Source organism: Psychrobacillus sp. NEAU-3TGS (assembly GCF_029955155.1).
In the GTDB taxonomy this organism is placed as follows: Bacteria; Bacillota; Bacilli; order Bacillales_A; family Planococcaceae; genus Psychrobacillus.
In genome coordinates, this window is the sequence record NZ_JAPNOZ010000004.1 from 335,996 (window position 1) to 393,666 (window position 57,671).

At 37.9% G+C, this 57,671-nt stretch carries 58 protein-coding genes, 3 tRNA genes, 1 pseudogene, 1 riboswitch and 2 other annotated features (1 of these 65 cut by a window edge); of the genes and pseudogenes, 44 read left to right on the forward strand and 18 right to left on the reverse strand.

Features of this window, described 5'->3' with window-relative positions; genetic code table 11:
- Positions 1-5 precede the first annotated feature (5 nt).
- The 3 genes from OR571_RS02670 to OR571_RS02680 all read left to right on the forward strand — a co-directional run bounded on the left by OR571_RS02670 (position 6) and on the right by OR571_RS02680 (position 448).
- Positions 6-77: transfer RNA gene (locus tag OR571_RS02670), tRNA-Glu, on the forward strand.
- Between the two features lie 218 nt (positions 78-295).
- A tRNA-Asn gene (locus OR571_RS02675) sits at positions 296-370 on the forward strand.
- A 6-nt stretch (positions 371-376) separates the two neighbouring features.
- Positions 377-448, forward strand: a tRNA-Glu gene (locus OR571_RS02680).
- Between the two features lie 503 nt (positions 449-951).
- Here OR571_RS02680 and OR571_RS02685 read toward each other — a convergent pair.
- From OR571_RS02685 to OR571_RS02695, 3 genes are all read right to left on the reverse strand, one after another.
- Positions 952-2,220 (reverse strand): ammonium transporter, encoded by a 1,269-nt coding sequence (locus OR571_RS02685; RefSeq protein ID WP_282241494.1) that lies wholly within the window; start codon positions 2,218-2,220, stop codon positions 952-954.
- Positions 2,221-2,239: 19 nt separating this feature from the next.
- The gene (locus OR571_RS02690; protein WP_142538874.1) at positions 2,240-2,581 is read right to left on the reverse strand and encodes a P-II family nitrogen regulator; all 342 of its coding nucleotides are present in this window, start codon (positions 2,579-2,581) and stop codon (positions 2,240-2,242) included.
- Between the two features lie 170 nt (positions 2,582-2,751).
- The gene (locus tag OR571_RS02695) at positions 2,752-3,663 is read right to left on the reverse strand and encodes a 1,4-dihydroxy-2-naphthoate polyprenyltransferase (protein WP_282241306.1); all 912 of its coding nucleotides are present in this window, start codon (positions 3,661-3,663) and stop codon (positions 2,752-2,754) included.
- Between the two features lie 159 nt (positions 3,664-3,822).
- Between OR571_RS02695 and OR571_RS02700 the strand changes: the two genes are divergently transcribed.
- From OR571_RS02700 to OR571_RS02720, 5 genes are all read left to right on the forward strand, one after another.
- Entirely contained in the window at positions 3,823-5,184 is a 1,362-nt protein-coding gene (locus OR571_RS02700) for an isochorismate synthase (protein WP_282241307.1), read from the forward strand.
- Entirely contained in the window at positions 5,177-6,889 is a 1,713-nt protein-coding gene (menD, locus tag OR571_RS02705; RefSeq protein ID WP_282241308.1) for a 2-succinyl-5-enolpyruvyl-6-hydroxy-3-cyclohexene-1-carboxylic-acid synthase, read from the forward strand. The genes OR571_RS02700 and menD overlap by 8 nt, the downstream gene beginning before the upstream one ends.
- The gene (menH, locus tag OR571_RS02710; RefSeq protein ID WP_282241309.1) at positions 6,877-7,698 is read left to right on the forward strand and encodes a 2-succinyl-6-hydroxy-2,4-cyclohexadiene-1-carboxylate synthase; all 822 of its coding nucleotides are present in this window, start codon (positions 6,877-6,879) and stop codon (positions 7,696-7,698) included. Before menD ends, menH begins: the two co-directional genes overlap by 13 nt.
- A 2-nt stretch (positions 7,699-7,700) precedes the next feature.
- A complete protein-coding gene (gene menB, locus OR571_RS02715) occupies positions 7,701-8,519 on the forward strand; it encodes a 1,4-dihydroxy-2-naphthoyl-CoA synthase (protein WP_142538870.1) in 819 nt (272 codons plus the stop codon).
- A 62-nt stretch (positions 8,520-8,581) separates the two neighbouring features.
- Complete coding sequence (locus OR571_RS02720) at positions 8,582-10,012, forward strand: o-succinylbenzoate--CoA ligase (RefSeq protein WP_282241310.1); 1,431 nt, start codon at positions 8,582-8,584, stop codon at positions 10,010-10,012.
- 24 nt (positions 10,013-10,036) lie between these two features.
- Here OR571_RS02720 and OR571_RS02725 read toward each other — a convergent pair whose 3' ends face one another.
- From OR571_RS02725 to OR571_RS02735, 3 genes are all read right to left on the reverse strand, one after another.
- The gene (locus tag OR571_RS02725) at positions 10,037-11,107 is read right to left on the reverse strand and encodes a metal ABC transporter solute-binding protein, Zn/Mn family (RefSeq protein WP_282241311.1); all 1,071 of its coding nucleotides are present in this window, start codon (positions 11,105-11,107) and stop codon (positions 10,037-10,039) included.
- A gap of 100 nt (positions 11,108-11,207) precedes the next feature.
- Positions 11,208-11,441: a membrane protein insertion efficiency factor YidD gene (yidD, locus tag OR571_RS02730; RefSeq protein WP_142538867.1), complete on the reverse strand. Its 234-nt coding sequence runs from the start codon at positions 11,439-11,441 to the stop codon at positions 11,208-11,210.
- Position 11,442: 1 nt separating this feature from the next.
- A complete protein-coding gene (locus OR571_RS02735) occupies positions 11,443-11,565 on the reverse strand; it encodes a hypothetical protein (RefSeq protein ID WP_282241312.1) in 123 nt (40 codons plus the stop codon).
- Positions 11,566-11,663: 98 nt separating this feature from the next.
- Between OR571_RS02735 and OR571_RS02740 the strand changes: the two genes are divergently transcribed.
- From OR571_RS02740 to OR571_RS02775, 8 genes are all read left to right on the forward strand, one after another.
- Positions 11,664-12,122: a Dps family protein gene (locus tag OR571_RS02740; RefSeq protein ID WP_282241313.1), complete on the forward strand. Its 459-nt coding sequence runs from the start codon at positions 11,664-11,666 to the stop codon at positions 12,120-12,122.
- Positions 12,123-12,180: 58 nt separating this feature from the next.
- Positions 12,181-12,360 carry a putative motility protein gene (locus tag OR571_RS02745; protein ID WP_282241314.1) on the forward strand — a complete coding sequence of 60 codons (180 nt, stop codon included), beginning with the start codon at positions 12,181-12,183 and terminating at the stop codon, positions 12,358-12,360.
- An 81-nt stretch (positions 12,361-12,441) separates the two neighbouring features.
- Positions 12,442-12,783 (forward strand): transposase, encoded by a 342-nt coding sequence (locus OR571_RS02750; RefSeq protein WP_282241315.1) that lies wholly within the window; start codon positions 12,442-12,444, stop codon positions 12,781-12,783.
- Positions 12,767-12,928, forward strand: coding sequence for a hypothetical protein (locus OR571_RS02755; RefSeq protein ID WP_282241316.1), 162 nt, complete (start codon positions 12,767-12,769; stop codon positions 12,926-12,928). Before OR571_RS02750 ends, OR571_RS02755 begins: the two co-directional genes overlap by 17 nt.
- Positions 12,929-13,075: 147 nt before the next feature.
- The gene (locus tag OR571_RS02760; protein WP_282241317.1) at positions 13,076-13,726 is read left to right on the forward strand and encodes a CPBP family intramembrane glutamic endopeptidase; all 651 of its coding nucleotides are present in this window, start codon (positions 13,076-13,078) and stop codon (positions 13,724-13,726) included.
- 50 nt (positions 13,727-13,776) lie between these two features.
- Positions 13,777-14,250 carry an NUDIX domain-containing protein gene (locus OR571_RS02765; protein WP_282241318.1) on the forward strand — a complete coding sequence of 158 codons (474 nt, stop codon included), beginning with the start codon at positions 13,777-13,779 and terminating at the stop codon, positions 14,248-14,250.
- Positions 14,228-15,037, forward strand: coding sequence for an alpha/beta hydrolase family protein (locus OR571_RS02770; protein WP_282241319.1), 810 nt, complete (start codon positions 14,228-14,230; stop codon positions 15,035-15,037). Before OR571_RS02765 ends, OR571_RS02770 begins: the two co-directional genes overlap by 23 nt.
- Positions 15,019-15,468, forward strand: a complete 450-nt coding sequence (locus tag OR571_RS02775; protein WP_282241320.1) for a hypothetical protein — start codon at positions 15,019-15,021, stop codon at positions 15,466-15,468. Before OR571_RS02770 ends, OR571_RS02775 begins: the two co-directional genes overlap by 19 nt.
- Before the next feature lie 46 nt (positions 15,469-15,514).
- Here the strand turns inward: OR571_RS02775 and pckA are convergent, their stop codons facing one another.
- Positions 15,515-17,101, reverse strand: a complete 1,587-nt coding sequence (gene pckA / locus OR571_RS02780) for a phosphoenolpyruvate carboxykinase (ATP) (protein WP_282241321.1) — start codon at positions 17,099-17,101, stop codon at positions 15,515-15,517.
- Positions 17,102-17,291: 190 nt separating this feature from the next.
- Positions 17,292-17,409: riboswitch (SAM riboswitch) on the forward strand.
- 200 nt (positions 17,410-17,609) lie between these two features.
- Here pckA and metK point away from each other — a divergent pair.
- A complete protein-coding gene (metK, locus tag OR571_RS02785) occupies positions 17,610-18,806 on the forward strand; it encodes a methionine adenosyltransferase (RefSeq protein WP_282241322.1) in 1,197 nt (398 codons plus the stop codon).
- 851 nt (positions 18,807-19,657) lie between these two features.
- Here the strand turns inward: metK and OR571_RS02790 are convergent.
- The gene (locus OR571_RS02790) at positions 19,658-20,170 is read right to left on the reverse strand and encodes a gamma carbonic anhydrase (protein ID WP_142538857.1); all 513 of its coding nucleotides are present in this window, start codon (positions 20,168-20,170) and stop codon (positions 19,658-19,660) included.
- Between the two features lie 88 nt (positions 20,171-20,258).
- Here OR571_RS02790 and OR571_RS02795 point away from each other — a divergent pair, with 88 nt between their 5' ends.
- The 3 genes from OR571_RS02795 to OR571_RS02805 all read left to right on the forward strand — a co-directional run bounded on the left by OR571_RS02795 (position 20,259) and on the right by OR571_RS02805 (position 23,184).
- Complete coding sequence (locus OR571_RS02795; protein ID WP_282241323.1) at positions 20,259-21,050, forward strand: alpha/beta hydrolase; 792 nt, start codon at positions 20,259-20,261, stop codon at positions 21,048-21,050.
- A 54-nt stretch (positions 21,051-21,104) separates the two neighbouring features.
- Positions 21,105-21,788 (forward strand): phosphoribosylaminoimidazolesuccinocarboxamide synthase, encoded by a 684-nt coding sequence (locus OR571_RS02800; protein WP_282241324.1) that lies wholly within the window; start codon positions 21,105-21,107, stop codon positions 21,786-21,788.
- A gap of 88 nt (positions 21,789-21,876) precedes the next feature.
- On the forward strand, positions 21,877-23,184 hold the full coding sequence (locus OR571_RS02805) for an NAD-dependent malic enzyme (protein ID WP_282241325.1): 1,308 nt from the start codon (positions 21,877-21,879) through the stop codon (positions 23,182-23,184).
- A gap of 31 nt (positions 23,185-23,215) precedes the next feature.
- On the opposite strand, the gene OR571_RS02810 is transcribed toward OR571_RS02805, so the two are convergent.
- The 4 genes from OR571_RS02810 to mnmL form a co-directional block, all read right to left on the reverse strand.
- Complete coding sequence (locus tag OR571_RS02810) at positions 23,216-23,758, reverse strand: isoprenylcysteine carboxyl methyltransferase family protein (RefSeq protein WP_282241326.1); 543 nt, start codon at positions 23,756-23,758, stop codon at positions 23,216-23,218.
- A 1-nt stretch (position 23,759) separates the two neighbouring features.
- A complete protein-coding gene (locus OR571_RS02815) occupies positions 23,760-24,842 on the reverse strand; it encodes a type III polyketide synthase (protein WP_282241327.1) in 1,083 nt (360 codons plus the stop codon).
- 186 nt (positions 24,843-25,028) lie between these two features.
- On the reverse strand, positions 25,029-25,598 hold the full coding sequence (gene mnmM, locus OR571_RS02820) for a tRNA 5-(aminomethyl)-2-thiouridylate-methyltransferase MnmM (protein WP_282241328.1): 570 nt from the start codon (positions 25,596-25,598) through the stop codon (positions 25,029-25,031).
- Complete coding sequence (gene mnmL, locus OR571_RS02825) at positions 25,595-26,554, reverse strand: tRNA modification radical SAM protein MnmL/YtqA (RefSeq protein WP_282241329.1); 960 nt, start codon at positions 26,552-26,554, stop codon at positions 25,595-25,597. Before mnmL ends, mnmM begins: the two co-directional genes overlap by 4 nt.
- A gap of 122 nt (positions 26,555-26,676) precedes the next feature.
- Here mnmL and OR571_RS02830 point away from each other — a divergent pair, with 122 nt between their 5' ends.
- From OR571_RS02830 to leuS, 7 genes and pseudogenes are all read left to right on the forward strand, one after another.
- Positions 26,677-27,846 (forward strand): MDR family MFS transporter, encoded by a 1,170-nt coding sequence (locus tag OR571_RS02830; RefSeq protein WP_282241330.1) that lies wholly within the window; start codon positions 26,677-26,679, stop codon positions 27,844-27,846.
- 93 nt (positions 27,847-27,939) lie between these two features.
- Complete coding sequence (locus OR571_RS02835) at positions 27,940-29,283, forward strand: sigma-54 interaction domain-containing protein (protein ID WP_282241331.1); 1,344 nt, start codon at positions 27,940-27,942, stop codon at positions 29,281-29,283.
- 415 nt (positions 29,284-29,698) lie between these two features.
- A pseudogene (locus OR571_RS02840) lies at positions 29,699-30,387 on the forward strand (CoA transferase subunit A).
- A gap of 20 nt (positions 30,388-30,407) precedes the next feature.
- Positions 30,408-31,064 (forward strand): 3-oxoacid CoA-transferase subunit B, encoded by a 657-nt coding sequence (locus OR571_RS02845; RefSeq protein WP_282241332.1) that lies wholly within the window; start codon positions 30,408-30,410, stop codon positions 31,062-31,064.
- A 46-nt stretch (positions 31,065-31,110) separates the two neighbouring features.
- Positions 31,111-32,439: a GntP family permease gene (locus OR571_RS02850; RefSeq protein ID WP_282241333.1), complete on the forward strand. Its 1,329-nt coding sequence runs from the start codon at positions 31,111-31,113 to the stop codon at positions 32,437-32,439.
- A gap of 48 nt (positions 32,440-32,487) precedes the next feature.
- The gene (locus OR571_RS02855; protein ID WP_282241335.1) at positions 32,488-33,255 is read left to right on the forward strand and encodes a 3-hydroxybutyrate dehydrogenase; all 768 of its coding nucleotides are present in this window, start codon (positions 32,488-32,490) and stop codon (positions 33,253-33,255) included.
- 43 nt (positions 33,256-33,298) lie between these two features.
- Positions 33,299-33,510 (forward strand) — a binding site (T-box leader).
- A 227-nt stretch (positions 33,511-33,737) separates the two neighbouring features.
- Entirely contained in the window at positions 33,738-36,149 is a 2,412-nt protein-coding gene (leuS, locus tag OR571_RS02860) for a leucine--tRNA ligase (RefSeq protein WP_282241336.1), read from the forward strand.
- A 226-nt stretch (positions 36,150-36,375) separates the two neighbouring features.
- Here leuS and OR571_RS02865 read toward each other — a convergent pair whose 3' ends face one another.
- From OR571_RS02865 to OR571_RS02875, 3 genes are all read right to left on the reverse strand, one after another.
- Positions 36,376-36,948: an aminodeoxychorismate/anthranilate synthase component II gene (locus OR571_RS02865; protein WP_282241337.1), complete on the reverse strand. Its 573-nt coding sequence runs from the start codon at positions 36,946-36,948 to the stop codon at positions 36,376-36,378.
- Entirely contained in the window at positions 36,945-38,333 is a 1,389-nt protein-coding gene (gene trpE, locus OR571_RS02870) for an anthranilate synthase component I (protein WP_282241338.1), read from the reverse strand. The genes OR571_RS02865 and trpE overlap by 4 nt, the downstream gene beginning before the upstream one ends.
- A 52-nt stretch (positions 38,334-38,385) precedes the next feature.
- Positions 38,386-38,614, reverse strand: a binding site (T-box leader).
- A gap of 581 nt (positions 38,615-39,195) precedes the next feature.
- Positions 39,196-40,452, reverse strand: a complete 1,257-nt coding sequence (locus OR571_RS02875; protein WP_282241339.1) for a BaiN/RdsA family NAD(P)/FAD-dependent oxidoreductase — start codon at positions 40,450-40,452, stop codon at positions 39,196-39,198.
- Positions 40,453-40,752: 300 nt separating this feature from the next.
- Here OR571_RS02875 and OR571_RS02880 point away from each other — a divergent pair, with 300 nt between their 5' ends.
- Positions 40,753-42,369 (forward strand): putative polysaccharide biosynthesis protein, encoded by a 1,617-nt coding sequence (locus OR571_RS02880; protein ID WP_282241340.1) that lies wholly within the window; start codon positions 40,753-40,755, stop codon positions 42,367-42,369.
- A gap of 9 nt (positions 42,370-42,378) precedes the next feature.
- Complete coding sequence (locus OR571_RS02885; protein WP_282241341.1) at positions 42,379-43,101, forward strand: pseudouridine synthase; 723 nt, start codon at positions 42,379-42,381, stop codon at positions 43,099-43,101.
- A gap of 37 nt (positions 43,102-43,138) precedes the next feature.
- On the opposite strand, the gene OR571_RS02890 is transcribed toward OR571_RS02885, so the two are convergent.
- Positions 43,139-43,360 (reverse strand): DeoR family transcriptional regulator, encoded by a 222-nt coding sequence (locus OR571_RS02890; RefSeq protein WP_142538837.1) that lies wholly within the window; start codon positions 43,358-43,360, stop codon positions 43,139-43,141.
- Between the two features lie 301 nt (positions 43,361-43,661).
- On the opposite strand from OR571_RS02890, the gene pepV reads away from it, so the two are divergent.
- The 8 genes from pepV to OR571_RS02925 are packed head-to-tail and all read left to right on the forward strand — an operon-like array spanning position 43,662 to position 49,866.
- The gene (gene pepV, locus OR571_RS02895; protein WP_282241342.1) at positions 43,662-45,071 is read left to right on the forward strand and encodes a dipeptidase PepV; all 1,410 of its coding nucleotides are present in this window, start codon (positions 43,662-43,664) and stop codon (positions 45,069-45,071) included.
- A complete protein-coding gene (dat, locus tag OR571_RS02900; protein ID WP_282241343.1) occupies positions 45,071-45,922 on the forward strand; it encodes a D-amino-acid transaminase in 852 nt (283 codons plus the stop codon). The genes pepV and dat overlap by 1 nt, the downstream gene beginning before the upstream one ends.
- Positions 45,919-46,461, forward strand: a complete 543-nt coding sequence (gene thpR, locus OR571_RS02905; protein ID WP_282241344.1) for an RNA 2',3'-cyclic phosphodiesterase — start codon at positions 45,919-45,921, stop codon at positions 46,459-46,461. The genes dat and thpR overlap by 4 nt, the downstream gene beginning before the upstream one ends.
- 1 nt (position 46,462) lies before the next feature.
- Positions 46,463-46,954, forward strand: coding sequence for a hypothetical protein (locus OR571_RS22730; RefSeq protein ID WP_348775008.1), 492 nt, complete (start codon positions 46,463-46,465; stop codon positions 46,952-46,954).
- Positions 46,955-46,995: 41 nt separating this feature from the next.
- On the forward strand, positions 46,996-47,421 hold the full coding sequence (locus tag OR571_RS22735) for a hypothetical protein (protein ID WP_348775009.1): 426 nt from the start codon (positions 46,996-46,998) through the stop codon (positions 47,419-47,421).
- Complete coding sequence (locus OR571_RS02915; protein ID WP_282241345.1) at positions 47,414-48,352, forward strand: diacylglycerol/lipid kinase family protein; 939 nt, start codon at positions 47,414-47,416, stop codon at positions 48,350-48,352. The genes OR571_RS22735 and OR571_RS02915 overlap by 8 nt, the downstream gene beginning before the upstream one ends.
- A 4-nt stretch (positions 48,353-48,356) precedes the next feature.
- Positions 48,357-48,998, forward strand: coding sequence for a tRNA (guanosine(46)-N7)-methyltransferase TrmB (trmB, locus tag OR571_RS02920; protein WP_282241346.1), 642 nt, complete (start codon positions 48,357-48,359; stop codon positions 48,996-48,998).
- 16 nt (positions 48,999-49,014) lie between these two features.
- Positions 49,015-49,866 carry a YtnP family quorum-quenching lactonase gene (locus OR571_RS02925; RefSeq protein WP_282241347.1) on the forward strand — a complete coding sequence of 284 codons (852 nt, stop codon included), beginning with the start codon at positions 49,015-49,017 and terminating at the stop codon, positions 49,864-49,866.
- Positions 49,867-50,659: 793 nt separating this feature from the next.
- Here the strand turns inward: OR571_RS02925 and OR571_RS02930 are convergent.
- Together OR571_RS02930 and OR571_RS02935 are read right to left on the reverse strand one after the other, a co-directional pair.
- The gene (locus OR571_RS02930; RefSeq protein ID WP_282241348.1) at positions 50,660-51,577 is read right to left on the reverse strand and encodes an iron-hydroxamate ABC transporter substrate-binding protein; all 918 of its coding nucleotides are present in this window, start codon (positions 51,575-51,577) and stop codon (positions 50,660-50,662) included.
- A 234-nt stretch (positions 51,578-51,811) separates the two neighbouring features.
- Positions 51,812-52,123 (reverse strand): hypothetical protein, encoded by a 312-nt coding sequence (locus OR571_RS02935; protein ID WP_282241349.1) that lies wholly within the window; start codon positions 52,121-52,123, stop codon positions 51,812-51,814.
- 169 nt (positions 52,124-52,292) lie between these two features.
- Here OR571_RS02935 and OR571_RS02940 point away from each other — a divergent pair, with 169 nt between their 5' ends.
- The 7 genes from OR571_RS02940 to OR571_RS02970 form a co-directional block, all read left to right on the forward strand.
- Positions 52,293-53,366 (forward strand): M42 family metallopeptidase, encoded by a 1,074-nt coding sequence (locus tag OR571_RS02940; protein ID WP_282241350.1) that lies wholly within the window; start codon positions 52,293-52,295, stop codon positions 53,364-53,366.
- Between the two features lie 47 nt (positions 53,367-53,413).
- Positions 53,414-53,935, forward strand: a complete 522-nt coding sequence (locus OR571_RS02945) for a DUF84 family protein (RefSeq protein ID WP_282241351.1) — start codon at positions 53,414-53,416, stop codon at positions 53,933-53,935.
- A gap of 63 nt (positions 53,936-53,998) precedes the next feature.
- On the forward strand, positions 53,999-54,511 hold the full coding sequence (locus OR571_RS02950; protein ID WP_282241352.1) for a hypothetical protein: 513 nt from the start codon (positions 53,999-54,001) through the stop codon (positions 54,509-54,511).
- 12 nt (positions 54,512-54,523) lie between these two features.
- Positions 54,524-54,907 carry a thioredoxin family protein gene (locus tag OR571_RS02955; RefSeq protein ID WP_348775010.1) on the forward strand — a complete coding sequence of 128 codons (384 nt, stop codon included), beginning with the start codon at positions 54,524-54,526 and terminating at the stop codon, positions 54,905-54,907.
- Between the two features lie 24 nt (positions 54,908-54,931).
- The gene (locus OR571_RS02960; RefSeq protein ID WP_282241353.1) at positions 54,932-55,747 is read left to right on the forward strand and encodes a DUF1444 family protein; all 816 of its coding nucleotides are present in this window, start codon (positions 54,932-54,934) and stop codon (positions 55,745-55,747) included.
- The gene (gene ytpR, locus OR571_RS02965; protein WP_282241354.1) at positions 55,744-56,370 is read left to right on the forward strand and encodes a YtpR family tRNA-binding protein; all 627 of its coding nucleotides are present in this window, start codon (positions 55,744-55,746) and stop codon (positions 56,368-56,370) included. Before OR571_RS02960 ends, ytpR begins: the two co-directional genes overlap by 4 nt.
- Positions 56,371-56,493: 123 nt before the next feature.
- Positions 56,494-57,671: the beginning of a DNA translocase FtsK gene (locus OR571_RS02970; RefSeq protein WP_282241355.1), read on the forward strand. It continues 1,774 nt past the right edge of the window; only the first 1,178 of its 2,952 coding nucleotides appear in the window; its start codon is at positions 56,494-56,496; the stop codon falls past the right edge of the window.

Here is a 57,671-nt window from a genome sequence, read left to right on the forward strand (position 1 = left end):
TGTTTGGCCCCTTGGTCAAGCGGTTAAGACACCGCCCTTTCACGGCGGTAACACGGGTTCGAATCCCGTAGGGGTCATTTTAAAGCATGTATCCTATTAGGAAACATGCTTTTTTCAATCTTTAAGAGTGATTAATATCATTTAATAAGTAGCTTTTTCTAGTTCTGTAAAACTTAATGAGAGTTCAATTTTTTCTCTCTATACCTTTAATAAGAGGTCTATTAGTCTCCTGATTAAAGCGTACGCCTAAAAACTTGAGGTCAATGCTTTTAGTCCAATTTAGCATTATTATTATTCCGAAGTAGCTCAGTGGTAGAGCAATCGGCTGTTAACCGATTGGTCGTAGGTTCGAGTCCTACCTTCGGAGCCAATGTTTGGCCCCTTGGTCAAGCGGTTAAGACACCGCCCTTTCACGGCGGTAACACGGGTTCGAATCCCGTAGGGGTCATTATAAAAAAGCATGTTTCCAATTAGGAAGCATGCTTTTTTCATTGGTTAGGAAACTATAAAAGGTTTAGACATGAGGGAACTTTTTAAAAAAATCATAAGGAATGTCATGCTTTAATTTTATCGTGGTATAGGACTTCAAGTTACGAGGAAACTACGCGCTAGTTATCGGCATCTCAATCCAAGTAAACTTGTTTTATGAAAATTGGTTGCTTTCGACAACTGTTTGGTTGTCATTATCCATTTATTAGAAACATTAATTCTGCAACTACACAATTGGAGGGATTTAGCGCGGCGGCGCGAGACCCCTGCGGGAAAGCGAGGCAGACTAGCCCGCGGAAAGCAAAGCACCGCTGTGCAATTCCCATTGGCCACTTCCTTCAAACTTATTACCAAGCAGTTTCCCTATTCTCTGCGTAATACCATTTAATCGTTCCCATAAGCTAAATTGTCCAGAGGTAGGTACTTTAGCAGTTTTGTTTTGTCTTCAGAAGAATGAGAACCCTAATTAGTAGCTTTTCCTAGTTCCGTTAAGCGTTGAGCAAATCCTTCTGTTTTTGTGCTAATGCCAGGAAATACATCGTTCAGTTCATAGGCTTGGGAACCATGCTCTACAAAATCAAGTCCAGCAGTTTCCTCCTCATTGGATACACGAATCGGACTAAATACTTTTACGGCAAACAAAAAGCCGGAAACAGTAATAGAAACCCAAACAATAACAGCTAAAATTCCTAATATCTGAACAACGATCAAGCTCGCTCCTCCACCTACAAAGAGTCCACTTGAAGTTTCAAATAGTCCAACAGCTATCGTTCCCCAAATCCCAGTTATCCCATGAACTGCTATTGCTCCAACAGGATCATCGACTTTTAATATAACATCTAAGAAGCGAACTCCTTCTGTCATAATAATACCTGCAAGTAAACCAATTAAGATAGAACTCATGAGAGAGACATTAGCAGCACCAGCCGTAATACTTACTAAACCTGCTAGTGCACCGTTTAAAGTAAGAGAGGCGTCCAATTTTTTAAATCTTAGTTTCGTATAAAAAGCGGTAGATAAAACTCCGGCAGAAGCAGCAAATAAAGTATTTGCAATAATTTGAGGGACAAGAGTAGGGTCGGCAGCTAAGGTGCTTGCTCCATTAAAACCAAACCAGCCAACCCATAAGATGAAAACGCCTAAAGCACCGAGAGGAATACTGTGACCAGGTATAACATTCACTTTCCCATTGCTATATTTTCCGAGACGTGGACCTAAAAGTGTTGCTGCTACGAAAGCTCCGATTGCTCCTGTTAAGTGAACGACTGTAGAACCTGCAAAATCAATAAAACCAAGTTTAGCTAACCATCCGCCTCCCCAAATCCAGTGGCCTACAACTGGGTAGATAATTCCAGTCATTGCTACTACTAAAAGTAAATAAGAAGATAGCTTCATTCGTTCAGCAACTGCACCTGAAATAATGGTTGCACAAGTGGCTGCAAAAACGGATTGGAAAACGAAGAAACCCATATCCTCTCTTCCAAATAGTGCAAAGCCATCCGTACCTATTGCACCAAAGAGAGATTCACCAAACATAAAACCAAACCCTACGAGGAAATATAGAAGAGCGCCAAGCGATACTGTAAGAAAGTTTTTCATTAAAATATTCAGTGTATTTTTAGAACGAGTAAAACCTGCTTCGAGCATTGCAAATCCTGCATGCATAAAAAATACTAATATAGCACCTAACATCATCCACAACATGTCGATTGAACGTTGAACCATTTCTATTGTCATAAAACGCTCTCCTTTAGTTTACGGCAACTGCACCGCGTTCTTTTGTTCTTATACGGATTGCTTCATCAACTGGTAAAACAAATATTTTTCCATCACCAACTTCATTAGTAGATGCGTGATTCAAAATGGCTTCTACCAGCTTCTCTACTAAATGATCTTCTACGACCATTTCAAGCTTCAATTTTGTATGAAATTCCATTTCATAGTTGTTACCACGAAATAATCCAGTGCGTCCTTCTTGGCGGCCGCAACCGGCAATTTCTGTCACGCTTAGCCCGTCAATCCCTTCTAATGCAAGTGCTTGACGAACTTCCGAAAATACATCTGGGCGAATAATTGCTTCAATTTTTTTCATTTTGCATCCTCCTAATGTAAGAATATATAACATCATATTATAAAAAATATAAAATGTAAATGATATTCTGAAAAATATGTTAGTTTATATAACATGAATTAATGATGCTTTTAAAATAGCCATAAAAAAACGCAAGAAGAAAATTGTTTCTTTTTCTTCTTGCGCTTTTCTTATAAGAAGTAACCGATTAATAAACCTATTCCTAAAAGGAAAACGAAAATAGTATTAGTCAGTGCTGTATCTTTCATAGCAGGAGCTACTTCAAGTGGATTATCTTTTTCTCTGAATAGTTTAATCGCATGCAATGGTTTTTTTATACTTAATATAACGAGTAATGACCATGGTGTAATAATTTGTAGTAAGACTAAGCCTACAATCCAAAGATAAGATATGATAAAATAAGAAGCCAAAATTGTAATAGCATTTTTTCTACCTACAAGAATCGCCATCGTTTTTCTGCCGCCTTTTGTATCTTCCTCAAGATCTCGGATATTATTTGAAAGCATAATCGCAGCTACAAGTAGTGCACTTGGAATAGAAAGCAAGATGGCAAAATTAGGGACAGAACCAACTTGGATGAAAGTCGCTATTAAAACAATAAGCATACCCATTACTACACCACTAAAAAATTCACCAAATGGTGTATAGGCGATAGGATAAGGTCCACCAGTATACAGATAGCCTATTAGCATACAAGCAGCACCAACAATAAGTAACATCCAAGAGGATTTATAACAAATGTAGATACCTAGTAATCCAGCAAGTCCATATAATAGCAATGCTAACTGCATTACTGTTTTCGGTTTAACACCATTTCGCACAATTGCTCCACCTATACCCACGGATTCTACACTATCAAGTCCGCGAGCAAAATCATAATACTCATTGAACATATTAGTAGCCGCTTGTATAAAAAGACAAGCAACTAACATTGCTAAAAATAATAGCCAGTTAATATTAGTGTAATAGAGTGCGATCATCGTTCCCAAAAATACGGGAGCAAATGAAGCGGTTAATGTATGGGGTCTTGTTAATTTCCACCAGACGCGCCAACCTTTGTCGGCTTGTAGTTCATGTGACATAAAATTTTCTCTCCTTTTAAACAATCCATTATCAATATTAGCATATATTCGTTGCTAAATGTGTGCCGAAAAGTGTAGAAAGTTGTATGATAAAGGGTAGAGAAATAAAAAAGAAAACATCATGATTAACACCAAGATATTAATACGGAGGTAATTTTAATGCCGAAAACCACCGGTCAAAAGCAAACAACATTACGTTTTTATACAGAAACAATAGAAGTATCCAGATTATCAGCTCATGCTTTTTTTGAAGCGGGAGATGAAAAATATAAAGGCCAACGATTTTTTTGGCAAAACAAAGAAAAAACATTGACGCTTGTTGGCTTAGGTCATGCGCATACCATTGCAAATAACTTAACAGATAATCGATATGCGGACATCGATTCTAAATGGAAAGAGCTATGTAATGCTTTAGTTAAAGAACAAGTAGATGTTTCGCCAATCTTATTTGGTGGATTTGCATTTGATCCTAAAAACACCATTACATCTGAATGGGACAATTTTCCGTCAGCATTCTTTGTAGTGGCGACATTCCAATTAGTAATTCAACAAGATAGAGCATTTGTAAGCATTCATTATATTACAAACGAGGAAGAGAGCGCGGATATATTTGAACGGTTACGGGTGGAAAGAGATGCGCTTATACACACTGCCCAAGTAAGAGAACTTCAAACTCATTCCAAACCAGCATTAGTAAAACGCGAAGATCGATTAAAAGAGCAGTATTTACATGCGGTGGAAGATGTAACAAAAAGGATTCGTGAGGATGAAGTGAATAAAGTAGTAATTGCTCGGTCTCTTAAGTTAATGTTTGATAAGAATTTCTCTCCAGCAACAGCAATTTATCATGCTGCCATGGAACAACCAGAGAGTTATTTATTTGGTTTAGAAAATGGGGAGCAGATGTTTTTTGGAGCGACTCCAGAACGGCTAGTGAAAGTAGAAAACTCAAAAGCGCAGTCTGCGGGACTTGCAGGTTCTGTTAAACGTGGTAAAAATTCAGTGGAAGATAAAGCATTAGGGGAAGCGCTTCTTGCGGATCCTAAAAACTTAGGCGAACATAAATACGTAGTGGATATGATTCGTAAAGTATTTGAGCAGTATTGTAAAGAATTGAAAGTACCACCAAGACCAAAGCTTATGAAAATTAGAGATATCCAACATCTATATACGCCGATCGAGGGGCATTTGAAAAAGGATTCCTCTTTATTTGAATTAGTACAAGCTTTACATCCAACACCAGCCTTAGGGGGCGAACCGCGTCAAGAAGCGATTAGCATAATTCGTGAATCCGAACAAATGAATCGTGGCTATTATGCAGCTCCAATTGGTTGGATCAATACAGAAGGGGACGGCGAGTTTGCGGTCGGCATCCGTTCAGCATTAATCGAAAATGAATATGCGTATTTATATGCGGGCGGCGGAATTGTAGCAGAATCCTCTTCTATGGAAGAATTTGAAGAAACGCGTGTGAAATTTAGACCAATGCTGCGCACGCTTGGAGGAAATATGAATGACTAACATCGAGTATTTAACATCCTATGTAAATCAATTTGTAGAAACAATTAAACAGGCAGGTGTTAAACATATTGTAATGTGTCCCGGTTCCAGATCCACACCTCTTGCTTATGGCTTTGCAAAAAGCGACGGCTTTGCATTTTATCGTCAGACAGATGAACGGTCGGCTGGCTACTTTGCATTAGGTATTGCTAAAGCAACAAAGGAACCAGTTGTGCTTCTTTGCACTTCTGGAACGGCTGCAGCGAATTTCTTCCCTGCAATTGTGGAAGGTTTTTACGCACGGGTTCCATTACTTGTGGTGACTGCAGACCGTCCACATGAATTACGGGAAGTCGGAGCGCCGCAAGCAATCGATCAAATACATCTGTTTGGTAAGCATGTCAAATGGTCTGTTGACTTTCCGCTCCCAGAAGTAGATACAGCAGGTTTAACCTTTATGGAGCGTCATATTCATCGTGCAGTATCCACTTCGAAGTCAGCACCAATGGGACCAGTCCATATAAATGTGCCTTTTAGAGAGCCGCTATTGTTAAATATGGAGCAGTCATTACCTATAACTGAGATGCAAATATCAGAAGTAGGGAAGCTTGTCCCAAGTAGTGATTTTACTGAGTGGTATATAGATCTATTAATGCGCGAAGATAAGGGATTACTTATTGTCGGAGATTCTATACATTCGACGGAAGGCTTTTGGGAATTTGCACGAACAGTCAAGTGGCCTGTAGTAGTCGATCCACTTTCTAACTTACGAACATCGATACCAGATGATTGTATGGAATTATGTATTGATCAATACGATGCACTCTTGAAAAACGATGCATTTAAACAAACCGCTATTCCGAATGTTGTTATTCGTTTTGGGGCGCAGCCTGTTTCGAAGCCACTTACCTTATTTTTGAAGGCGTGCAAGCCAGAAGTATTTATAGTAGTAGATGAAAGTCCACTTTTCCGTGATTCTATTCATGCGGTAACGCATCATGTACAAGTAGCGACAAATACTTTATGGATACCGATTGAAGAAAAACAAGCCTCTAGTTATTTACACAATTGGTCAAAGGCGAATGATATCGCGACAAAACATATACATGCTTATATAGCGAACGAGGAAGATGAAGGTGCATTGGCGGGTAGATTGTTTGAAGCACTTCCTGATGGGGTAGATTTGTTTGCTAGCAGTAGCATGCCGATTCGTGATGTAGATACTTTTTTCAATAAAACTAAGAAAGATGTTCAAATATATGCAAATAGAGGGACGAACGGAATTGATGGAGTAGTATCAACAGCATTAGGCGTTCAAGCTGCAACCAATCGACCTGGATATTTGCTTATAGGCGATCTTGCTTTTTTACATGATGTGAATGGGCTAATTGTGAGTAGATTCCATCAAACAAATTGTACAATTGTTATTATGAATAATGATGGAGGAGGTATTTTCTCTTATTTATCGCAGTCAACCGAAACACATTATTTTGAGCAATTATTCGGAACACCTACTGGTTTAGAATTTTCACATATTGCAGCTATGTATGATGCCCAGTATGATGCTGTACATACGAAGGAAGCATTCCAACAAGCGTTGATGCAGCCTAAGACGACAGATATCCGTATTATAGAAGTATTTACGAATCGACAAGTCAATACAGAAAAGCATCAAAAATTATGGACGGGTATTTCGGAGGAGTTAGATTCTAGTTGGAAAGTATAAATAGGATGGTTCGTTCGATCAATATGCATATCAAGCGATATAATATCGGAGCTACTAATAAAGTTGTCTGCTTACATGGATTTACAGGTTCTAGTAGTACTTGGGAGGAAGTAATTAGCTATCTTCCTTCTTCGGTTGAAGTATTGGCAATTGATCTAATCGGGCATGGACAGACAGATAAGCCAGTAGATTCTGCCCGTTATAATGTCGATGAGCAAATAGAAGACCTTCATGCGATCTTTCAACAATTGGAGTGGACTCATTTTACGCTTGTCGGTTACTCGATGGGAGGACGCTTAGCGTTAGCCTATACGGCTAAATATCCTGTAGATAGATTAATACTAGAGAGTAGCTCTCCAGGCCTCGCAGACGATGGGGAACGACAGAATAGAAAGTTGTCGGATGAGTTGCTTGCAGAACGTATTACGAAAGAAGGGGTTATTTCTTTCGTTGACTTTTGGGGGAATATACCTTTATTCCAAACGCAAAAAAAGCTGTCTCCTGAAAAGCAAGCAATTATTCGTAAGGAAAGACTTGCTCAGTCAGCAGTTGGTCTTAGCAATAGTTTGAAAGGATTTAGTACAGGAGTGCAACCTTCTTATTGGGGAATGCTAAGTGATATAACAATCCCGGTATTATTAGTGACTGGAGAGCTGGATGTAAAGTTTTGTGCAATTGCTAGACGAATGCAACAGGAGTTGCCAAACTCGCATTTAGAGGTTATAGAAGATACTGGACATGCAATTCATGTGGAAAAACCGAAAATCTTTGCTACAATAATAAAGAAAGTTATTTTAGAGGAGGAATAAAGATGACTCGTGAATGGACAACGCTACATACATATGAAGACATTAAGTATGAGTATTACAATGGTATTGCAAAAGTAACTATTAACCGTCCTGAAGTGCGAAATGCATTTCGTCCGAAAACGGTAATGGAAATGATTGATGCATTTTCACGCGCACGCGATGATAAAAATGTTGGTGTCATTATCTTAACAGGTGAAGGTGAGCATGCTTTCTGTTCAGGTGGAGACCAAAAAGTACGTGGACATGGTGGATACGTTGGAGAAGACGAAATTCCTCGTTTAAACGTCCTAGACTTACAACGTTTAATCCGTGTTATTCCAAAACCAGTTGTTGCAATGGTAGCTGGTTATGCAATCGGTGGAGGTCATGTTTTACATGTAGTATGTGACTTAACTATTGCTGCTGATAATGCTCGCTTTGGGCAAACAGGACCTAAAGTAGGATCATTTGATGCTGGTTATGGTTCAGGTTATCTTGCACGTATTATTGGACATAAAAAGGCACGTGAAATTTGGTACCTATGCCGTCAATATGATGCTCAGCAAGCACTTGATATGGGATTAGTTAACACAGTTGTTCCTTATGAACAACTAGAAGACGAAACTGTACAATGGTGTGAAGAAATGCTAGAAATGAGCCCAACTGCACTTCGCTTCTTAAAAGCAGCGATGAATGCAGATACAGACGGTTTAGCAGGTCTTCAACAAATGGCAGGGGACGCAACACTTCTTTATTACACAACGGATGAGGCAAAAGAAGGTCGCGATGCATTTAAAGAAAAACGTAAGCCTGATTTTGGTCAATTCCCACGTTTTCCGTGATTGCCTAAACAGTATGAGCTGCCCTGATTTGGGGCAGCTTTTTCTAAAGGAGATTAATACATATGTATCCGAATTTATTGTTGAAAAGAGCGAGCTTGACTCCGAATCGTGTTGCTTTAAGATTTAATGACCAGGAATGGACATTTGCGCAACTGTCAAAGGAAGCAACTAAATACGCAGAAAGGCTTCATACAAAAGGTATCACACGCGGTATGAGAGTAGCTATATTAGCCTCTTCTGATGCAAGGCTAGTAATGATTTCGCATGGATGTATGCAAATTGGTTGCGAGCTTGTTATGTTAAATGAACGATTATCAGAAGAAGAATTGAACTATCAACTAGCAGATAGTGAACCCGATTATTTATTGGTTGATGATCATGCAAAAAGAACTTTATCTTTTGCAAAGAAATGGTCTTTCGATGAGATTGAAAGCGCTGAGCAAACCGTTTTTGAAGTAGAGGAGGAGTGGCCTAAAGAACGTACGATAACAATTATGTATACTTCCGGTACGACTGGAAGACCTAAAGGGGTGCGACAATCGCTTGAAAACCATTTAATGAATGCGACTGGATCAGCCCTCAATCTAGGTGTCCAACCAAACGACTGTTGGTTATGTACGGTGCCATTATTTCATATTAGCGGCTTTTCGATTTTAATGCGTTCTGTAATATACGGAATGACAGTCAACCTTCATGCGAAATTTGACGCTTTGGCTGCAGTAGAAGAGATACTATCTGGTATTGTCACAAGAATGTCTGTTGTGGCGGTTACATTAGAAAGAATGCTAACCGTACTAGAGGAGCGAGAACTTTCTTTTCCTCATACATTCCGATCGATGCTTGTTGGCGGAGGTCCAGTGCCCCTAAATTATTTAGAGAGAGCAATCGAACGAAATATTCCTGTGCTACAAACATATGGCATGACAGAAACTGCGTCCCAGACGACAACGTTAGCAAGTGAGGATGCCATTATCAAATTAGGCTCTGCTGGTAAACCACTTTTCTTTGCGGATGTACGTATTGATGGTGAAGAAAAAATCGGAGAGATTTGTATAAAAGGGCCGCATGTAACACAAGGCTACGTTGGAGCAGCGGAACAAAAACATCCTTTAGTAGATGGTTGGTTGCATACCGGTGATATAGGATACTTGGATGAGGAAGGTTATTTATTTGTCGTTGATCGGCGTTCTGATTTAATAATCTCTGGAGGAGAAAATATATATCCTGCAGAAATAGAACAAGCTTTGGTAAAACATCCTGCAGTTAAAGAAGCTGGTGTGGCTGGAAGGCAGGATGACAAATGGGGGCAAGTACCTGCCGCATTTGTTGTATTAAAAGAGGAAATTACTGAAGAAGGCTTAAGGGCGTTTATGAAAAAGCAGCTAGCTTCTTACAAACAGCCAGTAGACTATTATTTTGTAGATCAATTGCCGCGTAATGCGTCGAATAAGTTGCTGCGTAGAGAATTTTTCAATCATATAAAAAACACTTAGAAAATAAATTCTAAGTGTTTTTTGTTATTGTAATACTGTTCTTAACGTGTCTAAATTTCTTTGCATAAGCGTGAAATAGGTTTCATTATTCGCAACATCTTCTTTCGATAACACACCTAAATTGTGTAATACTAAGCTTTCTGCACCAACTTCTTGTTGAATAACTTCTGTCAGTTTAGAAGAGACGTTTTGTTCAAATAAAATATATTTGATATTTTTTTCATTTGCTAAGTCGATTAACTTTGTCAATTCTTTTTGCGATGGCTCATCTTGTGAGTTTAACCCAGCTACTGCAATTTGCTCCAAACCATATGTGTTAGCTATATATCCGAATGCAGCATGAGAAACAAAAAATGTTTTGTTCGGTACTTCCTGTGCCATTTCTTCAAAATCCTGATCTAGTTTTTGTAGTTCTTCGATTAATTGTTCGTAATTTTTTTCGAATGTTTCTTTTTCTTTAGGAGCAGCTTCTACAAGTGAGTTCTTAATAGATAGAGCTAGGTTTTGACTAATTTTCGGTGAAATCCAAACATGTGGGTCTGTATCTCCGTGGTCATGACCTTCGTGACCCTCATCCGCAGCCTCTTCATGCTCATGAGCTTCTTCCGTAGCTTCTTCATGCTCATGTTCATGTGCTTCTTCCGTAGCCTCATCGTGCTCGTGTTCATGAGCTTCTTCAGTAGCTTCCTCATGTTCGTGATCATGATCACTAGCATTTAGTTGATCTTCAGGAACAGCATCAATTGTTGCAATCATTTTCACATGCTCATCCGCTAATGTTTTTTTTGCATTATCGACAAAACCTTCTAAACCTAAACCTATGTAGAAAAATAAATCTGCATCAGCAAGTGCTATCATATCTTTTTGAGTAGGCTCAAATGTATGCTCATTAGCTCCAGCTGGATAAATAGATTGAACATTAACTGCTTCTCCACCAATTCTTTGGGTAAAATATTGAAGCGGATAGACCGTTGTGTACACTTGTAATGTATCGTCTTTTTCTTGCGTTGTTTCTGTTTGACTCGCTTCATTTCCACAAGCTGCCGTGAATAAAACAAGCAGGAATACTAAAAATAATAGAAGACCTTTTTTCATATTTTCACTCCTAAATAGTAATCGTTACGTTTTAAAAAGATTTAACTTTTACATCATACAAGACTAATCAAAAAAAAAGCAAGAAAAAATAGCCTTTGAATTATTTTTTCTTCAAAGGCCATTCGTCTGGAACCGGATCAATGCCACCTTCGTGAAAAGGATGACATTTGGATATTCTTCTAATCGTCAAGTAACCGCCTTTAATCGCCCCATGTTTTTGTACTGCTTCTACACCATAGTGTGAGCAAGTGGGATAGAATCTACAACTTGGTGGTGTTAAAGGAGAGATAAATTTTTGATAAAAGCGGAAAATAGCGATAATAATTTGCTTCATATCATTGAGCATCCTTTGGCTTAGGGTCAACAGTAGAAGATTTATCATTCATCGCTAGTTTATATACAAATGCAAATCCCACTATACTAAGTAAAATTGCTGCACCTAAAATCCAAAAAACCATTTTATTCACTCCATATATTGTATTTAAGTTTATTGTAAGTAATAAAGAGGTATATTAAAAGAGAAAGCAACTATTTTTTCAAGGAGAGTGGCAAATTTATGTCAGAAGCATTAAATAAGGAATTAAACAAACAAGTAGCAAATTGGTCGGTATTATATACAAAGTTACATAATTTTCACTGGTATGTGAAGGGACCTTCTTTCTTTACATTACACGCTAAATTTGAAGAACTATATAACGAAGCAACTTTAAATATGGACGAAATTGCCGAGCGTTTACTAACTTTAGGTGAGGCACCTGTTGCAACATTAAAAGAACACTTGGAGCTTTCGGATATTAAAGAAGCAAAGAACAAAGAAAGCGCTGATGAAATGGTACAAGCTGTTGTAAAAGATTTTGATAAGATTATGAAATCGCTCAAAAAAGGAATGGATGAAGCAGCAAAAGAAGAAGATGATATGACAGAGGATATGCTGAACGCTATCTATCAAAAAACAGAAAAACATCAATGGATGCTGAATGCATTTTTAGGTGACAAAAACGAAACTAAGAAATAAAACCTATGTAGAGTATATATCTGCTTACCGATAAAAAGGATGTAAAGGAGGGGTTTTTATGGATTTAAACTCCATCATGTCTTCGCAACTCATACAACTACAGCAAACGGTTCAAATGAGCGTTTTACAAAATGCCATGAATATGGATACCGTAGCTGCAGTTCAAATGCTACAAGATATGCCTGAAACTGCTGCTCCTCATCCTTACAAAGGAACAGTATTAGATATTCAAGCGTAAGAAAAGAAAAGCATGTACCAGTTATTTTAGGTGCATGTTTTTTTATTTTGCCCACATACTATTTGAAAAGGATGTGTGTAAATGACTTTAAGCAAAGTATATATATCGGTCAAAAACCAACAATTATATTTGTACCCCGACGAATCCCCATGGGAATTTGAAATTACGGTAAATCGTGAAATTATTCCTGTATTTAGAATGCTTTTCAATCAATTAGATAGTGTAGAAATCAGCAATTTTTGGCGAGCGCATATACCGATAAAGAGTTATCATTTCGATAAAGAAAATGATCAATACGATAGAAGAATGAAAAAGCTATATGCGCTCATTCATGAATTTGGAGATGAAGAATCTAAAAAGTTTGTCGAACAGCTTCCCTATTTTACCCCAAGAAGGAGAGAGACCGTTGAGCAAAAATATTAACCGAAAAGGTAACGAAAATCCTACCACTTATCGTAATGTAAGTTCTCTGTTAAACCTAAATCCCCAAATTAAAGCAAAACAGAATATTGCTCAAAATCGCGAAGAGGGAAATGAGCATTATAAACGAGATGAACAGAAGGAGTAGTCAATGGAAAGACTTAGCATCGTTGCTAAGTCTTTTTTCATACATATGGTAAAATGAAAAGGAAAATGCAGGCATCCTTATAAGTGGATTCCAGTTAAGTTTCCAGACATGGAAATAAGCTAAAGCTTGTAATTCTAAGGAGGAAGCATGATTAAACAAGGTTTATTACTCATAATGCCAACTGTCTTTATCTATATTGGCCTTTCTGTATTCCAAAATATTCTTATTACTTTTCTTCTATTTTACGGTTGGTTGTTATTTATACCGCTTTTTGTTGCTTCCTGGAAACGAACAAAAAGTTCGTCTTTACAACTTGCTTTCTCGAAAAAAAATATTTTGGTAGGAATTATAAGTGGATTAATTTGTTTAATTTCCATTTATGGCTTCGTAATTGTTTTCCAATCTTCCCTTATAGATATTAAACAACTACAGCAGTTATTAGAAAGATGGGATTTTAGTGGAACGAAGGTAATTATACTCGTATTAGTATTAGCGTTGATTAACCCTATATTAGAAGAACTTTATTGGAGAGAATTTATGTATGGGAGAATATCACTAAAATTAGGAAATGTTTTAGCGGTTGTGATTACGGCTATATTTTATAGTATGTATCATCTGATTGTCGTACAGGAAATATTTAGTTTTCCATTTAATGTGTTGGCAGTAATTCCTGTATTTTTAGCAGGGATCATGTGGGGAATATTTCGTATTAAGCTAGGCTCAATTACAGCGCCTATTATTAGTCACTGTTTAGCGGATATTGGAATTATGCTTGTGTACTGGAATATTATTCTTTAGATTTCTTCTGTGATAAACTTTTGAATAGTAAACAAAAAGAGGGATAAAGAATGATTAATTTTCAAGATTTAAATGGTATACAAGTAGAACTTTCCTTTGAAAAAGGTCTACTTCCTATTAAGCCGATGCATGTATTAGTAATAGCAAAATATAAAGGAAAGTGGCTTTTAACGAAACATCCAATTCGAGGTATTGAGTTTCCTGGCGGTAAAGTGGAGGAAAATGAATCATTAAAGGAAGCAGCAATACGTGAAGTATTAGAGGAAACAAATGTAGAAATAGACAATCTTGAATGGTTTGCCGAATATATGGTGCATGAGAAAAATCCCTTTTGTAAGGCGGTATTTATAGCAAACATAGGGTATATTCATGAAGAGAGAGCTAATTATGAAACAGATGGCGCAATGTGGTTGACGATGGATGAACTTTCCGGCTCCGAAAATTTGAGCTTTCATATGCAAGATCAGGGTATGCAAGCAATGTTAGAGAAGGTGAAAATGTATGAAGGAAAATGGAACGATTGAAAAGATGAGAAAATATCCTTCTCCAAATCCACATATCGATTTAACTGAAATTACATACTGGTCTTGTGGGTTGCGAGTGAAAGGAATGCTTGCGTCCCCGAAAAGAGAAGGAACGTATGATGGGATATTGTATTTGCGGGGAGGTATGCAAAGTATTGGTATGGTAAGACCTGCTCGAATCGCCCAGATCGCTTCAGAAGGTTTTACTGTTTTTGCACCTTACTATCGCGGAAATCGTGGCGGCGAGGGAAGGGACGAGTTTGCAGGTGAGGATCGATTGGATGCTGTTTATGCAGTAGATATATTAAAGCAATTTTGCATTTCGTCTAGAATTCATATCTTCGCTTTCTCTCGTGGCGGTATTATGGCGCTATGGACTGCCATTTTACGAAATGATATAACTTCGATTGTCACATGGGCAGGAGTATCCGATATTTATCTAACCTACGAGGAACGCTTGGATATGCGAAGAATGATGAAAAGGGTGATAGGTGGTACTCCAACAAATAAAACAGAAGCTTATGAGGAGCGCGATGCCTTACTTAAAATAGCTGAAATACAAGCTTCCACACTGATCATTCATGGGAAAATGGATATTAATGTTTCCCAACAGCATGCAGAAATGTTAGAAAAAGAACTTATAGGGAATAACAAAATAGTAGAAACATGGTACTTTCCTGAATTCACCCACTATTTTCCGAGCAAAGTAAATCGTCAAGTGGTGAAGGATGCATGCGCATGGATGAAAAAACAGAGAGGAGTTAGAAATTGGGAAATGTCATTGTAAACACCGAATCAATGAGTATTGAAGGTAAGTCATCATTTGCAATGGATACGAGTTTTTGGGAGGATCTTTGGGATAACTATACGAATACTTTTCAGGATGTAGTGATTCACTGCTGGAAAGAAGAAGAGGAAATAATTGAAGAATTGAGACCGAAAGCGATTTCTATTTTAAATGAAGGGCTTATCAAAATCATCACAGTTAATTTAAATGATGAAAATCATACCTATTTTAGAAATAACTCCATCGATCCAAAAGGCGGGTTAAAATGGTTCATGATGTTCTTCAACAAAGACGGTGATGAACGATTAGAAATAGGTCATTACGGATCAGAAGTTATTTTATACAAAGTAGATGAGGAAAATGCGGAGAAGTTCATTTCCTTATTCAATTCATCAGCTACAACCCATTTTTATGATGAAAATGCAGATTAATAAAAGAGGATGTCACCATATAAATGGGACATCCTCTTTTTGATTATTATGCTAATGGTCCGCCTTTAAGGGCAATATCTTCTGATACTGTACCGAATTTTTTGAAGTTTTTGCGGAAAGCTTGTGCTAGTTCTGCTGCTTTCACGTCATATGCTTCTTTGTCTTCCCATGCATTACGTGGAATTAACACTTCTGCTGGTACTCCTTCGATTTCAGTAGGAATTTCTAGACCAAACACTTCATCTGTCGTAGTTTCTACATTTCGTAACTTGTTGTTGATTGCTGCACGTACCATTGTACGTGTATAAGCTAGTTTCATACGGCTACCAACACCATATTCTCCACCAGTCCATCCTGTATTTACAAGGAACACTTGTGCACCATGCTCATCAATTTTCTTTCCAAGCATTTCTGCATATACAGTAGCGTGTAATGGCAAGAAAGGAGAACCAAAGCAAGTAGAGAATGCTGGTTGTGGAGATGTAATTCCACGTTCAGTTCCTGCTAATTTAGAAGTAAACCCACTTAAAAAGTGATACATTGCTTGTTCTTTAGTTAACTTACTGATTGGAGGTAGTACGCCAAATGCATCAGCAGTTAAGAAAACAATTGTATTTGGATGACCAGCTACTGATGGGTCTACAATGTTATCGATATTTTGAATTTGATATGCTGCGCGCGTATTTTCTGTTAATGAATCATCTGCATAGTTCGCCACGCGAGTTTCTGGATCTACTACTACGTTCTCTAAAACTGTTCCGAATGTAATAGCGTCAAAGATTTGCGGTTCGTTTTCACGAGTAAGGTCGATACATTTTGCATAGCAGCCACCTTCGATATTAAACACGCCATTATCTGACCAACCGTGCTCATCATCACCGATTAATTTACGTCCTGCATCTGCAGAAAGTGTTGTTTTCCCTGTTCCAGATAAACCGAAGAATAATGCAACATCCCCAGCTTCTCCAACATTTGCTGAACAATGCATAGGAAAAATGTTTTGTTCTGGCAACAAATAGTTCATAATAGAGAAGATAGATTTTTTCATTTCACCTGCATATTCAGTTCCACCGATTAATACAATACGCTTTTCCATAGAAACGATGATGAATGTTTCTGATTTTGTTCCATCAATCGCTGGATCTGCTTTGAAGTTAGGTGCACTTACAATTGTGAAATCTGCCTGATGATTTACAAGCTCTTCTTCGGTAGGACGGATAAATAATTGGTGGGCAAATAAATTATGCCATGCAAATTCATTAATCACTTGGATGCCAAGACGGGATTCTTTATCTGCTCCTGCAAATCCTTTAAATACGAATAATTCTTCTTGTTCTTTTAAGTAGTTCGTTACTTTTTTATATAGTGCTTCAAAAATTACTGGAGAGATAGGTTGGTTTACGGAACCCCAATCGATTTTGTCTTTAGAGATAGGCTCTTCTACGATATACTTATCTTCTGGGGAACGGCCTGTGTATTTACCTGTTTCTGCTTTTACAGCACCTGTTGAGGTTAAAACAGCTTCTCCTCTACAAGTTGCTTTTTCCACAAGTTGCGGCACTGATAATTGTACGCTAATATTATTTCCAGCTAGCAATTCGTTCAGTTCACTCACCGTATCGATTGAATTCATATTGTATTTACCATCCTTTTTTCGTTTTTCCTCCTTGTTTGGAGGAGTATTTACTTGATATGTGAATTAGTATAACACATTTAACTTAATAGTCTACACTAATTGAATGTTTATTTTCATTTTAAATAATTACGGTATTTTTTGTTGACTTTTGTCTGGTGTTTCCGTATGATGATAAATTGAACGGATACTCTTATCCCGAGCTGGTGGAGGGGTCAGGCCCTATGAAACCCGGCAACCTGTAATTTTTTCTAGTATTACAAAGGTGCCCAACCTGAGACAAGGTGTGATTCCTTGATTGATAAGAGTGAAAGGTGCTTATGAAATGAATGCCTTTCCTCATGTAAATTACGTGAGTGAAAGGCTTTTTTATATTACATCGCCCTTTATCCTTGTGTGCCAAGTCCGAAACGGCTTCAAGTTTAATCCATTTGAAATGGCTTGACATGGGAATGAGTACCGTATCAATTCTTGAGAGAAATCTCGCAGGATATAGGAGGAATATTCTATGACACAACGCCGATTATTTACATCGGAATCAGTTACAGAAGGGCATCCAGATAAAATTTGTGACCAAATTTCGGATGCTATTTTAGATGCAATTTTAACAGAAGATCCAAATGCACGTGTTGCTTGTGAAACAAGTGTAACAACTGGACTTGTTTTAGTTGCAGGAGAAATTACAACGTCTACTTATGTAGATATCCCAAAAGTAGTACGTTCTACTATTAAAGAAATAGGTTATACTCGTGCAAAATACGGATTTGACTCAGAAACTTCTGCAGTGTTGACTGCAATTGACGAGCAGTCGGTTGATATTGCAATGGGTGTTGACCAAGCGTTAGAAGCTCGTGAAGGATCAATGACTGATTCAGATATCGAAGCAATTGGAGCAGGGGACCAAGGTCTTATGTTTGGTTATGCATGTAACGAAACACCGGAACTTATGCCACTTCCAATCAGTTTAGCGCACAAGTTGTCACGTCGTTTAGCAGAAGTGCGTAAAGATGACACATTAGACTATTTACGCCCAGATGGTAAAACGCAAGTGACAGTGGAATATGATGAAAATAATAATCCAGTTCGTATCGACACGATTGTTATTTCTACTCAACATCATCCAGAAGTAACGTTAGAACAAATTCAAAAAGATTTAAAAGAAGTAGTGATCAATCCAATTGTTCCTGCTCATTTAATCGATGAAAATACAAAATACTTTATCAACCCAACTGGTCGTTTTGTAATCGGTGGTCCTCAAGGGGATGCTGGTTTAACAGGTCGTAAAATTATCGTTGATACGTACGGTGGATATGCTCGTCACGGCGGAGGGGCTTTCTCTGGTAAAGATCCGACGAAAGTAGACCGTTCTGCTGCATATGCTGCTCGCTATGTTGCAAAAAATGTTGTCGCTGCAGGACTTGCAGATCGTTGTGAAGTTCAATTAGCTTATGCGATTGGTGTAGCACAGCCTGTATCTATTGCTGTCGATACATTTGGAACAGGTAAAGTAGAAGAGGCACAATTAGTAGCGTATATTCGTGAATTATTCGACCTTCGTCCAGCAGGAATTATTAAAATGCTAGACCTTCGTCGTCCAATCTACAAACAAACTGCTGCTTATGGTCACTTCGGTCGTACAGACATCGATGCACCATGGGAAAAAACAGATAAAGCAGATGCTTTAAAAGAAAAAGCTGGCCTATAATAATTAAAAGCGATACTTTCCTTGTTATTTAGGGAAGTATCGCTTTTTTATTGTTTAGGAATTCATAAAGGATTTAGATATGTGGATAACTTGAATCAAGTCGCATAAGGAATGGCATGTTTTAATTTAATTGTGGTTTAGGGAAACTCGCGGTAAAGATTTTAAGATGTTCGCCATGATTTCCGCTCCAGGAGGACGCTTTCCGTGGGGCGAGCGGTGAGCCTCCTCCTCCGCTAACGCTACGTGCGGGATCTCACCTGTCTCGCTAATCCCACAGGAGTCGCCGCCTTGCACTCCAATCAATAGAACCTACTAATAATCACTATAAAGTATGTCTTATTCAATTAACCATAGGTTTTCTCCCTATAGAAAAAACAATGTAGTACTAGATCTAGTGCATTATTTCTTAGTAATTAGCAAACTCTACTGGATTGTAGCGAAAGGGTGGCGACTCCAGCGGGAACAGCACGAGCTGAAAGCCCCGCAGGAGCGTGAGCGACGAGGAGATTGAAGCCGTGCCCGCGGAAAGCGTCCACCCTGTAGCGAAAATCACGGCGGATACCTAATAAAGCCTTACCGCCCAGTTTCCCTATTATGTGCGTTATTTCGATTTTATCGCTCCCATGAGCTAAATTGGCCAGAGACAGGTACTTTAGCACGGTGCACTTCGCTTTCCGTTGGCGAGCGCATGCTGCACTTATGTAGCTGCAGATTAAAAAATCTAAAAGTTAAGAGTAACTATACTCAATATTCTTCCCTAAAAGAGAGAGGCTGTTAGTGGCTATACTTAGCCCCCCTAAAAATTCTTTCTGTCATAGTATTAATCGACGAGCAGTTCATTTGAGCATTTCTTATTCCTGTAATGATTTATAATACTGTCCTTTTTCAACATATTCATGAATGATTCTCTGTACATCTGCTTTATCGGCATCATTTAGCTCTCTCACCACTTTTGCGGGATTTCCAAATGCCAATGAGTTAGGTGGGATTTTCTTTCCTGGAGGTACGAGACTTCCTGCTCCTATAAATGCACCTTCTCCGATTTCTGCGCCGTCTAAAATAATAGACCCCATTCCAACTAATGCGCCTTTACGAATGATACAGCTATGTAATGTTGCCTGATGGCCTATCGTTACCTCATCCTCAATAATAAGTGGCTTATTTGGGCTTTGATGAAGGCAACTTAAATCTTGAATACTTACTTTACGTCCAATAATCGTAGGAGCAACGTCCCCTCGAATTACCGTATTGAACCAAATTGTAGACTCCGGACCGATTGTCACATCGCCTGTTATTGTGACATAATCAGCTATAAAAGCAGTTTCATCTATCGATGGAATTTTGTCTTTATATGGATAAATCAATAAATACACACCCTTTATAAAAATAGAATATAATTAATCGTATCAAACAAATGCAAAAAATGAAACAAAACAGAAAGGTGTGCTGTTCATGTGGAAATGGGAAGCAGAAGAAAAACCAAAGGCAGTAATCGTCCTCGTGCATAGTGCATATGAACACCATCGAAGATATGCTTGGCTAATTGAAAAACTAAGAAGCTCCAATTGTCATATCGTTATGGGAGATTTACCTGGTCATGGGGAACTAAAAAAAGCAAAAGGGCTACATGATGAGCCTTTTGAATTGTATAAAGACTATATAAAACAGGCACTTCAAGTTGCAGTAACATATGATCTGCCAATCTTTTTAATGGGGCACGGACTAGGTGCAACATTATTAGTGAAAGTGATGCGCAAACTAGAAATAGAATATGCTGGGGTAATTTTAACATCTCCCTGGCTCCAATTAAAAAAAATGCCCTCTAAATGGACAAATGCGCTAGCTAAATTATCCGTACCTCAAAAGATTAACCATGATCTTCAGTTAAATGAATTAACAAGAAATTACGATGTGTATCGTCAATTTGTGGAAGACCAATCATATCGTACGCTTGTTTCAAATGACTGGTATAAGGAACTGCAAATATTGATGAAAAGCGTTGTTCAAGCAGAAGAATCTATCCCAAATGTTCCGGTATTATTGATGACAGGGGAACGGGATAAAATTACAGATACTCAAACAACGATTAGCTGGTTAAAAAAGCAAACTCTTTCCGAATATCAGTTTAAAGAATGGAAAAATTGTTTTCATGATTTGCATCAGGAACCGGAACGAGAAGAAATTTTTGCCTATTCCGATTCTTTTATAAATAATGTGCTAAGATCCATTGGCTATATTGTTTGACGGTATCATTTAGGTGTAAAATAAGTCGTAGTTATAAAAAGGAGGAAGTTCCAATTGAATCTTACATACCAAGGAAAAACAAAAGATGTTTATAAGCTGGACAACGGAGATGTTTTGTTAAAGTTTAAAGATGATGTAACTGGAGAAAATGGCGTATTTGATCCGGGTGCAAATACAGTAGGACTAACAATAGAAGGCGCTGGTAAAGCTGGACTTCGTATGACTACATACTTCTTTGAAAAGTTAATGGAAAAAGAAATACCTACTCATTTTATTGATTCGAATATCGAGGAATCTACCATGACTGTAAAAGAAGCAAAAGTGTTTGGGAAAGGACTTGAGGTTATTTGTCGCTTTAAAGCTGTAGGCAGCTTTCTACGCAGATACGGGGCATATTGTGAAGAAGGACAACCTCTCGATGCATTTGTCGAAGTAACGATTAAAGACGACGATCGTCAGGATCCTCCCATTTCTAAACAAGCACTTTCGATGCTTTCCATCTTGTCAGAGGAAGAGTATGAAACGTTACAAACTTTAACGCAACAAATTTCTCAATTTGTGAAAGAAGATTTAGCGACAAAAGGGCTAGAATTATATGATATTAAACTCGAATTTGGTAGAGATGCTAAAACAAATGAAATAATTTTAATTGATGAGATTTCTGGCGGCAATATGCGTGTTTATAAAGACGGCCAATATATTGAACCGTTGGCATTAGAAGCATTGTTATTCTCTTAAATAAGAAAGAATCCTTTATTCCTTAAGAATAAGGGATTTTTTGTGTTATAATCAAACCGTAGATATAGAGATTTAAAAGGAGAAATATATGCAAAAACAACATATTATTCGAAATATTATTGTAGAAACTCCATCAAAACCAGGTAATTTTGCTAAAGTTGCCACTGCGATCGGTTTAGGAGAAGGAGATATTGGTGACATTACTACTTTAAAAAGTGGTGCATTGACGACGCTACGCGATATTACGATTACATGTAAATCGATTGAACAACTAGATCAAGTAATTGCAAATATTGAAGAGATCGGAAACGGCGTGAAAATTCATGCGGTAACAGATGATGTACTGAACGCACATGAAGGCGGAAAAATTGCAATGAAGAGTAGATTAGATGTACGCTCACTTGGAGATTTACAACGAATCTATACACCCGGGGTCGCAAGTGTGTGTATGGAAATTTACAACCATCCGGAAAAAGCTAACTATTTCACATCGATTGGAAACTCTGTTGCAATCGTAACAGATGGTACAGCGATTTTAGGTCTAGGTAATATTGGTCCAGTTGCAGGTATGCCAGTAATGGAAGGGAAAGCTGTATTATTAGATCAATTCGTTGGATTAAGTGGCATTCCGATTTTATTGAACACAAGCGATCCGGATGAAATAGTAGAAACAGTGAAGCATATACATAAAGGTTTTGGAGCGATATTACTGGAAGACATCGGTTCTCCTCATTGCTTTGAAATTGAAGAAAGACTAAAAGAAGAGATTCCAATTCCTGTGATGCATGACGATCAGCATGGAACGGCGGTAGTTGCTTTAGCGGCTATATTATCTGCATGCAAAGCTACAAATGTAGATGTGAAAAAAGCGAAAATCGGTCAAATTGGTCTGGGTGCGGCTGGCCTTGCGATTTGCCGTATGTTAATGGCTTATGGTGTAGAAGACGTTTATGGGCTTGATCGTCAAGAAGAAGCACAAAATCGTCTATTAAAGCACGGAGGGAAAACAATTGGCTCTCTTGAGGAAATGATGCAGACTTGTGATATTATCGTTGCGACAACGGGAGTTTCTGGCTTGATCAAACCTGAAATGGTTCGAAAAGGACAAATCATTTTAGCACTTTCCAATCCAAACCCGGAAATACTTCCATCAGAAGCAATCGCAGCAGGAGCAGCTTTTGCAGCAGACGGACGTTCTGTAAACAACGTAATCGGTTTTCCAGGCATATTCAAAGGAGCATTGGACGCTGGAGCATCAGCTATTACTTATCCAATGCTAATAGCTGCAGCACAAGCAATTGTCGCTCACACAAAACCAGGCGAATTAATACCAAACCCACTCGATCCAACTGTACATCAATTAGTTGCAAGAGCAGTGGAAGAAGCAGCAAACTAAAAATAATATCCAAAATAAAAGAAGTTTTCGGTTAAGATGCCGAAATCTTCTTTTTAAATTCTTCTGAATAATCGGTTGCTTCCATCAAAGCTTTCTCTTCTAGTGGAATGCGTACCGAAAGCATCGCTAGATTTAAAAGCGTAAAGCAAATAGCGGTAAAATATGCTTGGAACATTAAAGGTAATAACGCTATTTCAATACATACGACCACGTAATTGGGATGTCTAATGAATAAATATGGACCAGATTTTACGACGTTGGCACCAGGTAAGATCATGATTTTCGTGTTCCAAAATGTCCCTAAAGAGGTTAAGCACCAAATTCGAAGTGCCTGAACAAATAAAAAGATTAACATAAACAATGGGAACAATGGTGAAATACGTTGGTTTAAAAACACGACTTCTGCAATCAAACAAACAAAAAAACTTACATGCAGTGCAATCATATAAGGATAATGAGAGGCGCCAACTTCATATGCTCCGCGTGCAAGCATCTTCTTTTCGTTTCGTTTGGCGATCAAAACTTCTATAATTCTTTGAGCGATTACTAGGCATATGATGATCCAAAATAACAAACTAATCCCCCCAATTTAGTAATATTGCTTCTCCACAAAATCCAGGACCTAGCGCTACAAGTAAACCAATCGCTTCTTTTTTATTTTCGTTTTGCATGAATCGCTCTAATACATATAAGACGGTAGGTGAAGACATATTACCATGTGTTCTTAATACGTCCCGTGAAATTGATGTTTGGTCTTCCGTCAGATGAAGTGTATCCTCATATGCTTTTAGTACTTTTTTTCCTCCGGGATGCGCCACAAAATAGTCGAGTTGTTCTTTTGCCAGTTGTTGTTCTTTAAAAAACTCATTGATGAATGGTCCAAGCCAACTAGAAATAATAGACGGGATACTCTTGGAGAATACAACATGTAAACCACTATTCTTAATATCCCAACCCATCACATTTTCGGAGTCAGGCATCCATTTGGAAGCTGTATTAATAATGTGAGGAACGGGTCTTTTTGTAGAAACATTCGCTTCATCCCCACATACTAATACACAAGCTGCACCATCCGCAAAAAGAGAAGCTCCTATTAAATTGCTTTTCGAAAAATCATTTGGTTGGAAGGTAAGACTACAAAGCTCTACACAAACAACAAGTACTTTTTCAGTTGGATGGGCTTTGCAATAATCAAATGCTCGGCTAACTCCTGCAGCTCCGCCAGCACAACCTAGTCCCCATAACGGGATTCGTTTCATGCGATCAGAAAAAGGAAGATGGTTCATCACACGAGCATCAATACTCGGAGTAGAGATTCCAGTCGTACTGACAAATATAATGGCATCAATTTCTTTTGGATCCATCGTATTTTGTAAAAAAACTGTGTTTTGAAGGCAAGCCTGAATAACTTCTATACTATATTTTGTTGCTAAATCTATATATATATCATTACGTTCTTCAAATGTATGATCTGTTCGATGCCACTCTAGAGGTACACAAAAATTGCGGGTTTCGATATCGCCATTCTCAAATACTTTTAATAATCGATCCAGCTGTGCGATTTTGTCTTGGAATAGTTCCTTTGTTAGTTGTTCAATATTAGTTTGGTCTAACGTATAGGGAGGTTTATATGTACTTATAGAGGCGATTTTAGGCATGTAGTTACTCCTTTTTACTAAGTACTATACCCATATTTTTGTTAGATATGCATAAAGGTGGTTGAAGTGTTACTTAAAATATATAAAACTTTCTTTCATTGAAAATCTTTTAAAAGATGCCCTTTGAATGCGTGATGCAAAGAAACCCGAGCTATTCAGAATAGGTCGGGTTTCTTTGTTAAAGTGTTAGCTCATCTTCATCTTTTCAATTGCAAGTATAAACGGCGGGTCATTTTGTTGATTGACAAATTGGTACGAAAGTACATGGGCGTACGATTGTGGTAATTGCTGTACGAAAGCCATAAGTGTGTCTTTTTCCTCTTTACCACCTTCATGCCCATGATAAACGACTAAAACGATCAGCCCGCCAACTTTTAGTAAATGTAATAGAGATTCGATTGCTTGGATGGTTGAAGCTCCTCTTGTCACGATTTCATGATTACTACCAGGTAAATAACCTAAGTTAAAAATGGCTGCAGATACTTGTCCAGACACATATTTTGCTACATTTTCATGTCCATCATGAATTAACGAAACTTGTTTACTCAAGTTAGCTTGTTCTAACTTTTCCGCAGTTGATTCAATAGCTCCTTTTTGCACATCGAAGGCATATACATGCCCATTTTCTCCTACTAAATCCGCAAGAAATAATGTATCGTGACCATTTCCAGCAGTTGCATCTACTACCGAATCACCTTTTTCCACAACATTTGCTAGTAATTCTTTTGCAAATGGTAAAACTCTTTTTAAAATCATTGTAAAACACCAGTCTTTTCATAAAATTTCCCTTGATAACTATCCCTTTTTGCGAGTTCCGCATCTATGCCGTTTAATACATCCCATTTATTGACGCTCCACATTGGGCCAATCATTAAGTCGATTGGTCCATCACCTGTAATACGTTGGACAACCATTTCAGGTGGAATCACTTCTAATTGGTCGGCAACGAGCTGAATATATGCATCTCGTTCCATAAATTCTAGCTTTCCTTTTTCATATTGCTTCACCATTGGAGTCCCTTTTAATAAATGTAGTAGATGGATCTTAATACCTTGTACATCTAGGTTAGCCACTTCACGGGCAGTTTCCATCATCATTTCTCTGTCTTCTAAGGGAAGTCCATTAATAATATGGGTGCAAATTCTAATGTCGTGTTTGCGTAATTTGTTGACTCCTTCTATATAAGTGGGGTAATCATGCGCGCGATTCACTAAATTTGCTGTTCTTTCATGTACTGTTTGAAGTCCTAGCTCTATCCATAAATAAGTTCGTTCATTTAACTCGGCTAAATACTCGACTACATCATCTGGTAAGCAGTCGGGTCTAGTTGCGATGGAGATCCCAACGACACCTTCTAATGCTAAAGCAGCTTCGAATTTTTCTTTTAGTACTGGAAGTGGGGCATGTGTATTTGTATAGGCTTGAAAATAGGCAATGTATTTTCCTTTTTTCCACTTTTCATGCATTTTGGCTTTTATTTTTTCAAATTGGACGGGGATTGGATCGACTTTATCTCCCGCGAAATCACCGCTACCAGCAACACTACAAAAAGTGCAGCCACCAAAAGCCACTGTACCGTCTCTATTTGGGCAGTCAAAGCCAGCGTCGAGTGCGACTTTGAAAATTTTCTGATCAAATTTGTCTCGTAAATATCGATTCCATGTATAATACCTTTTTCCGTCAGATGGAAAAGGAAAGTTGTTTTCGTTCATGCAATTTCACTCCTTAACATGCCTATTTTATCATGTCTTTGTGTAGTTTGTTGTATCTATCTTGAAGTAACTTATAAAAAAGCATACAATAGTCTAGCGTACGAGGAAATGAGGTGTTTTGTATGCCAAAAGCTGTATGGCTTTTAATCATCGGAATGTTTGTAAATACGATGGGAAATTCCTTTTTATGGCCTTTACATACGATCTATATGCATGATTATTTGGGGCAGTCGCTGTCGATGGCTGGTTTTGTTCTCATGATTAATGCTGGGACAGGTGTGGTAGGTAATTTACTTGGAGGGTATTTATTCGACCGCATTGGTGGATATAAATCGATTATGCTAGGAATTATATTGTCAATGATTGCTTTAGTATTGCTGACACTTTGGCATGGATGGCCAGAATATATATGGTTTGTTGCAATTTTAGGTTTTAGTGGGGGAATTATTTTCCCGAGTATGTATGCAATGGTTGGAAGTGTTTGGCCTGAAGGTGGAAGGAAGGCGTTTAATGCCATTTATTTGGCGCAAAATGTGGGAGTTGCACTTGGTCCGGCGATTGCTGGTATTGTAGCGGACCACAATATAAACAACATATTCATGGCAAATCTGCTGACCTATGTATTATTTTTAGCAATTGTATGGTTTTTTTATCGGAAATTAGTTGTTACCACGAATAGACATACCTCGGTGTTGAACGAGAAAAAAGAAATAAAACAAAAAGCACCTTTTTACGCTATGATGATTGTAACGATTGGGTATATGCTGACATGGATTGTATACGTGCAGTGGACATCTACTATTTCAACGCATGTGTTAGATTTAGGTATATCATTAAAACAATATAGTTTGCTATGGTCGATCAATGGTGCGCTTATTATTGTGGCGCAACCGCTGATTAAACCAATTATTAGCCGATTAGAGCATAAAATAAAAGCGCAACTTATCATCGGGATTGTTATTTTCATGGGTTCTTTTGTTGTTGTTGCTTTTGCAGAGAGTTATGCGATGTTTATCACAGCGATGGTTATCCTAACCATTGGTGAAATATTCGTATGTCCTGCTGTACCAACACTTGCTGGTCAGTTAGCACCAAAAGGAAGAGAAGGGTTTTATCAAGGGATCGTCAATAGTATGGCAACCATTGGTCGAATGATTGGCCCTTTTATAGGTGGAATACTTGTAGAAGCTTATGGAACACCAATGATGATACTAATCCTAACGAGTTTGATGATTTTTGCAATTGCAACGAGTTTGCTATATGATTTACCACTTAAAAAACGCACCGTTTGATGAAAATCAAACGGTTTTTTTCTGAAATGAAATTGATTAATATGCTAATCTTTGAGAATATTAAAGAAAAGCTGTTTCCAAGGGGGGACTGCAATGGAAACTTTTTTAAGAAACTTATCTACATCTGTGCTTGCGGAAATATTAGAAAATGCATTTCAGTGGTTTGTAGTGGTGGACGAGCTTTCTAACATTATTTATATTAATGAAGAATATTGCCGTTTCTTAGAGGTGGAAAGGAAAGAGGCAATTGGAAAGCCGGTTGCTGAAGTAATAGAAAATACTAAAATGCATGAAGTTATTAAGACAGGGATAGCACATATTGCCTCACCTCACTATATTAAAGGGACGTATATGCTTGCAAATCGAGTACCACTTGTTGTTGAAGGGAAAATTGTTGGTGCTTTTGGCAGCGTTATATTTAGAGATATGTCTGATTGGAAAAAGCTAAGTTCTCATGTTCGAACAACGATGGAGCGTATTCAATTAAATATGGAGGATAATAGCTATAAAGAGTACCATCTAGGAGATATAAAAGGCACTTCAGCGGCAGTGCGAAAAATAAAAGAAACGATCGAAATAATTGCTCCGAGTGATATACCAGTTTTAATAGAAGGGGAAAGTGGGACTGGAAAAGAGATTTTTGCACACAGTATACATCAGCTTTCTGAACGATCCAATGAGCAGTTTGTTAAAGTAAACTGTGCGGCGGTTCCGCCTGAATTGCTGGAGGAAGAATTATTCGGAAAGTATGATTTGGCAACTGGTAAACTTAGTAGAGGAAGATATAAGCAAGCGGATAAAGGGACCTTGTTCATAGATGAAATTAGTGCGTTACCTCTGACGCTACAGGCAAAGCTCCTACGTGCATTACAAGATGGCATGGTTTTTACAACACATGGTGAGAAAGAAGAACAAGTAAATGTTCGCATACTAGCATCTTCGAATGTATCACTAGCAAATCTTGTGGAGGAAAAGAAATTTAGAGAGGACCTATTTTATCGGATTCAAGCTGTAACCTTACAAATACCGCCTTTAAGGGAGCGGTTGGAGGACCTAGATGAGCTGTTAAACTACTTTTTACAAAAGTTTGTCGTGCAGGCTGGACGCCGGAAAATTGTGTTGGCAACAAAAACGAGAGAATTTCTTCAATCTTATCATTGGCCAGGGAATGTTCGTGAGTTGCAAAATGTGCTTCAAGCAGCTGTATACCTTGCTGAAAATGACGTTATCGGGCCTTCTGCACTGCCCATACAAGTAAAGAAGCGAAATGCTTTGTCGTTTAACATGAATGGAAAACTAGAAGATATTTTAATTGAAGTTGAAAGACGCGTCATTCAAGATTTACTTGAAAAGCAATCCAACAAAGCGATGATTGCAAAACAATTAGGAATAAGCAGATCGACGCTTTATGAAAAAATAAAAAAATATAACTTATGACCTAAATCCGATTTATTGGACACTTGTCCTAAAAATCGGATTTTTTATATTGGATGAAATGATCTTTATAGTGCATTATCACAAGAAAGTATCCAGTAATTCGGATTTTAAGGGTGTTTCATAGACTTAAAATTGTCACAATAGCTATTGCTAGAATATTCCGATTCTGCTTTAATTACATATGAAAGCGTTTTAAATTGACTCGGCAGTCGTCTTTCACTTCTACAAGTGGTGGGATGAATGCTAGCATTTATTAAAACGGAGATAGACCAAAATCATGCTGATTCAATTTTAGCCTCAGGCGGATGTCACAGATTTTGATGGGAGTTAATTGCGAGGCCATAATTCAAAATCTGGATATAATTACTCCGAGGCGTAGTTGATTAGGGTGTTAAAAATGTAAGGGGGAGTTCATATGAAGCCGATTTATTCTTCTGCAGAAGAAGCGGTAATGGAAATTCAAGATGGAGCAACACTAATGGTAGGGGGATTTGGTTTAGTAGGAATACCAGAACAGCTGATTCTTGCCCTAGTGAAAAAAGGCGTAAAGGATTTAACGGTTATTTCAAATAACTGTGGAATCGATGAATGGGGACTTGGATTATTATTAAATAATAAACAAATAAAAAAATGATAGGTTCATATGTTGGTGAAAATAAAGAATTTGAACGTCAAGTGCTTTCTGGTGAAATTGAAGTTGAACTAACTCCGCAAGGAACTCTTGCTGAAAAAATACGTGCAGGTGGTGCAGGTATACCAGCATTTTTCACTCCAGCCGGTGTTGGAACAACAATTGCTGAGGGGAAAGAGATTCGCGTATACGATGGAAAAGAATATGTACTAGAAGAAGCTTTAAAAGCAGACTTTTCTCTTATTCGAGCAGCGAAAGCAGATAAATTCGGAAACTTAATCTATAACAAAACCGCACAAAACTTCAATCCAATGATGGCTGCTGCGGGCAAAATTACGATTGCTGAGGTAGAAGAAATTGTAGAGACAGGTGACTTAGATCCTGCTCAAATCCATACACCAAGTATTTATGTTCAAGGATTATTCCAAGCAACACAAGAAAAAAGAATCGAACGTTTAACAACACGCTCATAAGAATAAAGGAGGAGACTCAGTTGAATACACGTGAAATAATTGCTAGAAGAGCAGAAAAAGAAATAGAAGATGGTAACTATGTCAATTTGGGAATAGGGATTCCTACTCTAGTAGCGAACTACATCTCTCCTAATAAAACAGTTGTTTTACAATCGGAAAATGGATTACTTGGTATTGGACCATATCCTACCGAACAGGAAGTAGATCCTGATCTCATCAATGCCGGAAAAGAAACTGTAACGACTATTCCTGGTTCTTCATTTTTTTCAAGTGCGGAATCGTTTGCGATGATACGTGGCGGCCATGTAGATGTGGCGATTTTAGGGGGAATGGAGGTATCTGAAAAAGGAGATCTCGCAAATTGGATGATTCCTGGAAAGATGATTAAAGGAATGGGAGGCGCAATGGATTTAGTCCATGGTGCTAAAAAAACAATTGTAATTATGGATCATGTAGCGAAGGATGGTTCTGCAAAAATTAAAAAAGAATGCTCTCTACCATTAACAGGAAAAGGAGTAGTCGACAAAATTATTACAGAGCGTGCCATGATAGAAGTAACGCCTGAAGGACTTGAACTAAAAGAAGTATTCGAGGGGTTCAGTGTACAAGATATCATTGATTCTACAGAAGCAACTTTGATCGTGAATAATGTAAAGGAAAACGTACAAATTAGTTAATTTAATAAATATCACTTAGTAAAATAAACATTTGGGGGAAATGTTCATGGAATTATTAAGTATGATTGGACTTATTGGGGGATTAGTTCTACTTATTATTTTGACTATGAAGGGTGTAAATATCTTAATAGCCGGTCCGATATCGGCATTGTTAGTGGCATTGACTAGTGGCATGCCATTATTTGCACAATTGGCAGATGAAGGGGAAGCCAATTTTGTAACAAGTTATATGACAGGGTTTACTGGCTTTATAATGTCTTGGTACTTAATGTTCCTACTAGGAGCCGTGTTCGGTAAGGTAATGGAGGATAGCGGGGCAGCAGACTCTGTGTCCAAATGGATTGTTGATAAATTAGGGATGAAGTATGCAGTACTAGCAATCGTAATTGCCTGTGCAATTCTTACATATGGAGGCGTAAGTCTGTTTGTAGTTGCGTTCTCTGTATATCCTATGGCCATTTCATTGTTTAAGCAAGCAGACTTACCGCGTCGTTTTATTCCAGCAACGTTAGCATTGGGATCCGTAACATTTACGATGACATCTGCGGGTTCTCCTGAAATCCAAAACTGGATTCCAATAGAGTTTTTAGGGACGAATGCATATGCGGGATGGGAAGTAAGTATTATCGTAGCGGCATTCATGGCGATTTTTGGATATTGGTGGTTGAGCCGTATTATTAAGAAAGCGGTTAGTAAAGGGGAAAGATTTATAGACCGTGAATCTGATCCGACATTTGATACGACAAGAAGTTTACCAAATCCTTTTTTAGCAATGCTTCCATTAGTGGTTGTATTAGCGATCTCATTTATTTTCCATGATAAATTGGCACAATCTGCACTAATAATCGCTCTACTGGGTGGAGTTATCGCCACTTATATTGTCGGAAGAAAATATTCCAAAAATTTCTGGGAAGCATTTTCAGCTGGTACTGTTGGTGCGCTTATTGCAATTGGTAATACAGCTGCGGTTGTTGGTTTCGGCGGGGTTGCAAAAAATGTCCCTGCATTTACAACAGCAGTGGAAGCTATGACCAACATTCCGGGATCACCTTTAATCGGAGCTGCAATTGCAGTATCTGTGATTGCTGGTATGACTGGTTCATCATCCGGCGGACAATCAATCGCCTTACCATTATTAGCACCACATTACATGGATATGGGGGTAAATGCAGAGGCGTTACACCGAGTAGTCGCTATTTCATCAGGTGCACTAGATTCATTGCCGCATAATGGATATGTTGTAACTACGATTCAATCAATCTGTGGAGAAAAGCATAGTGCAGCATATTGGGCTGTAGGAGCAACAACTGTCGTAGTGCCGGCACTAGGAACTGCTTTGGCAATTATCTTGTTTTCACTAGGCTTAGGTATTTAAGTTTTTAAATCTTAAGAGTATAAGTAATTAGTTTTGGAGGTAAGATAAATGGTAAAAGATAGAGTACTACTCATCACCGGAGCGGCACAAGGTATAGGATTTGAAATAGCACGTGAATTTTATGAAGCAGGTGCGAAGGTAGTTTTAACGGATATTAATGAAGAAAAAGTAAAAGAAGCTGCATCATCACTTGGTGCAGATGTTCTTAGCATTAAATGTGATGTTACAAATGAAGAGGAAATTATACAATCTATTAATAGAACGGTAGAAGAGTTTGGTCGTATCGATATTTTGATCAATAATGCCGGAATGCAGCATGTTGCAATGCTAGAAGATTTTCCGACAGAGCGTTTTGAATTACTAGTAAAAATTATGTTAACCGCTCCATTTGTGGCGATTAAGCATGTACTTCCACATATGCGTAAAGAAGGCTTTGGGAGAATTATTAATATGGCATCCATCAATGGCTTAATCGGCTTTGCAGGTAAAGCAGCCTACAATTCTGCCAAGCATGGTGTTATTGGTTTAACGAAAGTTGCTGCATTAGAAACAGCTGCTGATGGAATAACGGTTAATGCAATTTGTCCAGGATATGCGGATACACTTCTAGTGCGCAATCAATTTGAGGATCTTGCAAAAACACGTAATATTCCAGTGGAAGCGGTACTAGAAGAAGTTTTATATCCTTTAGTTCCGCAGAAACGTTTGCTAGATGTAAAAGAAATTGCTGACTTGGCATTATTTTTATCAAGTGATTCTGCAAAAGGGATGACAGGCCAAGCCGTTGTTTTAGATGGTGGATACACAACGCAATAAAAACTTGCTATTTCTTGCTATTTCCTCTAAAATACGAAGTAATAGCAAGACTTGGATAAGGATCAGTAAATAGCGTGTGTTTTTTTAGAGAGCTAACGGTTGGTGAAAGTTAGTGAAATGCCCTATTGAACTCGCCTTGGAGTCTGTATAGGTGAACTTAAGTAGCTTATACCGTTTTCCGCGTTAAGGAATCAAGTTGAGTGAAGTTTTCACTAATTTGGGTGGTACCGCGTGAGTATATCTCTCGTCCCTTATTTTTTAAGGGGCGAGTTTTTTTTATTTCTAGCTTCAGCGCCTAGCCCCTCGGGGTCAAATGTGAAATAGCTGTGGTGGCTGAGGAGCTGCCTCCTTGGCCCGCACGATGCGGGTTATGTCTGCAATGCCACAGGATGTGGCGCACTTTGCAGACTTTCCCTAAACCCATTTGCCTGTCGGGGCAGACACAGGCGCTTACGCTTTCTTACATTTAAGGAGGAAATTCAATGAGCTTTAATCATGAAGCAATCGAAAAAAAATGGCAAAAGTATTGGCGAGAAAACAAAACGTACAAAATGACGGATGATCCATCCAAACCAAAATTTTATGCATTGGATATGTTTCCTTATCCATCAGGAGTAGGTTTGCATGTTGGGCATCCACTAGGGTATATCGCAACGGATATACTAAGTGCATTCAAACGTAAACAAGGCTATAACGTACTTCATCCAATGGGATGGGATGCTTTTGGATTACCAGCAGAGCAGTATGCGATTGATACGGGTAATGATCCAGCAGAATTTACTGCCAAAAATATTGCTACATTTAAACGTCAAATGACGGATTTAGGATTTTCTTTTGACTGGGATAGAGAAGTTAATACGACAGATCCTTCTTACTACAAATGGACACAATGGATTTTCATTCAGTTGTACAAAAAAGGTCTAGCTTATGTAGATGAAGTGCCAGTGAACTGGTGTCCTGCATTAGGTACTGTGTTGGCAAATGAAGAGGTAATTGATGGCGTTTCTGAACGTGGAGGACATCCAGTAGAACGTCGCCCGATGCGTCAGTGGGTGCTTCGAATAACTGCCTATGCAGATAGACTTTTGGAAGACTTGGAAGAATTAGATTGGCCGGAAAGCTTAAAAGAAATGCAACGTAACTGGATTGGTCGTTCAGAAGGTGCCGAGCTTACATTTGAAATAGCTGATACAAAGGAATCCTTCCGTGCATTTACCACTCGACCAGATACAATTTTCGGTGCAACTTATGCAGTATTAGCGCCTGAACATAAGCTTGTAGATACAATCACAACTGCTGAACAAGCTGAAGCAGTGCAAGCTTATAAAGATCAAGTGATATTGAAAAGTGATTTAGAGCGTACCGATCTTGCCAAACACAAAACAGGTGTATTTACAGGTGCTTATGCGATCAATCCAGTAAGTGGCGAAAAAATGCCTATTTGGATTGCGGATTATGTATTAGCATCATACGGAACAGGTGCTATAATGGCGGTTCCGGCTCATGATGAGCGCGACTATGAATTTGCAAAACAATTTGACTTACCAATCGTTGAAGTAGTTTCCGGTGGAGATATTGAAAAAGAAGCATACACAGCTGATGGTACGCTTGTTAACTCAGAATTTTTAAATGGCTTAAACAAACAAGAAGCAATTGCAAAAGCGATTGAGTGGTTTGAAGCAAATGGTAAAGGCGAAAAGAAAATCACGTATCGCCTTCGTGACTGGTTATTTAGCCGTCAACGTTATTGGGGTGAGCCAATTCCAATTATCCATTGGGAGGATGGCACTTCTACTGCTGTAGAAGAGTCTGAATTACCATTAACGCTTCCTGTAACAACAGATATTAAACCTAGTGGTACAGGTGAATCTCCATTGGCTAATATCACTGAGTGGGTAAATGTTGTAGATCCAGTAACAGGTAAAAAAGGACGTCGTGAAACAAATACAATGCCACAATGGGCAGGCAGCTGCTGGTACTACCTACGTTACATCGATCCGAACAATGACGAAGCACTTGTGGATCCAGAACTAGCTAAACGTTGGCTTCCGGTTGACATTTATGTGGGTGGAGCAGAGCATGCGGTACTTCACTTGTTATATGCACGTTTTTGGCATAAATTCCTTTACGATATTGGTGTGGTGACAACGAAAGAGCCATTCCAAAAACTATTTAACCAAGGAATGATCCTAGGGGAAGGTAACGAAAAAATGTCTAAGTCAAAAGGGAATGTAGTAAATCCTGATGATATCGTGAAAAGTCATGGTGCCGATTCTCTTCGTCTATATGAAATGTTCATGGGACCACTAGATTCTTCTAAACCATGGTCAACAAACGGCTTAGATGGCTCAAGACGTTTCCTAGACCGTATTTGGCGTTTACTTGTCGATGAAGATGGTAAATTGAGTGCAAAAGTTACAGACACTTCTTCTGACAATATGGAAAAAGCGTATCACCAAACGGTTAAGAAGGTAACGGAAGACTTTGAAGCAATGCATTATAATACAGCCATTTCACAAATGATGGTATTTATCAATGAAGGCTATAAAGCAGAGAAAATCTCAAAAGAATATGTGGAGGGCTTTGTGAAGCTCATTTCTCCAATCGTTCCGCATATAGCTGAGGAGCTTTGGAGCATTCTTGGACATAATGATACAATCGTGTATGAACCTTGGCCGACATTCGACGAATCTAAATTAGTAGATAACGAAGTAGAAGTTCCGGTACAAATTAGAGGAAAAGTACGCGCGAAACTAAATGTTTCTAGAGATGCAACAAAAGAAGAATTAGAAGCATTAGCTCTAGCTTCTGAACAAGTGCAACAATGGCTAGAAGGTCAAGAAGTGAAGAAGATCATTGCAATACCTGGTAAAATGGTTAATATTGTAATCTGATGAGTGAGAAAGCTGCTTATCCCTTTTGAGGATAAGTAGTTTTTTACTTTTTTTACTATTACAACTAAACCGTTCGTTTTTCCAACTAAATCCTCCGAAATTCCCACTAAATCTATAAAAATTCCAACTAAACACTCCAGTTTTCCAACTAACCTAATTTCCCAAGCATTTAACAACTCAAAAAGCCCCTAGTAAGATACTAGGAGCTCATGCATTTTGTAGATTATCACCCAAGTGTTTCTATAAAAGTTTGGATGATTCGATTCCCTTGCGCAGTTCCAATGGATTCTGGATGGAACTGAAGTCCATATAGGGGGTAATCTCGATGCTTAATCGCCATTATTTCTTGATCATCTTCAGCTCTAGCAAGTACCTCTAGTTCTTCGCTTAATGTATTTTCATCAATCACCAGCGAATGATAACGCATAACGGACATGGGTTCATTTATACCCTTAAATAAGCATGAATAAGTATGTTCTATGTTTGAAATCTTGCCATGCATGATTGTTTTGGCTTGCACAATATCCGCACCAAATGCCGCGCCGATTGACTGATGACCAAGACAAATTCCAAGTATCGGATACTTTCTGTGCAATTTCTGAATAATCTCCACCGAATTGCCAGCTTCCGTTGGGGTACCTGGACCTGGAGAAATAAGAATAGCAGCAGGATTTAATCGTTCAATTTCTTCAATGGATATTGCATCATTTCGAATAACCGTTACTTCCTGGCCAAGTGTGCTCACTTGTTGAAATAAATTATAAGTAAAGGAATCATAATTATCGATTAATAAAATCATCGTTGCACCTCCAACAGTGCTTTCGCTTTATTAATCGTTTCCTCGTATTCACTTTTTGGAACCGAGTCAAAGACAATACCAGCTCCCGCTTGAACATGAGCATGGCTATCTTTCACAACCATCGTGCGTATAGCAAGCGCTAAATCCATATTGCCGGTAACGGAGATATAGCCGACCGCTCCAGCGTACACTCCACGTTTGGTAGTTTCTAAGTCATTAATAATTTGCATCGCACGGATTTTGGGAGCTCCCGACACAGTGCCTGCTGGTAAACAAGCTGTCAACACGTCAAGCACATGCAAGTCTTTCTTTAAGCGACCAGTTACTTCTGAGACAATATGCATGACATATTTATAGTATTCAACCTTCATATACTTTTGGATTTGTACGGAACCAATTTCCGAAATCCGTCCGATATCATTACGTCCAAGATCTACAAGCATTCGATGCTCCGCAATTTCTTTTTCATCATTCAATAAATCTTTTGCGATTTGCATATCTTCCTCGACGGTTTCTCCTCGTGGCTTTGTCCCTGCGATGGGATTGGTCGTAATGATTCCATTATTAACTTTAACTAAGCTTTCTGGTGAAGTGCCGAGAATCGTATATTTTTCAAACTCCATATAAAACATATAAGGAGAAGGATTCGAAGTACGAAGCTGGCGATATAGAGCAAAAGGATTTCCTTCGAAAGGGGAAGAAAAACGTTGTGATAACACAATTTGGAAAATATCACCTTTTACAATGTGCTCCTTTGCTTTTTCTACCATCTGAATGAAAGTTGACTGTTCTATATTTGGTTGGAAAGCAAGCTTTGTTTTTGTATCCTCTTGAAGCTTGGAAACCTGCTGTAAATCTGTATAAATTGTTTCGATTGCAGTTGCCATCTCTTGTTGCGTACGACCAGATTGAAATAAATCAATTGCAGCAATCGTCACAGTTTGTTTCATATGATCAAAAATAATAAATGTGTCATAGAACATAAGATGGATATCTGGCATCTTTAATTCATCAGGCAACAATTTCCCAATCTTCTCATGATAAAATGCCGTTTCGTATCCGAAATAGCCAATCGCCCCTCCGAAAAAAGCAAACGGATATTTATCTGTATGAATGGGCAAAAGATATTTTAGCTTTTCAGTTACAGATGTTGACCCTTTCTCTGTATCTCCCTCGGCATACGACAGAGTATAGCCTGATTGGTCACCAATCAATTCTGCAATGGGGTTTAATGCGATAAATGAATAACGTCCACTTTCCTCATGTTTCGCTGACGATTCAAATAGCATTTTCTTTCTTCCATTTATCGATTGGTAAATGGAAATAGGGGTCATCATGTCTCCTTGAATCTCTTTCATCTCATAGCTTCTCGTCTCAACTGTCATTACTAATCTCTCCTTTTCACTGCTCAACTGAACACAAAAAGGCCCTCCATCTAAAAAGGACGGAGAGCCGTGGTGCCACCTTTATTGATTACTATTGTAACCCGCTTATTTCGCAAACAACCATTCGCGAAGTCTTGTAACGTAGACATACGCCTAAGCCTACTAATACGTTCAGCCCGGAGCTCAGAAGCCCATTCACGACATGCCTGCTACTAACTTGCACCAACCGTTAGCTCTCTTAAGCTTTTTACATCGCTACTATTCTTCATCATCGCTTGTTAAAGACTATTGTATTATAAATAGTGTTAAAATTCAATTTATATTTTATGTTAGCTAATAAATAGTTGCACATTTTAGGGAAACTGTGCGGTAGTGTGTTTAATGAAGTGTCCGTTGGGATATCCGCTACAGGGCGGACGCTTTCCGCCGGCTTGGCTTCCGCCGCTTCCTTTGCTCCTGCGCAAGCTCGTCGCAAAAGTAAATTTCGCTACGCTCAGTCTAGGGTCTTCAGCTCAAGCTATTCCGGCTGGAGTCGCCGCCCTTTCACTACAATCCAGTAAAGTCTGCTAATTACTAAGAAATGATGCACTAAATCTAGTACTATATTGTTTTTCTATAGGAAAACTATGATTAATTGAATAAGACTTACTTTTTAGTGATTATTAGTAGTTTCTATTGATTGGAGTTCAAGGCGGCGACACCTGCGGGATCAGCGGGACAGGTGAGACCCCGCAGGAGCGTGCGACGAGGAGGCTCACCGCCCGCCCCGCGGTAAGCGTCCGCATGGAGCGGAAATCAATTGCCTTTGCCGTATCTCTTTACTACGCAGTTTCCCTATATTGCGAATAAGTTATAGGATAAATCATTTAGTTAGTGCAGCGCTCATACCCGCAATTTTCCCAGTAACAAGAGCGGATGTAATATTATAACCACCTGTATATCCGTGAATATCCAAAATCTCCCCGCAGAAATACAGTCCTGCTTTTTTCTTAGACGCCATTGTTTTCGGTTCAATTTCTTTAATAGATACGCCGCCACCTGTTACAAATGCTTTATCGAGAGGCTGTGTACCATAAACGTCCACCGTAAATTGTTTCAATTGATGTGCAAGTTCTCTTATTTTATCGTGTGCTAGGTTTTGGCCATCTTCACTTTCCTGGATACCCGCACGCTGAAGTAAAAATAATAACCATCTTTCCGGCACAATCCCTTTCCAAACATTTTTCACAGACTTTTTCGGATCCTCTTTGATAGAAGAGAGGAGAGATTGAAATGTTTGCTCTTCATTTTGATCTGGCAAACTATCGATGCGAATTTGAACAGGCTGTCCGCCATTTTTCTTTTGTTCTTTCACAACGAATTGGCTACAACGCAAAATAGCTGGACCACTTAAACCAAAATGGGTAAATAGCATGTCCATTTGATGAGTAATAATCGGTTTTCCATTTTTCTTCAGTACAGAAACCGCAACATCTCGCAGGGCAAGACCTTGAAGCTCCTTCGATTTGATAAAAGGTTCGCTTGATAATAAAGGAACTTCTGTTGGATATAGATCTGTAACTGTATGTCCCGCTTTTTCAGCCCAAGGATAGCCGTCTCCAGTGGATCCAGTTTGCGGAACTGCCTTTCCTCCAACAGCAACCACAACAGCCGGTGCAACAACTTCTTCACCAGTACTCAGGCGTACGCCAATTACTTTTTCGTCATTCATTAATAGTTTTGCAACTGGAGAATTTAATTTAATTTCAACATGTAACCTTTTTAATTCATCCAGTAACGCATTTACAACATCCATTGCCTTATTGGAAACAGGGAACATTCTACCGTGGTCCTCTTCTTTTAAAGCAACCCCAAGATTTTCAAAAAACGCAATAATATCTTCATTATTAAAAACGGAGAAGGGACTGAATAAAAAACGTCCATTTCCGGGGATATTTTTGACAATTTCTTCTTGAGGAAGACGATTGGTTACGTTACAACGTCCACCGCCAGATATAGCAAGTTTTTTACCAAGCTTCGAACCTTTTTCAATAAGTAATACTTTTTTCTTTTCTGCTCCAGCAGCGGCAGCGGCCATTAATCCTGATGGACCCCCACCGATTACAATAACGTCATACATAAATAATTCACACTTTCACTTTTTTCTTTATTATACACGATTGTGGTTTTCATGAGACAGATGTAAACTGTAGTGTAGACAATTTAACTTTAGGCAACAATTATTTTATTGTTGCCTAAAGTTAAAGCCTTTGGCGGATGCCACAGATTTTAAGAGGAATATCTCAAGCGAGATCAGGCCTGCGTGATGCAGGTCAGTTAGCTGTTGTCGTAAGGATGTGAAGTTCTTAGGCTAACTTCCTTACTTAATCTGGGCGCAACAAATACGCCAAGGCGAATTTGACAGGATTGGGCGGGTTCTATGGCTTCGAATTTATTAAAAGGGACAATGATTTTAACTGTTGGTCTCTTATTATCAAGGATTTTGGGAGTACTCTATGTTATTCCTTTTTACCAAATCATCGGGGAAGATTATGTAGCACTATACCAATACGCATATGTTCCATATTCCATAATGCTGGCGATAGCTGTTTCTGGAGTGCCAATTGCGGTTTCTAAGTTTGTTTCGAAATATAATGCGCTTGGGGATTATGCAACTGGTCGAAAGTTAGTAAAGTCTAGTATGTTACTGATGATGGGTACTGGAGTTCTGGGATTTATCGTTTTATTTGTAATGTCGGAACCGATAGCACATCTCATTATCAAAGATGATGAGGCACTTTTTACTGTAGAAGATGTAGCTACCGTTATTAAATATGTAAGTTTTGCGGTAATTGTCGTACCTGTTATGAGTCTAATCCGTGGGTTTTTCCAAGGGTATCAACATATGTCTCCTACAGCAGTTTCTCAGTTATTTGAGCAAGTTATACGTATACTGTTCGTATTAGCAGGCGGATTTATGGTTGTTTATATTTTCAAGGGTTCTGAAAAAACGGCGATTTCTTTTGCGGTATTTGCTGCGTTTTTAGGTGCGATTGCTAGTTTGATCGTTTTATATTGGTATTGGAAAAAATTAAAGCCAGAGTTTAATGCATTGCTCAGCTCAAGTGGTAAAATGACTTCCGATGTTTCCCTTACGAATATTTATAAAGAGATGCTAATATACACCGTTCCATTTGCTTTAGTTGGTGTTATCAATCCATTATTCCAATTTATCGATATGATTACATTTAACCGTGCAATGTTGGAGATAGGTATTAATGGAGAAATTTCTAATACTTTACTTGGGATGCTCAACTTTTCCGCACATAAATTAGTGATGATCCCAGTCATGCTAGCAACAGGATTTTCCATGACGTTAATTCCGTTGATTACAAGTTATTACGCGAAGCAAGATTTTGGCCAAGTAAGAAAATCATTGGATCAAACTTTTCAAATATTATTATTCCTAACTGTACCAGCTGCCATGGGTATTTCCGTTTTAGCGAATGAGTTTTACCTAGTATTTTATCAGCAAAGTGAAACAGGGGCGACAGTGCTTGCGCATTATGCACCTGTAGCTATATTATTTGCGCTTTATCCAGTGACAACAGCGATTTTGCAGGGGATAGACAGACAAAAACTTATTATCTTGAATTTATTACTTGGTATATTAACGAAGCTTGTGTTAAATACGCCATTCATTAAAGCGTTTGAAACAGACGGTGCAATATTTGCTACTTCATTAGGTTATATTGTAGCCATAGGGTTAAATATGTTTGCGATTCGAAGAACATTGCATTATAAATCAACGATGGTGTTTAGAAGAATTCTATTAATCCTGATGGTGAATGTAGCTATGTTAATGCTAGTATTCCTTTCTAAATGGGGCATCGAGAAAATGTTCGCAATCGATCATAAGCTGGAGGCGGTGGTAGTCATCTTCGTTTGTGCTTCCATCGGTGCTGCTTTTTATGGGTATGTAACTTTGCGATTAGGTCTTGCACAGAAGCTCTTTGGAGAAAGACTCACAAAATACACGAAAAAAATTGGTTTTTAGGAGAACGATATGCGATTAGATAAATTTCTAGCTCATACGGGCTTTGGAACAAGAAGAGAAGTTAAGTTATTGATCAAGTCGAAGGCAATTCAAGTAAATGAAGTCACTGTAAAAGATAGCGGTGTGCATGTAAATGAGCACAGCGATAGAGTTTCTGTTTATGGGGAAGTAATAGAATATAAACAGTTCATTTATTTAATGTTAAATAAACCAGCAGGAGTTGTATCTGCAACTGATGATACAAGAGATAAAACCGTCATCGATTTATTGAATGATGATGTGAGGCATTTCGAGCCTTATCCAGTCGGGAGGCTGGATAAGGATACGGTAGGTCTGCTGTTACTTACAAATGATGGAGCATTAACGCATCGTTTGCTGTCGCCAAATAAAGAGGTTCCAAAAGTATACTTTGCCAAAGTGCAAGGTATAGTAAACGAGATTGATATAGAAGCTTTTAAAAATGGAGTCATATTAGATGATGGCTATCATACAAAACCTGGTATGCTCCAGATTTTAAAAAGTGGATCCATTTCTGAGATTGAATTAACAATTACAGAAGGGAAATTCCATCAAGTTAAAAGAATGTTTGAAGCAGTAGGGAAAAAGGTAGTCTTCTTAAAAAGACTTTCCATGGGTACCCTTAAGCTGGATGAGTCACTTGCAGAAGGTGCATATAGGGAATTAACAGAAGAAGAATTAGAGCAAATACAGCAAAAGAATGACCTCGCTTAAGTTTTGAGCATGGTCATTCTTTTCATATTGAAGCTATCTAAGATGTTAATTTAACGCGTTTGTTCGTCGTGGTCCATTTGCCTCTTGTTGGACTAATAACTAAGTCATTAAAAGCAAGCACATTCAAATCTCGCTGAATAGTGCGAGGAGTGATGCCAAATTCATCGACTAAGTCTTGTGTTGTAACAGTTCCGTTATCTCGGATGAACATGTACATGTCTTTAATTCGATTGAGCATCCGATCAGTAGTAGGTTTCATGAGTAACCACTCCTTCATCATCATATCTCTTGGCTAGACTAGCGGACGACATGGGTGAAAAGCAACTAGATAATTGCAATTTACAGCCCCTTTACTATATTGGTAGTCAATAGTATTATCTGACAATTTAATTATAGTAGATTTTCTACCAAATTTCTATCAAAACAAATTAATTTACAAAGTTTTAACATGAAAATCTGAAAGTACAGGCATTTATAGGTTATAAATTTTTTTAAAAGACGTCCAGTTAAAATAAGTGTAAAATAGCTATATATACATTAATCGTAGAGGTGGTTGTCTTATGAACTGGTTAAAACTTGCTGAAGATAAGAAAGAAGAAATAATAACAGAGTTACAGAAGCTTATTCAAATTCCAAGTGTCCTACAAAAAGATCTAGCTACAGACGACATGCCTTTCGGTCCAAAACCCTTAGAGGCATTACAACATATGCTGCAAGAAGGAGAAAAAGCCGGTTTTACTACAAAAAATGTAGATAATATGGCTGGGCATATTGAAATGGGCGAAGGTGAAGAAATTCTCGGTATTCTTTGTCATGTAGATGTAGTACCAGAAGGATATGGTTGGACTTACCCACCATTTGAGGGCGTCGTGGCAAACGATCGAGTATATGGTCGCGGTGCTATAGATGATAAAGGACCAACAATTGCCGCATGGATGGCGATGAAATTAGTAAAAGAATCTGGAATTGAGCTTTCTAAAAAAGTGCGCATGATTATAGGAACGGATGAAGAAAGTGGTTTTCGTTGTGTGGATCGCTATTTTCAAAAAGAACAAATGCCGACAATTGGGTTTGCTCCGGATGCAGATTTTCCAATTATAAATGCAGAAAAAGGAATTGCCAGTTTAATCTTTACGCAAAAAGGTTCCCCTGAAACAGAAACAATTCAGTTTTTCCAAGCCGGAAAACGAACAAATATGGTACCTGATGAAGCCTTTGCCTTTGTATTTGGTGGACTTATTACCATTAAAGAAAAGTTTGATGTTTTTGCGAAAGAACATGGAATTACTGGGGAAGTTGCTCCTCAAGGCCCAATGGTAAAAGTATTAGTCAACGGAAAATCTGCACATGCTATGGAACCGGATGAAGGAGTTAACGCAGCAATCGTACTTGCGAAATTTTTACAAACGATTAATTTAACCGCTCATTCGAAAGCTTTTGTAGACTTTTTGGTAGAAGGATTTGGGGAAGATAGCAGAGGGCATAAACTCGAGTTAAACTTTACGGATGATATATCAGGTGATACTACGCTTAATCCTGGGGTGATTCATTATGCACCAGAACAAGGATCATGCACACAAGTCAGCATGCGCTATTCTGTTACGTATCCTTTTGAAGAAAAGCTTGCTGCTTGTCGAGAAGTGTTAAAGCAAATGGGCATTACACTTGATTTAGGTTCTAATTCTGCTCCGCATCATGTCGATGAAAAGGATGAGTTAATCCAAACATTGCAAGAAGTATATGAAAGAAATACTGGAGAAGAAGCAAAGCTTCTATCCATTGGTGGAGGGACATATGCACGTGTACTCGATAAAGGGGTGGCGTTTGGTATGCTTTTTCCGGGTAGAAAAGATGTTGCGCATCAACTAGATGAATACGTGGATATTGAAGATTTGATAAAAGCTACAGCAATTTATGCTGATGCAATCGTTGAACTTGCAAGTAAAAATGTAGAAGCGGGTGAAAAATAATGGCTAAAATTTTATGGAATGACGAAATTATAAACGAAGAAGAAGTAAAAATTGGATTTGAAGACCGTGGTTATCAATTCGGTGATGGGATTTACGAAGTAATTAAAATTTATAACGGCAATGTATTTACAGCAACAGAGCATATCGATCGTTTATATGCAAGTGCCGATAAAATTCAGCTAGTGATCCCATACACAAAAGATGTTATGCACAAAATGCTCCATGAACTAATCGAAACAAACGAAGTAGAGAATGGTCATATTTATGTACAAGTTACACGTGGTATAAGTCCGAGACAGCATAATTTTCCTAATCCTGCAGTTGAATCCGTTTTAACAGCTTATACAAAAGAAACGACACGCCCACTCGCTCAGCTAAAAAACGGAGTAAAAGCTTGTTTTGTAGAGGATATTCGATGGCTTCGTTGCGATATTAAGTCGCTTAACTTACTTGGTAATGTACTCGCTAAACAAGAAGCAATTAGTAAAGATTGCTATGAAGCAATTCAACATCGTGGAGAGATTGTGACAGAGGGATCTTCTTCTAATGTGTATGGCATAAAAGATGGTGTACTTTATACGCATCCAGTAAGTAACTTGATATTGAATGGTATTACAAGAAAAGTGATTTTGGATTGTTGCGAAGAAATCGGGTTAACAGTAGTCGAAGAAGCGTTTACGAAGGAACAAGCATTGGCTATGGATGAAATGATTATGTCCTCTACAAACGCAGAAGTAATGCCAATCATTTCTCTTGAAGGACAACTAATCGGAGAAGGTAAACGTGGGGAATGGACAGAAAAACTGCAACAAGCATTTGAACACAGAATCCCATCTTCTATTGGTGTATGAAACAACATTACTTTATCGGTATTAAGGTTCCCGAGCATATTGCAAAAGCGATTGTAAATGAGCGTGAAAAAACAAATGTGCATACAACACATAAAACTTTGCCTGTCGCAGAGGACTTGCATATCACGCTCTTTTACTTAGGGCATGTGGAACAAATTGTACTAACATTAATCGTGGAACGTTTACAAGAAATTCATTGGGAAGCGTTCGAACTAACAACAAGCGGCTTATCTCATTTTGGAAATGCGCAAACACCTCGTGTATTATTTACTGCCTTAGAAGATAGCAATCCTTTACATGATCTACAACAGAAAATTGTGCAGCAATTATCCAAAGTTATTGAGATAAATAACATTAAAGATTTTAACGCTCATATTACCATTGCTAAAAAATGGGCAGCAGCGAACGAATTGCATACAAAAGATTTTCAATTACCAAAGATGAGTTTTGATGTCTCTCATTTCTCCATTTTCCAAATAAATAACAATCGTTCCCCTCGTTATGAGGATATTGTTTGCATACAGAATAGGGGGGTGTAGAATGGCTCAATTAGTTAAGCTACAGGATTATGTTTCACGTTACGAAAAAGATTTGAAAAGATACCCAACTCAATTTATTCGATTGAAAAAACAACAATGGGAACGCACGAAAGAGGAATTTGAAAAAGGGGCATTCCACAATAATTGGATGGATACAGAAGAAGAAAAAATAGAGGAACCAGAGAAAAAATCTTTTTTTTCTAAACTGTTTCATCGCAATAAGGAAGAAAGTTCGGAAATAGAAGAGGTAAATTCTATTTCCGATGAGCCCACTCCTCTTTTTTTTGAACCCAAAATTGTTTATGAACCACAGACAAAAGAAGATTTAAAACGAATGTATTTAGATCAACTTTTCCATTTTCAAATAAAATGGGCAAGTTCTACTCTACGTGAAAAGTCGTATGTGGATCCAAAATTTATGCGAGATACATTATTAAGAACGTTTATGCAGACGCTTCCCGATAATTATTTTTATTCTATTATCCTATTTTAAAGCTAAAAAAGGCACCAATAGAATTAGATATTATGCTGGTTTTGCCAACAGAAATTGTTTGTATCGTTATGCTAGAAGGCCAAAATTTAGATGCATTTATCGGTAGCGGGGATCGTTTTTGGATAAGAAAAAGTGGAAAAGAAGAGAAAAAGGTATTAAGTCCGATGATTAATATTAATCGTATGGAATCTATCTTATTGCAAGTCTTTAAAAAAGAAGAAATAGATTTACCGATTAGAAAAGTTATTCTATCAAGGAATGGATATATCGACTATCCCGGTTCTTCTTATAATGTCCAATTTGTCGATAGCAGGACGTATGGAGAATGGTTTTTATCATTAAAGAATTCTCCTTCTCCTATGAAACATATGCAATTTAAAGCAGCACAAGCAATTTTAAATTTAGTGCAAACTACTTCTTATTCAAGGTCTTCTTGGGATTTAGATAGCGAGGAGAAAGATGAATAACATTGTTTTTATCGTCAATGAGCATGCGGGTAATGGACGCGGAAAAAAGATTTGGAAGAAGTGGAAAGATGCCATTGCTTTTCCTTATACATGTGTAATAACTGAACGAAGTGGACATGCGACAGTGATTGCTAGAAGCTATGCTGCATTGAGTAAAGATGAGTTATTAATAGTTGCTGTTGGTGGGGATGGTACGGTCCACGAAATCATTGTTGGAGTTACAGGCTACAATCATGTTCGAGTTGGTGTCATTTCTGCTGGAAGTGGAAATGATTTCGGCCGAACATTTTCTGTTTTTCAAACGACCGAGCAATTAAATAAGTATGTACATAGCAACTATGAATCATTGAAAATGGATCTAGCTTTGTTAACTATTGGTCATGATTCATACCCTGTAGTGAATAATGCAGGGTTTGGTTTTGATGCAAAAGTGGCTTATTCTGTTAACCATTCTACATGGAAAAAAAGATTAAATACGTTTGGTTTAGGAAAGTTAACTTACATTATATACCTTATAAAAGAGTTATTTACTTTTCAGCGTTTTTCTTTCACTTTACATACAGAAGACAAAATGGTAACGTATGACGATGTTTGGTTCATCGTTGTATGTAATCAACCCTATTTTGGTGGAGGGATGAAGATATCACCTTTATCCAAACCAAATGATCAATTAATTGAAATGACAATCGTGTACAAGCTAGCAAGATGGAAATTATTATTTATATTTAGTACGGTTTTCTTTGGAAAACATACAAAATATAAAGAAGTTATCCAGTTTCAAGCGAAAAACTATACAATATCAATACATGACAAAGTTTATGGACATGTAGATGGGGAATTTTCTTGTATAACCGAGGAAAATCACTCTTATTTATTTTCAGTCAGTCCAAAAGCTTGGAACTTAGCAAAACATATAGAAAAAGGAGTTTAACATAATGAGGTTAAGACATAAACCATGGGCAGAAGAATTTATAAATAGCCACCCTGAAATTGTTATTCCGAATCCGGAAGAGTTGAAAGGGAAGTGGGAATCGGAATTTAATAATAATCATCCGCTTCATATTGAAGTGGGTACAGGCAAAGGTCAGTTTATAACTGGGATGGCAAAACAAAATCCCGATATAAACTACATTGGAATAGAGCTGTATGATAGCGTTATTGTTTCTGCGGTTGAAAATGTGATTGCAGCAGGCTCTCCGTCAAATTTACGCCTACTAAAAGTAAATGGTGCCGATTTGGAAAAATACTTCGAGAAAAACGATGTAGACCGTGTTTATTTGAATTTCTCGGATCCATGGCCAAAAATTAGACATGCGAAGAGACGCTTAACGCATGAAGGATTTTTGAAACTATATGAATCTATTTTAGTAGACAATGCGGAAATCCATTTCAAAACAGATAATCGGGGATTATTTGAATACTCTTTAATTAGTATGTCGGCTTATGGTATGTTAATAAAAGATGTTTCGCTCGATTTGCACGCAAATATGCCAGAAGATAACATTATGACGGAGTATGAAGAAAAATTTTCTGCAAAAGGGCAGCCGATTTATCGAGTTGAAGCAAAATTCGTATAAAAGGGGACAAGGGAGAATGGATACGTTTCAATTTCACGACATGTCTTTAACTTGGTTACAGGGCGGGACAACGCATATGGATGGGGGTGCCATGTTCGGTGTTGTACCAAAACCATTATGGGAAAAGAAATATCCTGTCAATGAAAAGAATCAAATCGAATTAGCATCCGATCCATTATTCATCCAGTACAAAGGGCAAAATATTTTACTAGAAGCAGGAATTGGTTACGGAAAATTTACGGACAAGCAATTAAGAAACTATGGAGTTTCAAGTCAATCTCAAGTGGAAGACAATTTAGCACAACTTGGTGTTCTCCCAGAAGAAATCGATATAGTGATCATGACACATTTACATTTTGATCATGCTTGTGGTTTAACTAAATGGGCAGATGACAGGCTTGTCTCCAGTTTTCCAAATGCTAAAATATATGTATCGGACGTCGAATGGAATGAAATGAAAAACCCAAATATCCGTTCCCGAAATACATATTGGAAAGAAAATTGGGAGCCCATAGTAGATCAAGTAGTGACATTTACAGATTCCATAGAAGTAGTAGATGGAATTGAAATGATTCACACTGGTGGTCACAGCGATGGACATAGTATTGTGTTGTTTAAGCAAAACGATGAGACGATTATTCATATGGCGGATCTCATGCCTACAAATGCACATCAAAATCCACTATGGGTATTGGCTTATGATGATTATCCGATGACTTCTATTTTTGCAAAAGAAAAGTGGGTAAATGAGGCATTACAATCTAATTATTGGTTTAGCTTTTACCATGACGTCTTTTACCGATTAGTGAAATGGTCTGAAGATGGAAAAAAGATAGTAGATAAACTAGAGAGAACGACTGGCTTTTAAAATGAAGTTTAATAAAAACAGCTTATGGTTTACATAATCATAAGCTGTTTTTATTTATGGATGGAGCCTATAAGTTTAGACACATAGATAACTCAAGTAGCATTAGGAGCGGCATGTTTATATTTTAATTGCTGTATAGGGAAACTGCGCGGTAGTGAGTTGAATGAAGTAGACGCTTGGATTTCCGCTACAGGGCGGACGCTTTCCGCCGGCTTGGCTTCAGACGCTTCCCTTGCTCCTGCGCAAGCTCGTCGCAAAAGTAAATTTCGCTACACTCAGTCCAGGGTCTTCAGCTCAAGCTATTCCGGCTGGAGTCGCCGCCCTTTCGCTACAATCCACCATATTAGCTAACTACTCAGCTTTACCACTTTCAATCAAATTTACTTTTAAAAGCCATAAAAGAGATGTTATGGTTGAGTAATTCGAACTTTTTCCTGCTAAATGCAAGTACTTTATTAGAAAGAAATTCCCATTGATTGTAGCGGAAGGTGGCGACTCCGACGGGATTAAGCGGGACAGGTGAGACCCCGCAGGAACGTTAGCAACGAGGAGGCTCACCGCCCGCCCCGCGGAAAGCGTCCACCTGCAGCGAAAATTCTAGCGGTCACTTAATAAAACATTCTACCGCACAGTATCCCTATTATATTCCGTATATCATTCCCATGAGCTAAAATGGGCCGGGCAAAGGCGCTTTAGAATTTTTACTATTTTATATATAAGAAGGCACCCTTAAAAAAGAAAAGCCCCGTAATTATACGGGGGTGGTTGTCAGTCAAGTAGGGATATATTTTAGCTAACTAGTTATTAAGAAATGATTTTTCGAAAACTCGAGAAGATATTCTAGGGTGATTGGATCACTGTAGGTAGATGCTTTCGTGTTTATTTCGAATACTTGATTGTTTTTAACTGCTGGTATGTTCTTCCATACATCAGTTTCCATAAATGAATTATCCACATCTGGGTTTTTACTTAGAATTACATAATCACCAGCAAACTCCGGAAGCATTTCTGATGAAAAGGTATAAATACCTGATTCAAGCGCTAATTCCTTTACTTTATCAGGCATCTTTAATTCCATTGCTTGATATAGTATTTCTGTTCCTCGTGCATAATTATTTCCAAATACATAAAACTCTTTATCTCCACTTTCAATTACAGAAACAGTTGCATCTTCACCGATTTTTGCTTGAATGGCTTCTCCTGCCGTTTTAGCACGCTCTTGGAAATCTTTGACCCATTCCTTCGTTTCTGTTTCTTTGTTTAAGAGTTTTCCAATTTCAACTTGCTGGGTTAAATAATCCAGTTTTCCCCAAGTAAAAACAACAGTAGGAGCAATTTCATTTAATTTGTCGATATTTTTCATATAAGATCCAGCTATGATTAGATCTGGTTCCAGTTCAATGATCTTCTCCAAGTTATCCTCTGATACGACTTCGACACCCTTAAGCTTTTCTTCAAAAAGGGGATTTGTATTAGTCCATTCATCAATACCGACGATGTTTGCACCTAGGGCCAATGCATTGGGACCGTTAGTAAGAGCCACTACTCTTTTGGGATCGGTAGGTACTTCAATAGGTCCAGTTTCTGATTGGTAAGTAAATGTATCCGTTTTAGTCTCGGTTGTATTATCTTCGTTCACCGACTCATTATTTCCGCAGGCACCAAGAATGAGTACTAACAAAAATAAGAATGGTAGAAATAGCTTTTTCAATATGATTTTCTCCTTTTTAAAACATAGTGTGATATTAATATGAAAGAAATCATATTAATAATGATAATCATTTTCAATTAACTCATATAAAATATTAATAGCGTTGATAAAAGATGTCAATGAATTTTTTGTTTATATTTAGCGTATAAGAAGAGAAAAGGAAATGGAAAAAGCCAAGAAAGAAGTAGACATTTTACTTCTTCTTGGCTTTAAATTATGTTAGTTTTATTTCTCTTACATTCTTACCAATTCTACAACCGTACCAGTTTTTGCGTCTGCGGCAAACTCAAACTGCTCAAGTTCTCCATCTTTCATGCGGGAAATGCCGCCTTTGTATACATTCGTATGAATAGCCTCTTTGTTAAACGGCTCTGGGTTCATTAAAATCCATGAACCATCAATTGGTCCCTCTTCTTTAAATGCTGTTTTTATATCTTTTAGAACGAGCTCGGCAGATCGATTATTCACTTTGTTAGCGGCTTGACTTGCAATAATTCCAATAGCAATTCCAGTACCTAGACCCATCATATAATCTTTTAGTTTCATCGTTATCTTCCTCCAGTCCTTTTTTTTAGTGTATCATACATCCGGTGTCGTTTAAATTATTCGATATTCGAAGTTTAATTGTAGTAAAGTAATGCATCTTTTATTACAATAGAAGTGGAATCTTTATTGAAAAATATATTTTTACATAAGCTTTAGGAGGTTTTTTTAGATGAATGAAGAAACGCGCTCACTATTTAAAACGTTAACAGAATTACCAGGCGCACCTGGCAATGAACATGCAGTTCGTGCATTTATGCGAAGTGAACTGTCGAAATATTCGGATGAGATCGTGCAAGATAATTTAGGTGGTATTTTCGGTTTGAAAAAAGGGGATGCAAATGGGCCTAAAATATTAGTAGCTGGGCATATGGACGAAGTTGGTTTCATGGTATCCGGTGTTACTGATAACGGAATGATTCGTTTTCAACCACTTGGTGGTTGGTGGAGCCAAGTTCTACTTGCACAACGTGTGGACATTGTAACAAAAGAAAAAACAATCCCTGGTGTAATCGGTTCCATTCCTCCTCATTTACTAAGCGATGAAATACGCAACAAGCCGATGGATATAAAAAATATGCTCATTGATGTTGGTGCAGACGATAAAGAAGATGTGGCGCGCATGGGGATCAAACCTGGAGATCAGATCGTTCCAGTTTGTCCATTTACACCAATGGCTAACGATAAAAAAATCATGGCAAAAGCTTGGGATAATCGCTATGGCTGTGGACTTGCAATTGAGTTATTAAAAGAAGTACAAAACCAGCAATTACCGAATATGCTCTATTCCGGTGCAAATGTAATGGAAGAAGTTGGATTACGTGGGGCACAGGCTTCAGCAAATATGATTAAACCAGACCTATTCTTCGCATTAGATGCTAGCCCTGCAAATGATGCTTCTGGCAATAAAAATGAATTCGGTCAACTTGGAAAAGGGACACTTTTACGTATTTTTGACCGTACAATGGTAACGCATCGCGGTATGCGAGAATTTGTATTGGATACAGCAGAAACACATGATATACCATACCAATACTTCATCTCCCAAGGTGGTACAGATGCAGGTCGAGTGCATACATCCAATGAAGGGATTCCAAGTGCTGTAATTGGTATATGCTCACGCTATATTCATACTTCATCTTCCATCATCCATACAGATGACTATGCAGCAGCAAAAGAATTACTAGTAAAATTAGTAAAAGCATGTGACCAAACTACACTAGAAACGATTAAAGCAAACGTATAAAAAAGATGCCCTCGAGGCATCTTTTTTTGGAAATGGAGAATAAATTGATGAAAATATACATAGGAACTAATAACGAAGCTAAAACAAAAGCAGTGCAAACAATTGCGAGTCTATATTATCCAGATGCTAAATTCATAAACAAGGAAGTAGATTCCTTCGTATCTGCACAGCCAATGAGCAATGAAGAAACGAGACAAGGAGCGATCAATCGAGCAAAACAGCTAATAGAGCAGCAGGATACTTTGTTTGGAGTGGGCTTAGAAGGAGGCGTACAGGAAATTGACGGTGTCCTCTACATGTGTAATTGGGGGGCGCTTGCGACAAGTGGAGGTGAAGTATTTACTGCAATGGGGGCAGGTATTCCTTTGCCAGACGAAGTTGCCGAAAAGTTACGTGCAGGGGAGGAACTTGGACCAGTAATGGACGTCTATACAAATAGGAAAGGGATTCGCCACGCGGAAGGAGCAATTGGTGTATTTACGGACGGGCTTATCACAAGAAGTATGATGTTCGAACATATTATGTATCTTCTAATAGGGCAATATGAGCTTTCCAAGAAGTTGTTGTAGTTGCATGTAAGGAAAATCATCGTTAAAATATATAGCAGTTATGCTGTGAATGGAGGAAAGTAAATGACTCGAAATTGGATGCGATTTTTTTTCGCGTCGCTAGCTGTCATTTTATTAGTTGGATGCTCTTCCATGGAAGATGAAGTGGAAGATGGTATAGAAAATGCTAAGTTAGTTTTTCAAAGAGATGCTGAAAAACCGAATGAAAAAATAAACAATATGAAATTATTTATCCCTAGTGGTTTTTCAATAGAAGATGAGCCTGATGAAACGAATATTATTCTTTCGAAAGGGAAAGATTCCTATATTTTATTTCTTAACCCTAACGAATTACCAGGTAGTCGATTATATTATGATTTAATGATGGCAGACACTAATTTAAATATAGTAGAAGAGAAGACATTTGAACAAAATGGTCGATTTGGATTTGTAGCGGTTCTCGAAAATAGTGAAGAGAAATACGAGCTCATTACTAGTATTGGTGGTATTAAGCTGTCAACGATTTCCAAACAACAAGATATTGCAGGGAATTTGGAAAAAATGATGACAATTGTTCGATCCATCACAACAAATTAAAGGAGAATTTACATGCAAAATTTAACTTCATTAGAACAATTCGAGCAGTTAAAGGAAGAGGAAAAGGTAGTTTTCAAATTTACAGCGGATTGGTGTCCGGATTGCCATTTCATCGACCCTTTTATGGGAGAAATAGAAGACAAGTTTTCAAGCTTTACATTCGTGTCTGTAAATCGGGATGAATTTATCGATTTATGTGGCCACTTAGACGTGTACGGGATTCCGAGTTTTATCGTTTTCGAAAATGGTGTGGAAAAAGGTCGTTTTGTTAGTAAAGACCGCAAACAAGAGAAGAAATTGAATCATTTCTTCAAACGATGTAAAACATTCAAACGGTTCACTCATGGTGGACCGTTTAACTTTTTTCAGCCAATAGTTACACCGTGGCGTAATTGATTGAATGGAAGGGAAAGATTTACTGTGAAAGCACTAGAGTTTATAAGAGTTTTAAAAACAAAACTATCAGAAGAGATATATACGTATGATTATAATCGCGAGACAAATAAACTTCGATTGACGCATAAGGAGATAGGTAAAGGAATTGATATGTCAATACCTCCTATTTTAGCTAAATACGAAACGAAGAAGGATCAAGCAATCGATGAGGTAGTCTACACGATTCATCATACATTTTTAGCGATGGAAAAAGAAAAAGCGGGAGAAATTGATCCGGCTTCTTCTGTTTATCCAATTATACGTTCGACCTCATTTCCTTTGAAATCGAATGAAGGAAATAAATTTATTACAAAAGACCATACTGCAGAAACACGTATTTATTATGCTTTAGATTTAGGAAGCACCTATCGATTACTCGATGAAAAAATGTTAGCTGCTTGGAATATTAGGGAAACAGAAATTCGCGAAAGAGCATTATTCCAAGTTAGAAACTTAGAAACAAATTATAAAAAAGATATCGTAGCAGACAACACATTCTATTTCTTCAATAATAACGATGGATATGATGCTAGTCGTATGTTAAATGAATCACTTCTTCGAGATATGAAAAAAATAATTGTTGGAGATATGACTGTTTCTGTACCCCATCAAGATGTTATGATTATCGGTGATATAAGAAATGAAACTGGATACGACGTTCTTGCTCAAATGACGATGCATTTCTTCACAATTGGAACAGTACCCATTACTTCATTATCTTTTATATATGAAAATGGAGATTTAGAGCCGATATTTATCATGGCGAAAAATCGAGTAACGAAGGAGAACGAAGACAAATGAATATTTTTTACAATGAAGTAGGCGTAGGGGATGTACTTTTAGTGCAATTAACACCTGAAAGAGTAGAAAAAGTAGTGACGGAAACAAAAGGTGACGTTACGTTTGTGAAAGATGCAAAAACAAACGAAGTATTAGCGATCAATATTTTTAACTTTAGCAAATACGAAAAAATAGAAACAAAAGGCAATGTTGAGCTTACAGAAGCGTTTGTTGAAAAAGTACAGCAAGCTTTACATACAAATGGGGCAGACTACCAATTAGAAGTGGATTTATCACCTAAGTTTGTAGTTGGTTACGTAGAATCCTTAGAGCAGCATCCAAATGCAGACAAATTAAAAGTTTGCCAAGTAAATGTTGGGGAAACAACTTTACAGATCGTATGTGGGGCTCCTAATGTGGATGCAGGCCAAAAAGTTGTAGTGGCGAAAGTAGGAGCAGTGATGCCTTCTGGTATGGTTATTAAAGATGCAGAGCTTCGTGGAATTGCATCTAGCGGTATGCTTTGTTCTGCAAGAGAATTAGCATTACCGAACGCTCCTGAAGTGAAGGGTATATTAGTTCTAGACGAAAATGTTGAAATTGGAACACCATTGAATCATAAGACATGTATTCTTTATCTGTAATTAGCTAATTTATATCAAAATATGAAAAAGCATGCCAATTTGGTATGCTTTTTTATTATATAAGGGGACGTATATCGTTTTTATTGGTAAAATAGAATGTATCTATTAGAAAGAGTGATGAAATTGAATTGGTTTAAAAAACTATTTGGACTTAATGAAGAAGAAAATAGAGAAGAAATCGAAGTAGTAGAGAAAACGGTTTCGACTACACGATCAAGAACACCATTCCGCTTTCCGTTAATATCTGATGATGAAAAAAATGAAACGGTATATGAGCCACAAATCGAAGAAAACACGATGCAAGAGCCTTTTATAGAAAAACCATTAACAGAAGAACAACTATATAAGCCGTTGTACACGCAAGAGAAATGGCAACAAAGGAAACAACCGACCATTATACACCGTTCCGACAAGACTATAGTGGATGATACGCCCGCAATTATAAGGAAAAAAAGAGGATTTACACCATCAGAAGTACCTTCCCCTGTATATGGGTATTCAAAAAAAAGTAGAGGAACTTCAAATGCTAATAACAAATCAGTAGTAGACAATGCACCAATCCGTACTATTCAAGAAACATGGCAACAGCGAAAAATACAAAAAGTAGAACAACAAGTAGTTAAAAATACAACGGATGATATTATTACGTCAGTAAGTAAAAAAAGAGCATTTACGCCAACTGAGGTACCATCACCAATTTATGGATTTTCCAAAAATAGAGAAAAGCAACTACCTATTGAAAACAAAGTGGAACAAGAAGCGAAAATAACAAAAGTAACGATAGAGGAAACACCTATAACTAGCATTCCGCAACAACTGGAAAAAGAAGAATCGGTATCAACTTTTAGAAAGATAGAGGATGCTGTACTTACATTAGAACAAGAAGCATTGGAAGTAAAATCAGAAGTACTAGAAGAAAAACCGGAAGTGAAGGAAGAAAATACGGAAGTACTGGAAGAAATACCAGAAGTACAAGAAGTTAAACCAGAAGTACAAGAAGTTAAACCAGAAGTACCGGAAGAGAAAACGGAGTTACTAGAAGATAAACCAACAGTACAGGAAGTTAAACCGGAAGAAAAACCAGAAGTACAAGAAGTTAAACTAGAAATACCGGAAGAGAAACCGGAAATACAAGAAGAAAAACTGGAATTACTAGAAGTAAAACCTGTAGTACAGGAAGTAAAAATAGAAGAATCAGAAGAAAAACGAGAGGTACAAGAAGAAAAATCAGCACTACTAGTAGATAAACCGGAAATAAAACCAGAAGTTCGAAAAGAAAACATTCGTCCTTTTAATGTATT

Bases quoted from the DNA above. Each gene is read 5' to 3' on its own strand.
- OR571_RS02740 (WP_282241313.1), top strand. From the start codon at position 11,664: ATGTCAGAAGCATTAAATAAGGAATTAAACAAACAAGTAGCAAATTGG.
- OR571_RS02935 (WP_282241349.1), bottom strand. From the start codon at position 52,123: ATGAAACTAAAAGATTATATGATGGGTCTAGGTACTGGAATTGCTATT.
- trpE (WP_282241338.1), bottom strand. From the start codon at position 38,333: ATGACAGTTGAGACGAGAAGCTATGAGATGAAAGAGATTCAAGGAGAC.
- menD (WP_282241308.1), top strand. From the start codon at position 5,177: ATGACTAACATCGAGTATTTAACATCCTATGTAAATCAATTTGTAGAA.
- OR571_RS02850 (WP_282241333.1), top strand. From the start codon at position 31,111: ATGGAATTATTAAGTATGATTGGACTTATTGGGGGATTAGTTCTACTT.
- OR571_RS22730 (WP_348775008.1), top strand. From the start codon at position 46,463: ATGGCTCAATTAGTTAAGCTACAGGATTATGTTTCACGTTACGAAAAA.
- metK (WP_282241322.1), top strand. From the start codon at position 17,610: ATGACACAACGCCGATTATTTACATCGGAATCAGTTACAGAAGGGCAT.
- OR571_RS02720 (WP_282241310.1), top strand. From the start codon at position 8,582: ATGTATCCGAATTTATTGTTGAAAAGAGCGAGCTTGACTCCGAATCGT.
- mnmM (WP_282241328.1), bottom strand. From the start codon at position 25,598: ATGATTTTAAAAAGAGTTTTACCATTTGCAAAAGAATTACTAGCAAAT.
- menB (WP_142538870.1), top strand. From the start codon at position 7,701: ATGACTCGTGAATGGACAACGCTACATACATATGAAGACATTAAGTAT.
- OR571_RS02765 (WP_282241318.1), top strand. From the start codon at position 13,777: ATGATTAATTTTCAAGATTTAAATGGTATACAAGTAGAACTTTCCTTT.
- OR571_RS02865 (WP_282241337.1), bottom strand. From the start codon at position 36,948: ATGATTTTATTAATCGATAATTATGATTCCTTTACTTATAATTTATTT.
- OR571_RS02750 (WP_282241315.1), top strand. From the start codon at position 12,442: ATGACTTTAAGCAAAGTATATATATCGGTCAAAAACCAACAATTATAT.
- OR571_RS02690 (WP_142538874.1), bottom strand. From the start codon at position 2,581: ATGAAAAAAATTGAAGCAATTATTCGCCCAGATGTATTTTCGGAAGTT.
- OR571_RS02955 (WP_348775010.1), top strand. From the start codon at position 54,524: ATGCAAAATTTAACTTCATTAGAACAATTCGAGCAGTTAAAGGAAGAG.
- OR571_RS02735 (WP_282241312.1), bottom strand. From the start codon at position 11,565: ATGGTTTTTTGGATTTTAGGTGCAGCAATTTTACTTAGTATAGTGGGA.
- dat (WP_282241343.1), top strand. From the start codon at position 45,071: ATGGCTAAAATTTTATGGAATGACGAAATTATAAACGAAGAAGAAGTA.
- OR571_RS02890 (WP_142538837.1), bottom strand. From the start codon at position 43,360: ATGAAACCTACTACTGATCGGATGCTCAATCGAATTAAAGACATGTAC.
- OR571_RS02700 (WP_282241307.1), top strand. From the start codon at position 3,823: ATGCCGAAAACCACCGGTCAAAAGCAAACAACATTACGTTTTTATACA.
- OR571_RS02880 (WP_282241340.1), top strand. From the start codon at position 40,753: ATGGCTTCGAATTTATTAAAAGGGACAATGATTTTAACTGTTGGTCTC.
- pepV (WP_282241342.1), top strand. From the start codon at position 43,662: ATGAACTGGTTAAAACTTGCTGAAGATAAGAAAGAAGAAATAATAACA.
- trmB (WP_282241346.1), top strand. From the start codon at position 48,357: ATGAGGTTAAGACATAAACCATGGGCAGAAGAATTTATAAATAGCCAC.
- OR571_RS02945 (WP_282241351.1), top strand. From the start codon at position 53,414: ATGAAAATATACATAGGAACTAATAACGAAGCTAAAACAAAAGCAGTG.
- leuS (WP_282241336.1), top strand. From the start codon at position 33,738: ATGAGCTTTAATCATGAAGCAATCGAAAAAAAATGGCAAAAGTATTGG.
- OR571_RS02915 (WP_282241345.1), top strand. From the start codon at position 47,414: ATGAATAACATTGTTTTTATCGTCAATGAGCATGCGGGTAATGGACGC.
- OR571_RS02745 (WP_282241314.1), top strand. From the start codon at position 12,181: ATGGATTTAAACTCCATCATGTCTTCGCAACTCATACAACTACAGCAA.
- OR571_RS02760 (WP_282241317.1), top strand. From the start codon at position 13,076: ATGATTAAACAAGGTTTATTACTCATAATGCCAACTGTCTTTATCTAT.
- OR571_RS02885 (WP_282241341.1), top strand. From the start codon at position 42,379: ATGCGATTAGATAAATTTCTAGCTCATACGGGCTTTGGAACAAGAAGA.
- OR571_RS02815 (WP_282241327.1), bottom strand. From the start codon at position 24,842: ATGCCTAAAATCGCCTCTATAAGTACATATAAACCTCCCTATACGTTA.
- thpR (WP_282241344.1), top strand. From the start codon at position 45,919: ATGAAACAACATTACTTTATCGGTATTAAGGTTCCCGAGCATATTGCA.
- OR571_RS02830 (WP_282241330.1), top strand. From the start codon at position 26,677: ATGCCAAAAGCTGTATGGCTTTTAATCATCGGAATGTTTGTAAATACG.
- OR571_RS02925 (WP_282241347.1), top strand. From the start codon at position 49,015: ATGGATACGTTTCAATTTCACGACATGTCTTTAACTTGGTTACAGGGC.
- mnmL (WP_282241329.1), bottom strand. From the start codon at position 26,554: ATGAACGAAAACAACTTTCCTTTTCCATCTGACGGAAAAAGGTATTAT.
- OR571_RS02725 (WP_282241311.1), bottom strand. From the start codon at position 11,107: ATGAAAAAAGGTCTTCTATTATTTTTAGTATTCCTGCTTGTTTTATTC.
- OR571_RS02695 (WP_282241306.1), bottom strand. From the start codon at position 3,663: ATGTCACATGAACTACAAGCCGACAAAGGTTGGCGCGTCTGGTGGAAA.
- OR571_RS02940 (WP_282241350.1), top strand. From the start codon at position 52,293: ATGAATGAAGAAACGCGCTCACTATTTAAAACGTTAACAGAATTACCA.
- pckA (WP_282241321.1), bottom strand. From the start codon at position 17,101: ATGAATTCAATCGATACGGTGAGTGAACTGAACGAATTGCTAGCTGGA.
- OR571_RS02950 (WP_282241352.1), top strand. From the start codon at position 53,999: ATGACTCGAAATTGGATGCGATTTTTTTTCGCGTCGCTAGCTGTCATT.
- OR571_RS02835 (WP_282241331.1), top strand. From the start codon at position 27,940: ATGGAAACTTTTTTAAGAAACTTATCTACATCTGTGCTTGCGGAAATA.
- ytpR (WP_282241354.1), top strand. From the start codon at position 55,744: ATGAATATTTTTTACAATGAAGTAGGCGTAGGGGATGTACTTTTAGTG.
- yidD (WP_142538867.1), bottom strand. From the start codon at position 11,441: ATGAAGCAAATTATTATCGCTATTTTCCGCTTTTATCAAAAATTTATC.
- OR571_RS02795 (WP_282241323.1), top strand. From the start codon at position 20,259: ATGTGGAAATGGGAAGCAGAAGAAAAACCAAAGGCAGTAATCGTCCTC.
- OR571_RS02855 (WP_282241335.1), top strand. From the start codon at position 32,488: ATGGTAAAAGATAGAGTACTACTCATCACCGGAGCGGCACAAGGTATA.
- OR571_RS02805 (WP_282241325.1), top strand. From the start codon at position 21,877: ATGCAAAAACAACATATTATTCGAAATATTATTGTAGAAACTCCATCA.
- OR571_RS02875 (WP_282241339.1), bottom strand. From the start codon at position 40,452: ATGTATGACGTTATTGTAATCGGTGGGGGTCCATCAGGATTAATGGCC.
- OR571_RS02770 (WP_282241319.1), top strand. From the start codon at position 14,228: ATGAAGGAAAATGGAACGATTGAAAAGATGAGAAAATATCCTTCTCCA.